Origin of the sequence: Curtobacterium sp. 314Chir4.1 (assembly GCF_900215175.1) — a bacterium.
GTDB lineage: Bacteria > Actinomycetota > Actinomycetes > Actinomycetales > Microbacteriaceae > Curtobacterium > Curtobacterium pusillum_A.
This window is the reverse complement of sequence record NZ_OCMI01000004.1, coordinates 569,734-619,033: the sequence shown is the minus strand read 5'-3', so window position 1 is coordinate 619,033 and position 49,300 is coordinate 569,734. Positions and strand designations below refer to the sequence as shown.

The window sequence follows — 49,300 nt, the reverse complement described above, 5'->3', positions numbered from 1 at the left end:
GTCAACGCGTCGGTGAAGCCCGAGTCCAGGGCGACGGCCGTGTTGCCACCGAGGACCTCCGGCACCGAAGCGACCGGAGCCGGGATCTTCGACGAGCTGGAGGAAACAGTGTGCACCGTCGGCGTGGACGCCTGGGCGGAGGAGATGCCGAACGCGGCACCACCGAGCACGAGCGCACCGGTGGTGGCGAGGGTGATCGAGGTCTTGAGGCTCTTGCGCATGGTGTTCATTCCTTTGCTGTGATCGCGCTCGGCGCGAATTCCCTGAAAGCGCGCCGAACACACCCCGTGCGAGGGTGGAGAACCAGCGATGTGCGGCTGGTGAGCGCTCCGGGTGTTCCCCGGTTGTTGCAGGTGATTCGGCACCCTCGCCCGAGCGGTTTGGTCGAGTTCGGGAACTCGTCCGATCAGAGTTCGACGGACGCCAACGACCGCGCTGCACCGTGCAGTCGCACCTCGACCGACGCGATCGACCCGAGGGGCACGTCCGTCGCCGCCGCGAGCCCCGTCGCACGCCTGCCCGTGGCGCTCCACGACGCGACGGTCTCGTCGGTTCCGTCCTTCCGCACCACCACGAGGTCGTACGTGACCGCGCTGCCCGCGCCCCAGTCACGGCCGCCGTACCCGCACCCCCAGTCGAACCGGGTGCCCCACGCCTTCCCCGTCACGTCGAGGTCCACCGTCAGCCCGGAGCCGGACGACATGGCGTAGCGCTCCCCCGCCTGCGGCACGGACGACGACAGCGGCGGTGCCGAGGGCGACCCCGGCGATCCGGCTCCCGACCCGACCGCGACCCCGCCGAGCACCGCAGCGACGACGGCCAGCCCCGCTGTGGACGCGGCCAGCACCCGGCGACGGCGCCGACGGGTGCGGACGCGGTGCGCGACCACGGCGAGCGAGTGCTGCGGGGCCGGGTCGGGCCTCCCGTCCGGTTCTGCGATCGCGACCGCGTCCTCAGCAGGCAGCCGCCCCAGGAGCCCCGGCATCCCGGCCAGCTCCGCGACGGCGGCGCGGCACGCGGCGCACGTCTCCAGGTGCCGCTCGTACTCGAGCCGCTCGTCGGTCGGCAGCGAGCCGAGCACGTACGCGGCGTCCCAGTCCCGGTAGCGGTCGTCGGTCATCGGGTCACCCCTCGTTCCTGCAGTGCGAGCCGGAGCGCGCGGAGGCCGTAGTGCAGCCGCGACTTCGCGGTGCCCTCCGGGATCCCGTGGCGCCGGGCGATCTCGGGCACGGTGTGGCCGAGCCAGTACGCGTCGACCACGACCCGTCGGTGTTCCGGCGAGAGGCCGGCGAGCGCGTCCGCGACGACGATCCCGTCGAGGACGGCGTCGGTCCGGTCCGGCTGGACCTCGTCGACGGGCAGGTCGGAGCCGACCTCGCGGCGGCGCCGGGCGGACCGCGCATCGTCGACGACGAGGTTCCGCGCGACCGTGAACAGCCACGCGCGGGCCGCGTCGGGCTCGCGTTCGAGGACCGCCGGGCGCTGCCAGGCGCGCACGAGGGTCTCCTGGACGACGTCCTCGGCGAGCGCCCGGTCCGTCGTGAGGTGCAGCACGTACCGCCGGAGCGCGTCCCCGTGCTCGGCGTGCAACCCCGTCAGGAGCTCGTCGGCCGGCCGGGCGTCCACGGTCACCGCGCCAGCTCGACGGAGAACTCGACCGCGCCGTGGTCGTCGACCCGCACGAAGCCGAGGTCCGGCGCCTGCACGCCGAAGTCCGCGAACGTGATCGGCACCGAGCCCGCGACCTGCACGTGACCGTCCCGGTCGACGCCGAGCTGCGCGTCCGCCGTCACGGCCTTCGTGACGCCGTGCAGGGTGAGTTCACCGCGCAGGGCGACGTCGGGGTCCGTCCCGGCGAGCGCCGCACGCACGTCGACGGGCGCGGTCACCCGGAACGTCGCCGTCGGGAAGCGGTCCGTCTGCATCGCGGTCCCGCGGAAGTAGTCGTCGCGGGCGGACTCGGGCGTGCTGATCGACGCGACCTGCACCGTCACCGTGGCCGCCGTGAGGGATCCGTCCGCCACGGTGGCTCGGGCTTCGACGTCCTTCGTGCGTCCGGTCACGGTCACATCCTGGCCCCGGAGGACCTCGTGCACCCGGTACCCCGCGAACCCGGTGGACGTCGCGGTCCACGTGCCGTCCGCCTCGGTCGCGCTCAGGGTGGCGTCTCCGGTCGGCGCGAGCGAGGGCGCTGCGTCCGCAGCACTGTTCACGAGGTTCGCGTAGACGATCGGGTCGCCGACGACGCCCGCGGCGCCGACGACGACCACACCGGCGGCGATGCCGAGCAGGACCTTCGTTCGTCTCTTCACACCCGGTCAACGACACAGGTCGCCGGATCGTTCGATCCGGGTCGGGATCGAACGATCCGGCCCGTCGTGCCGTGTCACCTGATGAGCGGATCCGTTCCAGTCGGGAGGCCCGGCCCGGGTCCGCAGGACAGGGGTCACCCCATGCGTTCCACACGTTCCACCCGTTCCGTCCTGCTGGTCGTCGGCGTCGCGTTCGGCGCGTTGGCACTCGCGGGGTGCTCGACGCAGTCGACGGCGTCGTCGGACTCGTCGTCCGCCGCCTCCGGCTCGTCTGCTTCGTCGTCGGCTTCGCCGTCGTCGTCTGCTTCGTCGTCGTCCGGGGGTCTCTACGGGTCCGACGACCACGGCGGCGACAGCGGTGGCCACGGCGCCGACGACGGCATCGCGACCGCATCGACCTCGCTCGGCACGGTCGTCGTCGACGGCAAGGGCATGACGGCGTACTTCTACGACCAGGACGTCAAGGGCTCCGGGAAGAGCACCTGCACCGGCGGGTGCGCCTCGGCCTGGCCGGCGATCGAGTCCGATGCCGCCACCCCCGCGGTGTCCGGTGTCACCGGCACGGTCGGCACGATCACCGGCGTCGACGGGAAGCTCCAGGTCACCGTCGACGGACGGCCGATCTACACGTACGCGGCGGACACGAAGGCCGGGGACGTCACCGGGCAGGGCGTGGGCGGGGTCTGGTACGCGGTGAACCCCGACGGGTCCGAGCACCGCTGACGCGCCGCTGGCCCATGATGGGGCGGTGGACATCGTCATCGCCGGCTGCGGCGACCTCGGGATCGAGACCGGCCTCCGCTTCGCCGCGCAGGGGCACCACGTGGTCGGACTCCGGCGCCGGGGCGACCTCGTCCCCGCCCCACTGGTCGGCCGGTCGGTGGACCTCCGGCACGAGGTCGCACCGATCGACCCCGGCACGGACGTCGTCGTCGTGGCCCTGGCGGCGGGGAGTCGCGACGTCGACGAGTACCGCGCGACCTACGTCGACGGGCTGCGGAACGTCCTGGACGGCATCGACGCGTCGGGGTCGGCTCCGCGGGTGATCGTGGTGTCCTCCACCGCCGTGTACGACGTGGACGACGGCAGCACCGTCACCGAGGCGACGCCGACCGTCGCCGCCACCCCGACCGCGGGTGTGCTGCTCGAGGCCGAGGCGCTGCTCCGTTCCCGCGTCCCGGACGCCGTGCTCGCTCGGCTGTCCGGCGTGTACGGGCCCGGGCGGGAGCGGCTCATCGAGCAGGTCAGGGGCGGCACGGCTCGGCTCGATCCGGTCGAGGGCTCGTCGCCGCACACGAACCGGATCCACCGCGACGACGCCGCCGCCGCGCTGGTGCACCTCGCGACGCTGGACGACCCCGCACCGACGTACCTCGTCACCGACGACGAGCCCGCGCGGCTCGACGACGTGTCCGCGTTCCTCGCCGCCGAGCTCGGCGTCCCGGAGCCTCCCCGCGCCGAGTCCGCCGGCCGGCAGGGAGCGGGTGACAAGCGCCTGTCGAACGCCCTGCTCCGCTCGACGGGCTGGGTCCCGCGCTCCCCGTCGTTCCGCGAGGGCTACCGCGCCGTGATCGCCGGCGAGGGCACCCGCCACCCCTGACCACCGGTGCGGCCCGCTCACGCACAACCAAAGTCCATCCGAACCACGCCGATCCGCGGTTCGGACCGACTTTGGTCGTGCCGCACGAAACCGCGGGCGGCGGCCCGCTAGTGGAACCGGTGGTCCTGGATCGTGATCCGCGGCCCGAACGCCGGCTTCCGGAAGCCCGAGCCCCCGATCAGTCGCACGACCCGCTCCCGGTGCCCACGCCAGGGTTCGAGCAGCTCGAGCATCCCGTCGTCGTCCACGGGCCCGCCGGTGAGTGCCCACCCGACGAGCGCCGGCACGTGGAAGTCCCCCACGCTCGGGGCGTCCGGGTCGCCGTGGGCACGCTGCGCGGTCTCGGCTGCCGTCCACTTCCCGATGCCCGGCACCGACTGCAGCCGCTCGGACACGACGGGCCCGCCGCGGCCCAGCGTCAGCGTCCGCTCGAGTGCGGGCGCGACCCGCATCGCCCGCATCACGGTGGCGGACCGCCCAGGCTCGATGCCGGCCCGGTGCCACTCCCAGCTCGGGATCCTGGACCAGGTGGCAGCGTCCGGCGGGACGAACATGTCCGACGGAGCCGGTCCTGGCGCGGGTGTGCCGAACCGGCGGAGCAGGTACCGCCAGGCGCGCCAGGCCTGGCGCGAGGTCACCTTCTGCTCCATGATCGCCGGCACGAGCATCGCGACGACGGTGTTCGTCCGGAGGAGTCGGAGCCCGGGCTGCCGGTGCCGGGCGTCGGCGAGGAACGGGTGCCCCGACACGTCCAGCGAGGACCAGTCGTCCCCGCGTCCCAGCAGATCCGGCGCGTGCTCCACCGCCCACGGGGCACCCGATCCCCAGGCGGACACCGCGATCGAGGACGACCCCGCACGGCGCACGAGCACCGAGGCCGGGCCGGAGGGTGTCCGGAGCGCGAGCCACGTGTCGGCGCCGACCACGCGGAAGGCGGGGTCACCGGAGCCGCGCTGCAGGGGCCGGAGCGTCGCGCGGACGTCCACCACGCCTCCAGGCCGGTAGAGCGTGTCCACGCGGGCCGAAGTGCCGGACGCGTCGACGGACGACGCGGCGGCAGCATGCAGGGACACACGGGGATGGTAATGCGGAACCACCGTCAGTCATGATGGGGGCAGTCCCCCACCACCCGACGACGGAGTTCCCATGCGCATCGGCATCCTCACCTCCGGAGGCGACTGCCCCGGCCTGAACGCGGTCATCCGCGCGATCGTGCTCAAGGGCATCGCGATCTACGGACACGACTTCGTGGGGTTCCGTGACGGTTGGCGCGGCGTCGTCGACGGCGACATCGTCCCGCTCGGCCGCAAGGACATCCAGGGCATCGCGAAGCAGGGCGGCACGATCCTCGGGACGAGCCGGACGAACCCGTTCGAGGGGCCGAACGGCGGCGTGGAGAACATCGAGAAGACGCTGGAGCGGCACGGCATCGACGCCATCGTCGCGATCGGGGGCGAGGGCACCCTGGCCGCAGCGAAGCGCCTGACCGACGCCGGCCTGAAGATCGTGGGCGTCCCGAAGACGGTCGACAACGACCTCGGCGCGACCGACTACACGTTCGGCTTCGACACCGCCGTCGCCATCGCGACCGAGGCCATGGACCGCCTCCGCACGACGGGCGAGTCGCACTCGCGCTGCATGGTGGCCGAGGTCATGGGCCGCCACGTGGGCTGGATCGCCCTGCACTCGGGGATGGCCTCGGGTGCACACGCGATCCTGATCCCGGAGCAGAAGACGAGCATGGAGCAGATCGCGAACTGGGTGCGTGCCGCGTACGACCGCGGCCGTGCACCCCTGGTCGTCGTCGCCGAGGGCTTCGTCCCCGACCACGAGGACAACGCGCACACCGAGCGCGGCCTCGACGCCTTCGGTCGTCCGCGCCTCGGCGGGATCGGCGAGCGTCTCGCACCGCTCATCGAGGAGATGACCGGCATCGAGACCCGCGCCACCACGCTGGGCCACATCCAGCGCGGTGGGACGCCGACGGCCTACGACCGCGTGCTGTCGACGCGCCTCGGGCTCGCCGCCATCGACGCGGTCGTCGAGGAACGGTGGGGCCGGATGGTCGCGTTGAAGGGCACGGACATCGTGCACGTCTCGTTCGACGAGGCGCTCGGCGAGCTGAAGACCGTGCCGCAGGCCCGGTACGACGAAGCCGCCATCATGTTCGGGTAAGCGCGGCCGGGAGGCGCGGGGTAGCGTCCGTCACGTGACCCGCGCAGTCCTCGTCTCCAGTTCCACCCCGCCCGCCGTCACCGAGGTCGACCTCGCCGACCCGGCCGAGGGCGAGGCCCTCGTCGACGTCACGTACTCGAGCGTCAACTACAAGGACGGCCTGGCGCTCGCCCGGAACCCCGGTGTGGCGCGGGTCGACCCGCTCGTCCCGGGGATCGACGTCGTCGGCCGGGTGTCGGCCCTCGGTCCCGGCGTCCACGACGTCGCGATCGGCGACCGTGTCGTGCTGAACGGCGCCGGGCTGGGCGAGACCCGGCACGGCGGATGGGCGGAGCACGCCGTGGTGCCGTCCGGTTCGCTCGTCGTCCTGCCGGAGGGACTCGACGACTCGTTCGCCGCCGCGATCGGCACGGCGGGGTTCACCGCGATGCTCAGCGTGCTCGCGCTCGAGCGGTTCGTCTCCCCCGGGGACGGTCCGGTGCTCGTCACGGGAGCGTCAGGTGGTGTCGGCACCGTCGCGATCGCCGTGCTCGCCGCCCGCGGGTACGAGGTCACCGCGTCGACGGGACGGCTCGCCAACGAGGACTCGCTCCGGGCCCTGGGGGCGACGGCCGTCGTCGACCGCGCCACCCTGTCGGAACCCGGCAAGCCCCTGCAGCGCGCGGCCTGGGCGGGCGCGGTCGACAGTGTCGGTGGCGCGACCCTGGCCAACGTCATCGCGGCCACCCGCTGGGGCGGTGCCGTCACGGCGTGCGGTCTCGCGCAGGACTCCGCGCTCCCCACGACGGTGATGCCGTTCATCCTGCGGGCGGTGTCGCTCCTGGGCATCAACTCGGTCGACGCACCGCTGCCGCTCCGTGAGCAGGCGTGGGAGCGGCTGGCGACCGACCTCGACCCGTCGGTGCTGGCAGGGGTGGTGCGGACCGTGTCACTCGAGGAGGCGGTGCAGGTCGGGCCGGAGGTCGTGGCGGGCCGAGTGCACGGCCGGACCATCGTCCGTACGCGCGACTGACATTCCATCATACTGAGATTTCACAAGCGTTTGCATATTGACACGTTAGGATTGGAGTACAGAACACCTGACCCTGTGAGGAGTCCGGCATGCCGGTGCCCAAGTCGACCGTCGAGAACTCGCCGCGGAAGCTCCTGCGGGACGTCGTGCTCGAGAAGATGCTGACGGCGATCCAGGACGGCACCCTCCAGGCCGGCGAACGACTCAACGACGACGAGCTCGTGCAGTGGCTCGGGGTCAGTCGCACCCCGATCCGCGAGGCGATCGCGAAGCTCGTCGACTACGGCATGGTCGAGATGGAGGCGAACCGGTACACGCGCGTCGCCACCCCGACGCGGAAGGAGTACGACGACGCGTACCAGGTGCTCTTCGGCATCGGCGAGCTCGCTGCCCGCTGGTCCATGCCCCGGTTCACCGACGACGACGTCACGGCCTTCGGTCGGATCCTCGACGACATGCGCGCACACGCCGCCGCGGAGGACCGTGCGATCAACGACGACGTCGAGCGGACCGTCATGTTCCTGGTGGAGCGCTCGGACAACGAGCTGCTCCTGAAGACCACGGAGCCGCTGATCAACCGCGCGCAGTTCCTCCGGATCGGCGAGCCGGAGTTCGTCTACTGGGACGTCGCGCAGGTCCTCGACGGCCTGCGGGCCGCGGCGAAGGGACGCGACGGCGAGGCCGGTGCGGCGATCATCCGCGGGCTCGGGCGGGGCATGGCCGAGCACCTCGCCACCGTCCGCGGATCGGATGCCCGGAGCTGATCGGCTCCTGCGGCAGGATGGACACGTGTCCGACGACGTCCTGATCCAGGCGACCGGGGTCCGCGTGACCCGGTCCGGCCGCGACCTCCTGCACGACATCGACCTGACCGTCCGGCGCGGCGAGCACTGGGCGCTCCTCGGGCCGAACGGCGCCGGGAAGTCGACCCTGCTCGCGGTCCTCGGTGCGAACAGCCACCCGACGGCGGGTTCCGTCGAGGTGCTCGGTCGTCGACTCGGTCGGGTGGACGTCCGGGAGCTCCGCGAGCACATCGGGCACGTCGACCCACGACACCGGATGCTCTCGCCGCTCACGGTGCTCGAGACGGTGCTGACCGGGCTCACTGGCACGACCGACCTCATGATGCGGTGGACCCCGACGGACGCCCAGGTGGCCACGGCCGAGCGGCACATCGCCGACGTCGGGCTGACCGCACGGCGCGACGCCCGCTGGCCCGTGCTGTCCCAGGGTGAGCGGGGGCGGGCGCTCATCGCCCGTGCGCTGATGTCCGAGCCGCAGCTGCTCCTGCTCGACGAACCCGCCACCGGTCTCGACGTCGCCGCCCGGGAGCACCTGCTCGAGACGGTCGACGCACTCCGGCACCGGCACCCGGAGCTCGGCAGCGTGATGGTCACCCACCACCTGGAGGACCTGCCGGCATCGACGTCGCACGCGATGCTCCTGCGGGACGGGGCGTCCGTCGCGCAGGGCACCTCCGACGAGGTCATCACGTCGTCCGCGGTCTCCCACGCGTTCGACTTCCCGCTCGCCATCCTGCGTGCCGAGGGTCGCTGGGCCGCACGACGCGCGTCGTAGCCGACCCGCGCCTCCAGGCCGCTGCCGGCGACTGCGCACCCTGACGACGACCGCGCGGTGTGGACCACGCGCACTCGTCGTCCCGGCGCGCAGATCGAGCGCACGCCGGACGCCGGACGCGCTGCGCGCGCCCGGCCACGGGGCGGTGGAGTCCCCTGTCCCACCCTCGGTGGTCCGGTCGGTACGCGGTTGTGCGTGGTGCTGCGTGCACCGTCGCCGGTGCGCGGTGCTGGGCTGCGTTGTGCCGGCTCGCGCCACGGCGCTGCCCACTGCGCCACATGAGGACCGGATTGCCCGCCGGTCCGTCGGGTCCGTACCCGCCCCGGTCCGCCTACCGACGCACCGCCCCGGTCGTTCAGTCGGTCGGCTCCAGGAGCGCCACCTCCCAGTTGCTGCGCTGGATTGTCGCGTCGAGCTCGCGCAGTTCCTTCGCCAGGAGGTCCGCACGACCGCGCAGTTCCGCGGTCGGCAGGGCCGCGAACGTCCGGAGCTCGCTGCGGAGCTGCCGGTAGCCGCCACCCCCGCCCGCGGTCGCGTCGGCGGCACCGGTCACGAGCGAGTGCCGGAGCCGCAGGGCGTCCCGGCGGGCGAGGAGCGCGGTGACGGTGTCCCCCGAGGCCAGCACGGTGGACGCGTTGGTCGCGTTGATGCGCGCGATCAGCACCTCGAGCGCGTCGACCGCCTGCTCCGCCTCGGCGAGCAGGGCGGCGGCGTCCTCGTCGGGCTCCTCGCCCTCCTGGTAGCGGGCGTTGGCGGCGATCCGCGATCGGAGCTGCTCGACGCGCTTCTGCAGGTCCGCACGTTCGATGAGCGCTTCAGCGAGTTGCATGTCGCCATCCAACCAGCGGACGGGAGGCACGGGCCGGGTCCGGAGCGCGCCTGCCGTCGCGGGGATGGTCGGGTCTACGGCGTCGCGCTCGCGGCCGCCTTGGCCGCGGCCGGCAGCGCGTCGAGCACCCGGCCGACGGCACGGTCGTCGTGGGCGGCGGTGACGAACCACGCCTCGAACACGCTCGGCGGCAGGGTGACGCCGGCGTCGAGCATCGCGTGGAAGAACGGCGCGTACCGGAACGCGTCCTGCGCCCGGACGTCGTCGTAGTTCCGCGGCGCGGTCTCGGTGAACGCGAATGAGAACAGGTTCCCGGCGTGCTGCACGGTGTGGGCGACGCCCTCGGCGCGCAGTGCCTCGCTGGTGGCGGTCGCGATGACCGAGGCCGTCCGGTCCAGGTGCTGGTACACGTCCGGCGTCGCCGCCCGGAGCGTGGCGATGCCCGCGGCGACGGCGAGCGGGTTGCCGGACAGCGTGCCCGCCTGGTACACGGGTCCGAGCGGGGCGAGGTAGTCCATGACCGCACGACGACCGCCGAGTGCGGCGAGGGGCATGCCACCGCCGATGACCTTGCCGAACGTGACGATGTCGGGCTTCCAGCCGGCACCGTCGGGGACGACCTTGGAGGCCTCGAGCCCCCACCAGCCGGCGGAGCCGACCCGGAAGCCCGTGAGCACCTCGTCGACGATGAGCAGCGCACCGTGCGACTGCACGATCTGCGCCAGGGCCCGGTTGAACCCGCGCTCCGGTGCGAGCACGCCCATGTTCGCGGCGGCTGCCTCGACGATCACACCGGCGATGCGCTCGGAGTGCTCGTCGAACGCGCGGCGCACGGCGTCGAGGTCGTTGTACGGCAGCACGAGGGTCTGCGCGGCGGTCTCGGCGGTGATGCCTGCACTGCCGGGGAGCGCCAGGGTCGCGACGCCCGAACCGGCCTCGGCGAGCAGGGAGTCCGAGTGCCCGTGGTAGTGCCCGGCGAACTTCACGAGGAGGTCGCGGCCGGTGTACCCGCGGGCGAGCCGGATCGCGGTCATGGTGGCCTCGGTGCCGGTGGACACCATGCGGAGCTTCTCGATCGGCCCGTCGCCGTCGACCGACACCCGCTGCTTCACGAGCTCGGCGAGCTCGGTCTCCCCGGGGGTCGACGCCCCGAAGCTCAGGCCCCGGGCCGCCGCCTGCTGCACGGCCTCGACCGTCGCGGGGTGCGCGTGCCCGAGGATCGCGGGGCCCCAGGACGCGACGAGGTCGACGTACTCACGACCCTCGGCGTCGGTGACGTAGGCGCCCTTCGCGGACGTCAGGAAGCGGGGCGTCCCGCCGACGGAGCCGTAGGCGCGAACCGGGGAGTTCACGCCGCCGGGGATGCTGTTCTTCGCGCGGCCGAACAGCTGGTCGTTGGTGGTCATCGTGCGGCCTCCTCGGTGAGCGTGCGGGCGATGTCGACCGCGAAGTAGGTGAGGATCGCGTCCGCACCGGCGCGCTTGATGCCGACGAGGGCCTCCATCGCGGCGGCGTCCCGGTCGATCCAGCCGTTCTGCGCGGCTGCGGTGATCATCGCGTACTCGCCGGAGATCTGGTACGCCCACACCGGCACCGGCGAGGTCGCAGCGGTCTCGGCGAGCACGTCGAGGTAGCTCATCGCGGGCTTCACCATCACGATGTCGGCGCCCTCCTCGATGTCCTGCTCGACCTCGCGCAGCCCCTGGCGGCCGTTCGCGGCGTCGATCTGGTAGGTCCGGCGGTCTCCGACGAGCGAGGAGTCGACGGCCTCGCGGAACGGGCCGTAGAACGCGGAGGCGTACTTCGCCGCGTAGGCGAGCAGGGCGGTCCCGGAGTGGCCGGAAGCGTCGAGAGCCGCACGTGCGGCGCCGATCTGGCCGTCCATCATCCCGCTCATGCAGACGAGCTCGGCGCCCGCCTCGGCCTGCGCGACGGCCATGTCGCGGTAGCGCAGCAGGGTCGCGTCGTTGTCGACCGATCCGTCGGCCGCGAGGACGCCGCAGTGCCCGTGGTCCGTGAACTCGTCGAGGCACAGGTCGGACTGCACGACGAGCGCGTCGCCGACCTCCTCCTTCGCGATCCGGATCGCCACGTTGAGGATGCCGTCCGGGTCGGTCGCACCGGAGCCGACGGCGTCCTTGCGTTCGGGCACGCCGAACAGGTTCACGCCGCCGATGCCGACCGACGCGGCCTCGACCAGCGCTCGGCGGAACGAGTCGAGCGAGTGCTGCTGGACGCCGGGCATGCTGGAGATGTCGATCGCGTCGCGTGCGCCCTCCCTGATGAACATCGGCAGCACGAGCTCGGCGGGGTGGAGCCGGGTCTCGGCGACGAGTCGTCGCATCGCGGGGGTGGCGCGGAGTCGACGGGGGCGGACCTGGGGGAAGCGGCCGGTCACTGAGGTGCCTTCCTGTTCGGGGGCGGAGTGGTGCAGGGTCTCGACGACTGCGTCGAGGAGGGCTTCGGCGGACCGGGTGCGTCCGATCACGTGGACGGGTAGGCCGGCCGCGCGGGCATCGGCGGCGGTCCCGGGTCCGATGCAGGCCACGAGCGTGCCGGGGTCGAGCGGGGTCATCCGGCGGGCGATCTCGCGGGCGACACTGCCGCTCGTCACGAGCACCGCGGCGGGCACCGTGTCGAGGGTGATCGGCTCGTCGCCGGTCCCCACGGTACGGTACGCCACCACGTCGACCACGTCGATCCCGCGGGCGCGCAGGCCGTCGACCAGCGTCGGTGCGGCCAGGTCGGACCGCGGGAACAGGACGGACCGAGCCGTGTCCGGCAGCGCCGCGACGAGCGCGGCCGCGGAGGCGTCCGGCGGCACCAGGTCGACGACCCAGCCGGCGGCACGCGCGGCTCGTGCGGTCGGCTCGCCGACCGCCGCCACCAGCAGGTCGGCCGGGAGGCGCGCCACCAGTCCCGCGATCACGCGCACCGCCGTCGCACTGGTCACCACGAGCCAGTCGGGGCCGGCCACGCGCGGACGGTCACCGACCGGAGACGGTGAGCCGTGCCTCCCGGCCGCCCCGGAGGCGACCAGACGGCGGACCGCAGCCGCCAGGGGTGCGGGGTCCTCCGGTGCCTCCGTCCCGATGAGCGGGACGATCCGCGGGTCGAGGCCGCGGTCGCGTGCCGCAGCGGCCACACGGTCGCCCCAGTCGCCACCCCGGGGGATGACGACGACGGGCGACCGCGTGTCCGTGACGGGCCTACTCGGCGGAGGAGGCGATGTCGGCCAGCTCGGCCGCACCGTTCTCGAGCAGTTCGGCGGCGACGCGCGCGCCCACCTCGAGCGCCTCGGCCAGGCGGTCCTGCGCGGATCCCTCGAGCACCGACGCGTGCGAGGCGGTGCGGTACTCGGAGCCGTCGGGACGGTAGACCGTCGCCGAGACGAGCAGGAGTTCGGCATCGACGATCGCCGTCGCACCGATGGGGGCTGAGCAGCCGGCCTCGAGCTTCGCGAGGACTGCACGTTCGGCCGACACCGTCAGACGGGTCGGGGCGTGCTCGATCCTGCCGAGCGCGGCGAGCAGGTTCCGGTCGGTCTCGTCCGCCCGGATCTCGACCGCGAGCGCACCCTGGCCGGGAGCGCTCGGCCAGAAGCCGAGGTCCAGGAGCTCGGTCGCCTCGTTCAGCCGGTCGATCCGACCGAGGCCGGCGGCGGCGAGCACCACGGCGTCGAGGTCGTCCTCGACACGGCCGAGACGGGTGTCGATGTTCCCGCGGATGTCGACGACGTCGAGGTCGGGACGCTTGGCCTTGAGCTGCGCCACGCGGCGCGGCGACCCGGTGCCGACCTTCGCGCCGTCGGGCAGGGTCTCGAGCGTCGCGGCGTTCCGGGCGACCAGGACGTCACGGGCGTCGGCGCGCTTCGGCACCGCACCGATCCGCAGGCCGGGGTACGGCGCGGTCGGCAGGTCCTTCAGCGAGTGCACGAGCACGTCGACCTCGTTCGCGACGAGGGCCTCACGCAGCGCACTGGCGAAGACGCCGGTGCCGCCGAGGCTCGCGAGCGAGGCACGGTTCGTGTCGCCCTCGCTCGTCACCGTGACGAGTTCGACCGGACGGCCGGACGCCTTCGCGAGACGGTCGGCGATGTCCTGGGACTGCGCGACCGCGAGCCGGCTGGCGCGGGTGCCGAGGCGGATCGGCGCCGGACCGCCGGCTGCTTCGTCCGTCACGCCTGCTCCGTTCGTCACGGGGCGAGCCCTGCGGCGGCGGGCTTGAACCCGGCGCGCACGTTCTCGCAGCAGCCCGGACGGCAGACGTCGTACCAGGGGCCGAGGTCCGTCTCGTGCGGGCGCTCGCTCGTCGGCGTCCCGTTGACGCGTTCGAGGACGAGGTCCACCAGGCCGGCGACGTAGGCCGGGTCGACGCCGGGGGTCTGCGTGCGGACCGACCAGAAGCCGAGCTCGCCTGCGGTCTCGGTGGCTTCTTCGTCGAGGTCCCACATGACCTCCATGTGGTCGCTCACGAAGCCGAGCGGGACGATGAGGACCGCACGGGTCGGGCCGCCCTTGAGCGTCTCGTTCATGTAGTCGTTGATGTCCGGCTCGAGCCACGGCTGCGACGGCGGGCCAGAACGCGACTGGTAGACGAGCTTCCACGGCGGCGTGCTCGTGCCGCGGAGGGACGCGTGCTCCGGGAGTTCGAGCAGTTCGGCCCACGCCTGGTCGAGGACGACCTGCGCCACGGCGAGGTGCTGGGCCTCGTAGGCGCCGTGCTCGTCGAAGCCGCGGTAGTCCGGGCCGGACTTCGCGGCGTCGGTCGACGGGATCGAGTGCGTCGAGAACAGCACGTGCAGCTCGGTCGCGACGTCGAGGCCGTCGTTCTCGGCGATGGCCTGCGCCATGCCGTCACGGACACCGTCGACGAACGGTCGCACGAAGCCGGGGTGGTCGAAGAACTGCCGGACCTTGTCCACCTGGATCGTGTCGATCAGACCGGTCTCGGTGAGCACCCGGGCGTAGTCCTCGCGGTACTGGCGGCAGCTCGAGAACGACGAGTAGGCGCTCGTCGCGATCGCGATGAGCTTGTTGTAGCCGTTGTCGGCCGCCTCGGTGAACGCCTGCTCCAGGTAGGGCTCCCAGTTGCGGTTGCCCCAGAGCACCGGCATGTCGATGCCGCGTGACGCCAGCTCGGCCTCGAGCGCTGCCTTGAGCGCACGGTTCTGCGCGTTGATGGGGCTCACGCCCCCGAAGTGGCGGTAGTGGTGCGCCACTTCCTCGAGCCGCTCGTCCGGGATGCCGCGACCACGCGTCACGTTGCGGAGGAACGGGATGACGTCGTCCTGGCCCTCGGGTCCACCGAAGCCGGCGAGCAGGATCGCGTCGTACGCGACCGGGACCTCGACGTGCTCGGGGCCGTCGGCCGCTGCGGGCGTCGCTGCGAGGACGGCCTGACCGTTCGTGATGTTGGTCGTGTCGGTCATGACAGCACCTCCGGCAGCTCGGCGGTCGTCACCCGACGACCGGTGAAGAAGGGGACCTCCTCGCGCACGTGCAGGCGCGCCTCGGTGTAGCGCAGGTCGCGCATCAGGTCGACGAGGTCCACCAGGTCGGGGCTCTCGAGCGGCAGGATCCACTCGTAGTCGCTCAGCGCGAACGTGGCGATCGTGTTCGTGAGGACGCGGCGGTACTTCGCACCGGCGATGCCGTGGTCGCGGAGCATCTTCGAACGCTCGTCCTCTGGCAGGAGGTACCACTCGTAGGAGCGGACGAACGGGTACACCGTGATCCAGGCTTCCGGGTCCTTGCCGCGGAGGAACGCGGGGGTGTGCCGCTTGTTGAACTCGGCCTCGCGGTGCATGGCCATCGCGTGCCACACCGGCTCGGCGTCCTGGAACAGGCCGGTCCGGCGGATCTCGCGCAGCACGGACTGGATCGCCTGTGCGTCGTCGCCGTGCAGCCAGATCATCACGTCGGCGTCGGCGCGGAAGCCGGACACGTCGTAGAAGCCGCGGATCGTCACGCCGCGCTCGGCGGCGGCGGTCACGACGGCGTCGAGCTCGGCCACGGCGTCGTCACCGACGGTGTGGATCGGGCCGAGGGGCCGGCGGAACACGGCCCAGAGGGCGTACGCGGTGAGCAGGTTGGGGTCGATGCCGTCGGGGGCGGTCTCGTGGGCGTCGTGCGCGGACGAGGGCGCGGTGGAACTCATGGAATCCATTGTCCTATCGGTTGCCAGGGTGTTGGCCGCCCCGCATCCTGTGGACCGCGCTCGGGCGGTCTACCGCCGTCGGAGCACCGCTACGACGATACCCCCGACCACCGCCACGCCCGCTGCGAGCCCGGCCAGGTACGGCACCGGCTTCTCGTCGATCCCGCGCTTGACCTTCGAGGCCGCGATCCCGATCTGCTTCGGCACGTTGAGCTTGTCCTCGATCGCGTCGAGGGTGTCGAAGAGCTGGGCGCGGGTCGCTGCGACGCGGTCGGCCAGGTCGTCGTGCTGATCGGTCACGTGGTTCCTCCGAGGGGGTGGTGCGGGTCCGAGCCGCTAGAAGCGGCCACCGACGTCCGGCTTGCGGGTGCCGTACTGGGTCGGCGGGGTCGGCTTCTTGCCCAGGCCCTTCACCGCGTTGACGTCGTTCTTGACGCTGTCGATCGTGCGCTTCGGCGTGATCGGCAACCCGGTCTTCAGGCGCCTCCAGCCGAGGAGCCCGAGGATCGCGGCCACGAGCAGCATCGCGACGGCGATCACCAGCGCCGCGAGCCACGCGGGCATCACGGTCGCCAGCCCCATCACGGCGGCGGTCAGCAGGACGCCGATCGCGTACAGGACGATGACGAGCGCGCCCACGAGCAGACCGGCGGCGAGACCGAAGATCTTCGCCTTGGTCAGCATCTCGGCCTTGAGCAGGTTCAGCTCGCCCTTGACCAGCTCCTTGACGAGCTTGGGGACGTCGCCGACCAGGCCGAACAGCGAACGCGGCTTGCGGTCGCGGGTGTCGGTCATGAGGTGGCGTTGTCCTTCTTCTGGCCGACCTTGCGGACGACCTTCTTCGTCTGCTCACCGACGAACTCGGCGACGTCCGGGGTCTTGTCGGCGATGAAGTCCTCGGCGACGTGGACGCCCTTCTGGACGCCGTTGCTGTTCCAGATCTTGCCGCTGACGGTCTTGATCTGCTCGTACCGCGCCCGTCCGGCTCGCGATCCCAGGACGTACCCGAGTGCGGCGCCGGCGACGAACAGGAGCTTGCCTCGCATCTGCGATTCCTCCGTTGGGTCAGTGTGCGGTGGTCATGCGCCGAACGGAATACGTCCGGCGTTCCTGCAACAGTAGCCCTCCACCAGGGTGGGGTCCGCTCAGGAATCCAGGATGTGCTCAGCGGCGGCGCGCGATGAGGCCACGATCCCGGCGAGCCCCCGGCCGGTCGAGGCCTCCCCGATCGCGACGACCCCCTCCGCCAGACCGGCTGCGGTCGTGTCCGGGCCGTACCAGCGGACCCGTGTGGCGCCCACGACCGCGCCCGGTGCGACCGGCACGCCGAGCAGGGCGGTCGCGTCGCGGGTCGCGCGGGTCCCGGTGGCGTCGGTGGGGTCGACCGGGAGGCTCGTGGCGACGTCCGCCCCGCCGGTCGCGTCGGTCGCGTAGCTGAGTCGCAGGACGTGTCGGCCCGCGGCCGCCTCGGCGAGCCACGGCCACTTCACGGTCGCGTGCGTGATCGCCTTGGCAGCGACCCCGGTGGCGTCGGGGTGCACGAGCATCCCGGTCCCCCGTGGCGCCGCGTCCAGCTCGGGCTGGTCGACCACGAGGGTCACCAGCTCGATGCCCGTGCGCGCGGCCGGGGTCGTGCGAGCAGGATCCGGTGTCGAGGCGAGCACGTGCTCGGCCGGCAGACGCTCGGTCAGCCCGTCAGCGGAGACGATCTCGACCGCGTGCTCCTCGATCGCGGTCGCCCGGGTGTGCAGCCGGACGTCGACGCCGTACGTCTCGAGGTCGGCGACGAGTTCGTCCACGAGCCGGACGATGCCGCCACGGAGACCCTGCACCGCCGACCCCGCGGTCGCCCGGGCCCGGAGTGCGAGGACGGCGCGGGCCAGGGAGCCGTCGCGGAGCAGTGCAGCCCGGAGCCCGGGCGCCACGCGGTCCGGGTCGAGGCGGTCCGGGTGCGTGGAGTGCACGCCCGCGACGATCGGCACGACCAGGTCGTCGAGGACGCGTTCGCCCATGCGCTTCCGGACCAGCTCGCCGAGTGTCGTCGCCTTCGCACCGACGAGCGACGGCAGCAGGGAGTCCATCTGCGCCCGGAACGCGGCCCGCTGTCCGACGACCGCGAGCACGTCCGCCGCCATCGGGCTGCCCGGGATCCCCAGCAGGCCCGTCGCGGGGATCGGGAAGGTGCGGCCGTCGCGGGTCATCAGCCAGGCACCGCGGGGATCGGGAGTGGTGACGTCGTTGCCGAGCCCGAGCTCGATCGCGAGCCGTCCCACCGCGTCGTTGCGGGTCGCGAAGGAGTCGGCGGCCATGTCGAGGTCGAGTCCGGCGACCGTGTGCCGTCGGACCATCCCGCCGAGCACACCGGAGGCCTCGACGAGCACCACGTGCGCGCCGCCCTTCGCGAGGTCCCGGGCGGCGACGAGACCGGCGACCCCGCCGCCGACCACGACGACGTCGGTCACGCTGCGGCTCCGTCCGTCCCGTCGCCGAGCTCGTGGACGAGCGCCACGATCCGGGTGAGCACGGCCGGGTCGGTCTCCGGGGGCACCCCGTGCCCGAGGTTCACGACGTGCGCACGGGCCGCACCACCGCGGCGGACGACGTCGCGCACGTGGGCCTCGAGCACCTCCCACGGCGCGGAGAGCATCGCCGGGTCGACGTTGCCCTGCACAGTGACGCCCGTGCCGACGCGGCGGACGGCCTCGTCGAGCGGCAGGCGCCAGTCGACCCCGACCGCGTCGACGCCCACCGAGTCGGTGCCGAGCGTGGTCATGTCGCGCAGGACCTCGCCGCTGCCGACGCCGAAGTGGATGCGGGGGACGCCGAGGTCGGCCACGTGCGCCAGCGCCGCCGCGGAGTGCGGTGCGACGGACTGCACGTAGTCGGCGCGGGACAGCGAGCCGACCCACGAGTCGAAGAGCTGCGCGGCCGAGGCACCCGCGAGCACCTGCGCCCGGAGGAACGCCCCGGACACGTCGGCCGCCCAGGCGAGCAGGCGCGACCAGGTCTCCGGGTCCGAGTGCATGAGCGTGCGGGCGCGGATGTGGTCCTTCGACGGGCCGCCCTCCACCAGGTAGGCGGCCAGGGTGAACGGGGCACCCGCGAACCCGATGAGCGGGGTGTCCCCGAGCTGTTCGACGGTGCGTGCGACGGCCTCGGAGATCGGGGCGAGCGCTGCCGGGTCGAGCTGCTCGAGCGCATCGACGTCCGCCGCCGAACGGATCGGGGAGCCGAGGACCGGGCCCCGGCCTGGGACGATCTCGACGTCGACGCCCGCGAGCTTGATCGGGACGACGATGTCGCTGAAGAAGATGCCGGCGTCCACCCCGTGCCGGCGCACCGGCTGCAGGGTGATCTCCGACGCCATCGCCGGGTCGAGGCAGGCGTCGAGCATGGCCGTGCCGACACGGAGTTCGCGGTACTCGGGCAGCGATCGACCCGCCTGGCGCATGAACCACACCGGCAGGGTCTCCGGACGGTCACCGCGGAGCGCACGGACGAGCGGCGAGCCCGACGTGCGCCCGGAGACGAGCGGGTGCGAGGCGGGGAGGGAGCTGGTCGGTGCGTCGGTCACCGCATGATTCTCCCATCGGCGAACGGAACGTATCCCGTGCACGCATGATGCAGACCGGAGCCGGGCGGAACGCGGGTTACCATGGAAGACGTGCTCATCTGTCTCACGGCGTCGCACCGCAACGCCAGCTTCGATCTCCTGGAGCGACTGAGCATCGGCGCACCGACCGCCGCGAGCCGTCTCGTGACGGACTCCGACGTGCTGGACGGGGCCGTCGTCCTCGCCACGTGCAACCGCTTCGAGGCCTACCTCGACATCGCGGGCGACGACCGCGACTCCGCCGTCTCGGCCACCGTCGACGCCGTCGCCACCGCCAGTGACCTCGACCCCACCGAGGTCCTGCAGTCCGTCAACGTGCTCGGCGGCAAGGACGTCGTGCAGCACCTCTTCGCCGTCTCGAGCGGCCTCGAGTCCGTCGTCGTCGGCGAGACCGAGATCTCCGGGCAGGTCCGTCGCTCGCTCGAAGACGCCCGCTCGAACGGCACCACCACCTCGGACCTCGAGCGCCTCTTCCAGGAGGCAGCGCACACGTCCCGCGGCGTGAAGACCCGCACCCGGATCGGCGCCGCCGGCCGCTCGCTCGTGCGCCTCGGCCTCGAGCTCGCGTCGTCCCGCATCACCGACTGGGCGCACACCCGGGTGCTCCTCATCGGCACGGGCAGCTACGCCGCGACCACCATCGCCGCACTGCGCGACCGCGGAGCCACGACCATCCAGGTCTTCTCGCCGTCCGGTCGCGCCCCCTGGTTCGCCGCGAAGCACGACCTCGTCGCGGCCCACGACCTCCGCCGGGCCATCGGCACGAGCGACGTCGTCATCACCTGCACCTCGAGCGAGGTCCCGGTCGTCCAGGCCTCCGACCTCGACGACGGCGTCCGCCGCATCGTCATCGACCTCGGGCTCCCCCGCAACGTCCACCCCGACGCGGCAGCCGTCGACGGTGTCGAGATGCTCGACCTCGAGACGATCAGCATCCACGCCCCGGTCGCCGAGCTGAACGCCGAGTCCGAGGCCCGCGCGATGGTCGACGACGCCGTTTCCCGCTTCCGTGCGCAGGCGCTCGAGCAGTCGACCACGCCCGCGCTCGTGGCCTTCCGCAAGCACGTGTTCGACATCCTCGACGACGAGATCGACCGCGCCACGCGCCGCGCCGACGGTGACGACGCGGCGGCCGAGCAGACCGAACGAGCCCTCCGGCACCTCGTCGGCGTCCTGCTCCACCGCCCCTCCGTCCGCGCACGCGAACTCGGCCGCGCCGGACGCGGCGAGGAGTTCGTCGGCGCACTCGACACCCTGTTCGGCGTCCGACCCGAGCCCGAGGCGGAACTGCCGTCGCCCGTCGTGCCCCTCGCGGAGCGCACCGCGCCCGAGCGATCCGACCGGGACCGAGCCGACGAGGCGGACGCGAGCTGAGCCTCCCGTCCGACCCGGTGACCCTGCGCGTCAGTGCGCTGCTGCTGGTGCGTGACCGGCGCGTGCTCATGGTGCGCGCGCGAGCGCGCGACGTGCTCTACCTGCCGGGCGGCAAGGCCGAGCCGCACGAGACCGACGTCGAGGCCGTCATCCGCGAGGCGTTCGAGGAGACCGGCCTGCGGCTCACCGCCGACGACGTCGATGCCTTCGGCACCGTCACGGAGCCCGCACACGGGCAGGCTCCGGGGACGATGGTCGCCATGGCGCTGTTCCTCGTCCGGCCTGGAGGCACGCTGGACTCCGCCACGCCCGTCGCCTCGGCAGAGGTGGACGAGGTCGAGTGGGTCACCTCCGCGGACGCGGACCGGTGCCCGCCGGCGGGCGTCGAGACGCTCCGACGGCTCGTCGCGGCGGGACTCGTCGACTAGTCGTCGGACCGGGGCGGCGCAGCCGGAACGCGACGATTCGGCGGGGCCAGGGCAGTGTCTCCGACCGGTGACGCCAACCGACGTTCCAGCAGGGTCAGCGCGCCGATCACCGCGTCCGCCTCGAACACCCGGTTCCTCCGGCCCGCAGATCGCTGCGCGAGGACACCGCGCTCCACGAGGACCGACAGTGCGGTGTTCGCCGCTTGTTCGCTCTTGCCCGTCGCGACCGCGAAGGTGTGCACGGTCATCACCGGCATGCGCGGGCCCAGCTCGAGCACCGACCATGCTGCGGAGTCCGAGCGCACGCCGACGAGCGCTCCGCGCCAGCCGTCCTTGATCTCGGCAATCCGCGCTTCGAACTGCCCCATCCGGTCGACCACCTCCGCCATCGCGTCGGCGAAGAGCCGCACGAACTGGCCCGCTGCCGACTGCGCCGAGTCGCTGTCGGGAGCCGAGGTGTGACGGAACCGCTGGAGCGCTGCCTCGTACTCGGCTGCCCTCGTCGCCAGCACCAACGACACCGGCGGTGCCGAGTGGACCGTCACACCTCGCGAGCGGAGCACGGCGTGGATGAGGCCCCGGCCGATGCGTCCGTTGCCGTCGGCGAACGGGTGGATGGTCTCGAACTGCGCATGGGCGATCGCCGCGATCGCCATGGGAGGGAGCACGCTGGTGTTGATGAACTGCACGAGGTCGTCGAGCAACCCCGGCACTCGTTCCGGGATGGGCGGGACGAACACCGCCGAGGCCGGCGTCGGGCCACCGATCCAGTTCTGGATGCTCCGGACCCGTCCGCCGAGTTCGGGAGTGGTGGTTGCTGCCATGAGGCGTCGGTGCGCTTCCAGCACGATGTCGATCGTCACCGCTCGCCCCGGAACGACCGCCTCGGTGAGGTACGCCATGGCATCGATGTTGCCGAGCACCTCGCGCGCCGTGGTCCACGGGCCTGTCGGGCCCTGATCGCGGACTTCCTCCTCGAGGAGCTTCCGGGGAGAGACCTCGAGGCCCTCGATCATCGACGAACCAACGGCTTCCGCACGGAGGAGCATCCGACCGAGCGCGTCCGCGGACCCCAGGACGGTCGTCCGTGTCTCGGACTCGGCGAGCGCAACCGTCGCCTCGAGGACCGCTCGACCGTCGATGTCCGTCAGTGCGTGAGGTCGCGCGGCAAGACGATCCGGGACGTAGGCGTCGAAGACCATCGGCGCCCTGAAGGCCCGCGACGGAGAGCCGGGGTCACCCGGCCGCCGGACGGTCTCGTAGGAAGCCATGTCCTGATGATCCCATGATCAAGCTTGTGGTCACAAACTTGATCATGGCCCGGCATCAGGAAGGATTGGAACCGGTCTCGGTGTCCGTGTAGTGGCCGACCTCGCCGTCCGGCGTGGGCTCGGCCTCGCCGGGGATGTCGGATTCGACGTACTCGCCCTCGCCGTCGCCGCCCTCGGGACGGGTCTCGCCGGGGATGTCGCTCGAGACGAACTCGCCGGCCGGCTCGTTCGACGCCACCGGGGTCTCGCCGGGGATCTCGCTGTCCGTGAAGGAACCCGCGCGCGGCTCGACGCCGTCCGAACGGCCCTCGTCGCCCCGTGCCTGTTCGTGCTTGCCTGCCATGTCGACCTCCGTTGCTCGTGCGCTGGTGTTGCTCGTGCGCTGGCGCGCGTGCTCCGGAGTGTGCTCGTGACGGCTGGGTGCCACCCGAGTCGTGTACCCCGGCACGGTGATTGCGTTGGGACATGCAACGTCGCGTTCGTCCGGTCCTCTTCGTCGCCGCCGGCTTGGCCGCGGTCGGGCTCCTCGCCGGGTGCTCGTCGGGTGGCACCGCGACACCGACGGCGACGGCCACGAAGACCGTCACTGCGGCACCGTCGTCGTCCTCGCCGTCCGCCACCACGTCGACCCCCGCGGCGGCGACGCCGACACCCGCGGGTGGTGCGGGCGCCGGGACGGCGGTGTGCCCCGCATCCTCGTTGACGGGGAGCATCGCTGCCGGCAGCGGCGGTGCGGCCGGGAGCACGTACGTGCACCTCGTCCTGCGGAACACCGGGTCCTCGACCTGCACGCTGCAGGGCTGGCCCGGGGTCTCGTTCGTCGGCGAGACGAACGGCACCCAGCTCGGGAACGCCGCCTCCGAGGACCGTGCCTCCGCGCACCCGACCGTCACCCTCGCAGCCGGGCAGAAGGCGGTGGCACCACTCAGGATCACCAACGCCGAGAACTACCCGTCCGGGCAGTGCGACCCGATCTCGCCCGACGGCCTCCGCGTCTACCCGCCCGGGTCGAAGCAGTCACTGTTCGTGGCCGCGACCGAGTACACCGCGTGCCGGTCCACCGCCGTCACCGTGCTGAACGTGCAGGCGCTCGTCCCGGAGGGCCAGGCCGCCGACTGACGTCTGCGACGATGACCGCATGGTGACGATCACGGCGGAACTCCCGGGACGGGACGAGCTCCTCGGCCTGTACGACGGCGTCGGGTGGACGACCTACACGCGGGACCCGGACGCGCTCCTCGCCGCGGTCGCCGGGTCGCACCTCGTGCTGACGGCCCGAGTCCACTCGGGTGCACTGGTCGGGCTCGTCCGGACGGTGTCCGACGGTGTGACGATCGTGTACGTGCAGGACGTGCTCGTGCTGCCGTCGCACCAGGGAGCGGGCATCGGTGGGCGCCTGCTCGATGCCGTCCTCGAGCGGTACGCCCACGTTCGGCAGACCGTGCTCCTCACCGATGCCGAGCCGGGCCAGCGGGCGTTCTACGAGTCGCGGGGGCTCGTCGAGGTGCACGACGTGGAACCGCACCCGCTGCGGTCGTTCGTGCTGCTCCGCTAGGACTCGGGATCGTCCAGGAACTCGCGGACCTCCTGCGCGCACCGACACGCGACCGCGAACTTCGCCGCCCACCGAAGGGCCTCGTCCCGGGTTGGGAGGTCGAGGATGCAGAAACCCCCGATGAAGGTCTCCTTGCCCGGTCGGACGGCTGGATCGTGGACGGTGCCGTCGACGTCGACGACCGCACCACCCGCAGCCTCGGGCAGTCCGCCGCCGAACACCCAGACACCGGCGGCCTTCGCCTCGCGCAGGACGGCGTGCGTGGCCTCGGACACGGCGTCCAGCTCGGCCATCGGGAACACCATCGTTCCCTCGTCGAAGGAGATCAGGTACTTGCTCACGGGCGCGACAGTACGCTCGTCGGCGTGGACCAGCTCACCTCACCGGCCCTCGTCGCCGCCGCGGCGGATCTGCTCGGCCGGTCGCTGACCCTCGACCGCGAACTCACCGGCGGTCAGCACGCCCGGACCCTCATGGTCGTCGACGGCGACACCCGGGTCGTGGTCCGGATGTTCCCGCGCGGCGACGACGCGGTCCGGCGGGAGCGTGAGGTGCTGCGACGGGTCGGCCCCCTCGGACCGCTCGCACCGCGGCTCCTCGCGCACGGTGCGGCGCAGGGACACCCGGTGATCGTCACCGACGCCGTACCCGGCGGTCCGCCGGCGCCGGACCTCGACCCGGTCGTGATCGGCGAGCGGATGGGCACCGCCCTCGCCGCGATCCACAGCCTCGATCCGGTCGGGCTGCCCGACGAGTCACGCCAGCCCACACGGCGCGCGGGACGACTCGCCACGAACGCGCACGAGGCCTGGCGCGAGGTCGACCTCGACCGGGTGCTCACCCACGGTGACTTCTGGAGCGGCAACACCCTCTGGGAGGGTGACCGGTTGACGGGGATCGTCGACTGGTCGGGTGCCATGTCCGCCCCGCGCGGCGTGGACGTCGCCTGGTGCCGGCAGGACCTCGTGCTCCTCGGGTCCACGGTCGCCGCGGACCGGTTCCTCGACGCCTACGAGCGCGCGACCGGCAGACGTGTGCGCGACGTGCGCGCCTGGGACGTCATCGCCGCGGCTCGGGCAGACGCGTACGTCGAGACCTGGGCACCGAACTACGCCGGCATCGGGCGGCCCGAGGTCGACGGTCGCGTGCTCCGGTCGCGCTTCGACGCATGGGTCGGTTCCCTCATCGGCACGCGGCTGCAGCGCTGACGTCAGCGCACGGCTGGCTCGTGCACGACCTCGAGCACCTCGGTACCCAGGGTCCGCATCGCCTCCACCACCGCGAGCCGGCGCTGCAGCGAGGCGTCGTCGAACGTGACGGTCACGGCGTAGCTCACGGACGATCCGGGTCCGCGGAGGATCCCCGCCTCGGCACGGACCCCCGTGCTCGACCCGGTGACGGCCACGACCTGGAGCCCGTGGTCGAGTGCACGGTGCGCGAGCGGGTCCAGCCCGAACGAGCCCGCCACGAGGCTGAGGTCGCTCGCGAGTGACAGCCACCCGAGCACGCGGTTCGACACGGCTTCGTCCACGACCTCGCCGAGGGCCAGCCCGCGCATCAACCAGGCGAGTTCACCCGTGGGCGCGACGGACGCGTCCGGGGCGTCGTCCGGCCCGCGGCGGTCACGGACCCGGTCGATGAGGGCGGTCCGCTCGATCCCGAGCGACTCCGCGCGCTCACGGACCGCGTCGATCCCGACGGTCGACAGCAGGGCGTTCATCGCCCACGCGTCAGCGTTCGCACCGACGAGGGTCGCGAGGTCGGGCACCTGCATCGTCGGCTCCTGCAAGAACTGCCAGAGCCCGGCACCCGTCGCGGTGTCGCGCGCCATCCGCTGCAGTCGGTCGCCGTGCAGTCCGCCGTCCTCCAGGCGCGCGGCGACCTCGACGAGCAGCAGCACCCGACCGAGACTCGCCACCGGCTGGACGAGCGTGTCGTCCACCGCCAGCAGCGACTTCCCGGTCGAGGTGTCGATGACGGACGCACTGACGGACGCACCGTCGCGCGCGATCGTGCCCAGTGCCTCCAGGGTGGACGCGAATCGTTCGTCGACGCCGCCGCGGTGCCGACCGCGCGCACGACCGTCGGCACCGCCGACGTGCTGTCGTCGACGCGACCGTCGAGCCGCTCCCGGTTCCGACGACGGAGCCGCGTCGGGCTCGGCCATCACCAGATCGAGACGCGCTGGGCCGGGTCGAGGTACATCGCGTCCCGCTCCGTCACGCCGAAGGTGTCGTACCAGACGTCGATGTTGCGGACGACCTGGTTGCAGCGGAACTCGTTCGGCGAGTGCGGGTCGATGCTCAGGAGCCGGGCTGCCTCCTCCGGGCGGATCGCCATCCGCCACGCCTGGGCCCAGCTGAGGAAGAACCGCTCGGCGCCGGTCAGACCGTCCACCACCGGCGGCTCCTGTCCGTCGAGGGACAGCAGGTACGCCTTCCACGCGATCGACAGGCCGCCGAGGTCACCGATGTTCTCGCCGATCGTCAGCGCACCGTTGACGTGACCGTCCGGGACCTCGGTCGGGACGAGCGCGTCGTACTGCGCGATCAGTGCCCTCGTGCGCTCCTCGAACGCGACCCGGTCGGCCTCGGTCCACCAGTCCTCGAGCCGCCCGTCGCCGTCGTACTGCGAGCCCTGGTCGTCGAATCCGTGGCCGATCTCGTGCCCGATGACGGCTCCGATCGCCCCGTAGTTGGCGGCGGCGTCACGCCCGGCGTCGAAGAACGGGAACTGCAGGATCGCGGCCGGGAAGACGATCTCGTTGAAGCCGGGGTTGTAGTACGCGTTGATCGTCTGCGGCGTCATGAACCACTCGTCGCGGTCGATCGGCTTGCCGATCTTCCCCAGCTCGCGGTCGACCTGGAACGACGCCACGGCGCGGACGTTGCCGATGAGGTCGTCGGCCGTCACCGGGAGTGCCGAGTAGTCGCGCCACTTCACCGGGTAGCCGATCTTCGGCGTGAACTTGTCGAGCTTGTCGAGCGCCCGCGCACGGGTCTCGTCGGTCATCCACTCGAGCGCCGTGATGCTCTGCCGGTATGCCTCGACGAGGTTCGCGACGAGGACGTCCATCGTCGCCTTCGAGGTCTCGTCGAAGTGCTCCTGCACGTAGATGCGCCCGACGGCCTCGCCCATCGCGCCCTCGACCAGGGAGACGCCACGCTTCCAGCGCTCGCGCTGCTTCGGCGCACCGGTGAGCGCGGTGCCGTAGAAGGAGAAGTTGGTCGCCGAGAACGCGCTCGTCAGGTACGCCGCGGAACCACGGATCACCTGCCAGCGGAGCCAGTCCTTCCAGCCGTCCAGCGGTTCGGTGCGGAGCAGCTCCGCCAGGCCCGTCACGAACGAGGGCTCCCGGACGACGACGGTCGAGAAGGCGCCGGAGGGGGCGTCGATGGCCTCCCACCACAGCTGCAGGTCGATCCCCTCGGCGAGCGCCGCGACCTCGGCCCACGGCAGCTTGTTGTAGGTCTTCTGGCTGTCACGCGTGGTGACGTTGTCCCAGTGCTTCGACGCCAGCGCGGTCTCGAGGGCGATGACGTGCTCGGTGCGGTCGCCGCCGTCCTCGAACCCGGCGAGGGGGAACATCGCGGCGACGAACTCGCGGTACTTCGTGCGGATGTCGGCGAAGCGGTCCTCGCGGTAGTACGACTCGTCGGGCAGCCCGAGGCCGGACTGCTCCAGGAACACGACGTAGGACTCGGGGTCACCCGGGTCGTTGTCGACGAAGAGCTGCAGGAAGCTCGGCAGACCGAGCCGCTCGAAGCGCCCGACGATCCGGATCACGTCGTCGGTCGAGTCGATCGCGGCGATCTCGGCGAGCAGCGGCTCGATCGGCGCGGTGCCGAGGGCCTCGAGCCGTTCCTCGTCGGTGAAGCACGTGAAGAGGTCGCCGACCTTGCGCTCCTCGGTGCCCGGTGCCGCCTGCTGCGAGCGCTCGATGATGTCCCGCACGGCGATCTCGGCGGCTTCGGCCAGCACCGTGAAGGAGCCGTACCGCGCCTTGTCGTCCGGGATCGGCGTCGCGTCGACCCACGAGCCGTTCACGTGGCGGTACAGGTCGTCCTGCGGGCGGACCGTGGCGTCCAGCTCGTCGGTGTGGATCCCGGAGGTGCTTGCGACGTCGGTCATGCGGTCCACGATAGCCACCGCCGCCACGATCGAGCAGGACGACCGCCGTCACCTGTGGAAACATGCCGGTACGGTCGTCGCATGGGACTTCCGTAGAAGCTGCACGGGGACGGCGCGACCGTCTCCTCGACGACGATCGTCGCGCCGGACGAGCGCCTCACCTGGGGCCGGACGATCGGCCTCGGCGTGCAGCACGTGGTCGCCATGTTCGGGGCGACGTTCCTCGTCCCGCTGCTGACCGGGTTCCCGCCGTCGACGACGCTGCTCTTCAGCGGCATCGGCACGATCCTGTTCCTGCTGATCACCGGGAACCGGCTGCCGAGCTACCTCGGCTCGTCCTTCGCCTTCATCGCGCCGATCGCCGCCGCGACGAAGATCGGCGGCATCCCGCTCGCGCTCTCCGGGATCATCGTGGTCGGCGCCCTGCTCGCGATCGTCGGTGCGGTCGTACACCTCGCGGGTGCCGGGTGGATCGACCGGCTCATGCCGCCCGTGGTGTCCGGCGCGATCGTGGCACTCATCGGGTTCAACCTCGCACCGTCGGCCCGCGACAACTTCACGAAGGCGCCGGTGGTGGCACTCATCACCCTCGGCGCGATCATCCTCGTGACGGTCCTGTTCAAGGGCCTGATCGGACGGCTGTCGATCGTGATCGGCGTCGTCGTCGGGTACGTCGCGGCGCTCATCGCCGGCGAGGTCTCGTTCGCCGCCGTCCACAAGGCAGCGTGGATCGGCCTGCCGGAGTTCACGGCGCCCGCGTTCGACCCGTCGCAGCTCGCGATCTACCTGGCGTTCGTGCCGGTCGTCCTGGCGCTCGTCGCCGAGAACGTCGGGCACGTGAAGGGCGTCGGGCAGCTGACCGGCCGCGACCTCACCCCGCTGACCGGTCGGGCGCTCTTCGCCGACGGCGTCTCCACCGTGCTCGCGGGCCTCGGCGGCGGCTCGGCGACCACCACCTACGGCGAGAACATCGGCGTGATGGCCGCGACCCGGGTGTTCTCGACGGCGGCGTACTGGGTGGCGGCGATCGTCGCCGTGCTGCTCGGGCTCTCCCCGAAGATCGGCGCCGTCATCTCGTCGGTCCCGCCGGGGGTCCTCGGCGGCGCGACCACCGCGCTCTACGGGCTCATCGGCGTCATCGGCATCCGGATCTGGGTCGAGAACCGCGTCGACTTCTCGAAGCCCAAGAACCAGCTCACCGCGGGCATCGCACTCATCATCGGGATCGCGGACTTCACGTTCTCGTTCGGCGAGGCGAGCTTCGGGGGCATCATCCTCGGCACGGTGGCCGCGATCGTCGTCTACCACCTGATGGACCTCGTCGGCCGGGCTCGCGGCACCGACGAGCCGACGCCGACGGCGTCCGACGCCGCGCACGCGGCGACCGGCGGCATCCCAGCGGATCCGCGACAGGACTGACCCGGCCGTCTCGTCCCGGCACCCGACGTGTCGAGGCGGGTCGCGCCTCCAGGCCGACGCTCAGCGCAGCCCGGTCAGCCCGATGACGAGCTGCACGACGCCGAGGACGACCAGGACCACCACGAGCGCGTGCGCACCCCACCGCGCGATCCACGAGCGCACGGCCTCGAGCGGCCGCTCGGCCCGCGGACCGAGCGCGACGGCGAGGACGACCGGCAGCAGCACGACGACGCCGGACGCGAGCACGAACACCGCGCCGACCCCGACCGTCGAGGCGGCCCGCGGGTCCGCGTCGCCGAGCGTCAGGCCGGCCGCGAACGCCAGGACGACCGACTTCGGGCTGACGAACAGGAGCGCCCCCAGGCCGAAGGCGCGCCCCGGACCGAGTGCCTCCATCGCGTCCGCCCACCGCGTGCTCGCCGGTGAGCCGTCCGGCAGACGGCGGCGCACCCACTGCCACGCGGCGAGCACGAAGAGCACCACCGACGCGATGAGCGCGACCAGCGCCTGCACCGGTGGGCCGTCATCCGTCGCCGCCGGGAGCTGCTCACCCACGGACACCGCGACGACGAGGGCGACCGCCACCGCTGCCATCCAGCCCGCCGCACACGCGACGGCCGAGCCGTAGCCACGCCGATGCCCGAGCAGGAACACGACCGACGCCACCGGCAGGGGGCTGAGCGCGATGCCGACCGCTCCCGGAACCAGTGCGGCGATGTCCACGCTCGGAGCGTATCCCGGCCTGGAGGCGCGGGTCGGCTCCGCCCCGTCCGCGCGGCCAGCGGGGTGGCCGGCCCCAGTGCCCGTGCCGCGCACGCTCCGCAGCACGGCCAGAATGGGTCGGTGCCCGGACCGATGCGACCCGCAGTGACCACCGAGCGACGTGCCGTCGACCGCGACATCGTCCGCCTCGCGGTGCCGGCGCTCGGCGCACTCGTCGTCGAGCCGCTGTTCCTGCTGACCGACACCGCGCTCGTCGGCCACCTCGGTGCGACGCCGCTCGCTGCGGTCGGACTCGCGGGCGCCGTGCTGCAGACCGTGACCGGGCTCCTCGTGTTCCTGGCGTACTCGACGACCCCGGCCGTCGCGCGGGCGCTCGGGGGCGGGGACCGACGCGGAGCCGTGCACGCCGGCATCGACGGGATGTGGCTGGCCTTCGGGTTGGGGGTCGTCCTCGCGCTCGTCGGCTGGCCGCTCGCCGGACCGCTCGTCGACCTGTTCGGTGCGTCGCCCGACGTCTCGGCGGCCGCGACCGCGTACCTGACGGTCTCGCTCGTCGGACTCCCCGGGATCCTGGTCGTGACCGCGTCCACCGGGCTGCTCCGCGGGCTGCAGGACACGAGGACCCCGCTCGTCGTCGCGACCGTCGGGTTCGTCACGAACGGGCTGCTCAACGCCCTCCTCATCTACGGCGCCGGCTGGGGCGTCGAGGGGTCGGCGGCCGGCACCGTCATCGTGCAGTGGGCGATGGCGATCGTGTACGTCCGCATCGCCGTCCGTGCGGCCCGTGCGTCGGGAGCACCGCTGCGCCCCGGCGCCTCCGGTGTCGCGCGGGCGCTGCGCTCCGGCGCGTGGCTGTTCCTCCGGACCGCGTCGCTGCGCGTGGCGATGCTCGCGACCGTCGGGGCCGCCGCCGGGCTCGGGACCGCCGGACTCGCGACCACACAGGTGGGTCTCACGGTGTTCTCGACCCTGGCGTTCGCGCTCGATGCGCTCGCGATCGCCGGACAGGCGCTCGTCGGACACGGCCTCGGCGCGCGCGACCCCTCGCGCGTGCGGTTGGTCACCCGGCGCCTCGTCCTGCTCGGGATCGCCGGTGGTGCGGTGCTCGGTGTGCTCACCCTCGCCGTCAGCGGGGTGCTCGGGCCGGTGTTCTCCGACTCGTCCGCCGTGCGTGGCGCGCTGCCCGCCGTGCTCGTGCTCATCGCCGTCGGGATGCCGATCGCCGGGTACGTGTTCGTGCTCGACGGCGTGCTGATCGGCGCCGGGGACGCCCGGTACCTCGCGATCGCGGGTGGCGTGAACCTCGTCGTGTACCTGCCGCTGCTCTGGTGGGCGGGTGGGACCCTCGCTGGGCTGTGGGCCGCGTTCGCGCTCGGGTACATCGGTGTCCGGGCGGTGACGCTCGGGGTGCGGGCGCACCGCCGCGGATGGATCGAGGACGCACTGGCGCGGTGACCACCGAGGTCGGAGGTGGTCCGCGTCAGCGTCGTGTCAGCGCGGCGTGAGGGGTTCGGACCAGGGTAGTGTCGTGAACGTCCTCCTCGTGGTCCACCTCGTCCTCGTCGGTGTGCTCGCCGGCGAGGAGTTCATCGTCCGCTGGGGCGTGCAACCCGCGATCGCCGCCCTGCCCGACGACGCCCACGTGCGCACGCGCATCGCGTTGGTGCGGTCCCTCAAGGTCGTGGTGCCGATCGTGATGGTGCCGGCGGTGCTGGCGTCCGTCGCCGTCCTCGTGACGGCCGGGGCTGGCGAAGGACTCGGGTGGCGCATCGCCGCGATGGCAGCGCTGGTCGTGTTCGTCCTCGCGTCGTTCCTCGGGACCGTGCCGATCAACATCGGCGTGAACGACTGGGACCCGGCTGACCCTCCCGCGGACTGGAAGGACGTCGTGCGGCGGTGGGAACGCATCGACGTCCTCCGGTCGAGCGCCGCGGCCGTCGCGTTCGTCCTGTTCACCATCGCGCTCGTCGTGACGACGAGCTGACCCCGCTACTCCGGCGGAGCCGGAACCGGCCCCGTGGTGTCGCCGATCCGCAGCTCGGACCGGAACGCCGCCGGCACCGGCTCGTCCCCCTCGAGCATCGCCAGGGCAGCCCGCGCGGCAGCGCGGCCCTTCTGCTCGAACGGCTGCACCAGCGTCGTGAGCTGCCGGATCGGCGTGCGGTGCAGCAGGCTGTCGTCGACCGTGATGCCGTCGAACCCGACGACGCTGACGTCCTCCGGCACCCGGAGTCCGGCGTCGAGTGCGGCCGAGATCACCCCGACGGCGAGCAGGTCGCTCTGCGCCACGACGGCCGTCGGCGCGGTCGATCCGGGAGCGAACAGGGCCTCGCCGGCGATGCGCCCCTCCTCCACCGAGCTGCCGGCGGTCTCCACGGCGACGGCGTCGGGGTAGACCCCGCGGACGCCGCGTAGCCGTTCGAGGGTCGTGTGGGCGACGCCCTCGGCCTCGCGAGCCTCGTCGACGGCGCCCCGACGCCGGGCGGCGTCGAGCGGGAGCGTCACGATCGTCACGTCGGCGTGGCCGAGGTCACGGAGGTAGGCGGCCGCTCGTCGGGAGGCCTCGCGGTTGTCGAGGTGGATCGGCACGGCACCCTCGATCTCGTCCGCCTCGATCGCGACGACGGGGATCTGGCGTCGGCGGAGGACCGCGACCGCGGGGTCGATGCGGACGTTGCAGCCGACCAGCACCACGGCGTCCATCGGTGCGTCCACGATGGGTCCGGCACCCTGTTCGTCGTCGAGCGGGCTCCGGACGAGCAGCAGGGACGCACCGGCGGCACCCGCGACCTCGGCGATGCCGTCGAGCGTCAGGACGTTGACCGGGTCACGGAAGGCGTCGCTCAGGCGTTCGTCCATGACGACCCCGATGACGCCGGAGCGGCCGCGGCGCAGCGAGCGCGCACGTGGGTCGGGGCCGCCGTACCCGAGGTCGGCCGCTGCCGCGAGGACACGGGCCTTCGCGTCCTCCGACACCGGGCCGAGCCCGCTGAACGCGAGCGATGCGGTCGACGGTGCGACCCCGGCGGCACGCGCGACCGCTGCCAGCGTGGGACGCGCCCGCCGGGCCGGGCGCGACTCGCCGAGTCCTGTTGCCGGTTCGTCCATCGCCCGTTAGCGTAACCGGAAACAGCGGTCGAATCGATTCGATCCGACCGCAACACGCGCCCCAGCAAGGATCTCCGATGACGTTGACCCCCTCCCGGACCACCCCGACCACCAGGGCCTGGATCACCGCGGTGTTCGTCGTGTTCACGCTGTCCGGCCTGGACATCGCAACCTGGCTCGGTCGGATCCCGAGCGTGCGCGACTCCCTCGGAGCGAGCACGTTCGAGATGGGCCTGCTCGTGCTCGGCATGGCGGTCGGTTCGATCGGCGGCCTGACCTTCGCCGGGCACATCGTCGCGAAGCTCGGCGCACGTCGAGGCGTCCAGGTGGCCGCAGCGTGCCTGGCCCTCGGCATGGTCTTCGCCGGACTGGCCGTGAGCCTCGGGTGGGGCTTCGCCGCCATCTGGATCGCGCTCATCGCGTTCGGCTTCGGCAACGGACTCTGCGACGTGTCGATGAACGTGTCCGGTGCCGCTGCCGAGAAGGCCGGCGGACGCACGATCATGCCGCTCTTCCACGCCGCGTTCAGCCTCGGCACGCTCGCAGGCGCCGGTCTCGGAGCCCTCGCCGAGGCGCTCGAGGTCCCGGTCGCGTGGCACTTCATCGTCCTCGTCGTCGTCACGAGCGCCGCGATGCTCGTCGCCGTCACGAGGTTCCAGGACGAGCACCGGTTCGAGGAGCACGTCGCCACGGACACCAGCCCGGTGCCGATGCCGGTCAGCCGCTGGCAGGTCTGGGCCCAGCCGTCGACCCTGCTCATCGGCGTGATCGTGCTCGGCATGGCGCTGGCCGAGGGCTCGGCGAACGATTGGCTGCCGCTCGCGATGATCGACGGACACGGTCTCGACAACGCGGCGGGCGCCGCCGTTCTCACGGTCTTCCTCGCCGCTATGACGGTCGGCCGGGTGGCCGGCAGTCCGCTCATCGACCGGTTCGGCCGCGTTCCGGTGCTGCGGATCAGCGCCGCCGTCGCGGTCGTCGGCCTCGGCATGCTCATCTTCATCGACAACGTGCCGCTCGCGATCGTCGGAGTCGTGCTCTGGGGTCTCGGGGCGAGCCTCGGGTTCCCGATGGGCATGTCCGCCGCCGCAGACGACCCCAGGACCGCCGCCGCACGGGTCAGCGCCGTGGCGACGATCGGGTACGTGGCGTTCCTCGCGGGCCCGCCGCTCATCGGGTTCCTCGGCGAGCACGTGGGACTGCTCGGTGCGCTCCTGGTGGTCTTCGTGTTCATCATCGCGGCGGGACTCGCGTCCGGCGCCGCCCGTGAGCGCGGCGCCGCCGCCCGGCCGACCCGCCGGGGTGGCGACGTGGACGGCGGCGGTGAGCCGCGCCTCCAGGCCCGGAACGCCGACGTGACGGACAGCACCGACCGGGCGGACAGCACCGCAGGCGGTCGCGACGCCGGTTAGGCTTCCCGGGTGCGTCTCGTCATCGCCCGCTGCTCCGTCGACTACGCGGGGCGGCTCTCAGCCCACCTGCCGCTCGCGACCCGTCTCCTCATGCTGAAGGCCGACGGCTCCCTGCTCGTGCACTCCGACGGCGGCAGCTACAAGCCGCTCAACTGGATGAGCCCGCCCTGCTCCATCGAGATCACCGAACCGGACGACGAGCAGTCGAGCGCCGGCATCACGCAGGTGTGGACGGTCACGCAGAAGAAGACGCAGGACAAGCTCATCGTGTCCCTGTACGAGATCGTCACCGACGAGACCCACGACCTCGGCGTCGACCCCGGTCTGGTGAAGGACGGGGTCGAGGCGCACCTGCAGCAGCTCCTCGCCGAGCAGATCGAGCTCCTCGGGGACGGCCACACGCTGGTCCGCCGCGAGTACATGACCGCCATCGGGCCGGTCGACATCCTGGCGCGGGACGACGCCGGCGCGAGCGTCGCGGTCGAGATGAAGCGCAACGCCAACATCGACGCGGTCGAGCAGCTGACGCGGTACCTCGAGCTGATGAACCGCGACCCGCTGCTCCGCCCGGTGCAGGGCGTGCTCGCGGCGCAGACCGTGGCACCGCAGGCGCGCACCCTCGCCGAGGACCGCGGCATCCGCGTCCTCGTGCTCGACTACGACGCGATGCGCGGCATCGAGGGCGGGCATACCCGCCTGTTCTGAGCCGCCAGCGGGCGGGACTGCACCCACCGCCCCGCCCGTTCTGAACCCGGCCTGGAGGCGCGGGTCGGCCCCGCCACGTCGGTCCCGGCCCGCGCCGGTAGGGTGGGCAGGACATGACCAGCCCGTTCAGCGCCATCCTCTTCGACCTCGACGGCACCATCAGCGACTCCGCGCCGGGCATCCTCGAGAGCCTCACGTACACGTTCCGGAAGGTCGGCGTCCCCGTGCCGGACCACGCGACGCTGATGTCGTTCGTCGGTCCCCCGATCATGGACACCTTCACGACCGCGATGGGCATGGACCAGGCGCAGGCCGAGCGCACCCTCGCCGTGTACCGCGAGCACTACTTCTCGCACGGCGCACTCGACTCCGCCATGTTCCCCGGCATCGACGTCGTGCTCCGCACCCTGCACGAGGCCGGACTGCCGATCTCCACGGCGACGAGCAAGCCCGAGACGCCGGCGACGTACATCCTCGAGCACTACGGCCTCACCGGTGACATCGACATCATCACGGGCGCGAGCGACGACGAGGTCCGGTCGAGCAAGGCCGACGTGGTCGAGGAAGCGCTCAAGCGCCTCGACGCCCGCGGGTTCGACACGAGCCGGCCGGTGCTCGTCGGCGACCGGCTGCACGACGTCGAGGGCGCGACGGTCCACGGCGTGCCGGTGGTCTTCGCCGAGTGGGGCTACGGCTCCCCCGCCGAGGCCGAGGGCACCATCGCGCAGGCGGCGACCCCGCTCGACCTGCTGCCGATCCTGCTGCCCGGCACGGTCGTCCCACGGTGAACGCCGCCGCTCGCACGGGCTTGCGCGGAGCCGCCTGGCTGCTGCCGGCCGCGATCGTCCTGATCGCGCTGAACTTCCGCGGCCCGATCGTCGCGACGGCTCCGGTGATCGGGGACATCCGGCTCGACCTCGGCCTCACCGCGACGATCGCCGGCCTCCTGACGACGATCCCGGTGCTGTGCTTCGCCCTCGCGACGCCGTTCGCCAGCTGGGTGATCGCCAAGGCCGACCCCGAGCGTGCGGTGTCCCTGTCGCTCGTCATCGTGCTGGCCGGCACCGTCGTCCGGTCGATGCCCTCCGCCGCCGCGCTGCTCATCGGCACCGCGATCATCGGCATCGGCATCACCATCGGCAACGTGGTCATCCCTGTGGTGATCCGGCGGGACACCTCCCCCGAGCGCGTCGGGCTCGTGACCGGCGTGTACACGTCGGCGCTCAACGTCGGGTCGATGCTCACGTCCCTCGCCACCGCACCGATCGCCGAGCTGTGGGGGTGGCCGATCGCCATCGCGGTCTGGGCGGTGCTCGCGGTCGTGGCCGGGTTCGCGTGGACGTACGCCGTCGGGGCGCGGGCCGCCTGGCTCCGACCGACGACGAACGAGGAACCGCTTCCGGTCACCGGCCCGATCGACCAGGTCCTCGACACGGGCGCGATCCGGACCGTCCGTGCGCAGCAGGCGGCTGCCGAGCCGGTGCGTCCCGCCCGACGTCTCATCACCTGGGGCCTGACCCTGGCGTTCGGCGGCCAGGCGTTTTCCTACTACGCCCTCACGGCCTGGATCCCGACGCTCCTGCACGACGAGATCGGGTTCTCGAAGGCATCGTCGGGTGCCAGTTCGTCCGTCTTCCAGATCCTCGCCGTCGTCGGCGCACTCGGCGTGCCGGTCCTCGCATCGAAGTGGCGGCCGCGGGCGATCATCTCGCTCGTCGCGTTCCTCTGGCTCGCGATGCCCCTCGGGCTGCTGTTCGCACCGCAGCTCTGGTTGCTCTGGTCGGTGCTCGGCGGCGCTGCCCAGGGTGGCGGCATCACGGTCATCTTCATCGTGATCGTCCGGATCGTGTCGAGCGACGCCGACGCCCGTCGGATGTCCGCGTTCGTGCAGGGCGGCGGGTACCTGATCGGCTCCGCGGGCCCGCTCGTCGCCGGGTCCCTGCACGGGGCCACCGGGGACTGGACGGCACCGCTGCTCGTCGTGCTCGTCGCGGTGCTCACCCTGGGTGTCGTGGGGACCGTCGCCGCCCGTCGCGTGTCCTGACCACCTGTCGGACACTCGCTGCGGGACGGGCGCACCCCGTGCCTCCAGGCCGGGCGTCAGCCCTCGAGCACCTCGCGCAACGAGAGCGGCCGGCGTCCCGTGACCCGCTCGACGTCGCCGGAGACCCGCGCGAGCGCCCCCTCGGCGATCGCAGTGTAGGTGCTCACCCAGGCGTCCGCCTGCCACGGTTCCGGGTTCCAGCGCGCCCGTGAGGCGTACGCCTCCTCCAGCGTCTCCGGGTGGTACGTGACCGTCCGGCCGCGGACCTCGGAGACCGTCGCCGCGGCCTGCTCGAGCGTGATCGCCGCCGGCCCGGTCAGCTCGTAGGTCCGGTCGAGGTGCGCCGCCGGGCTCCGGAGCACCTCGGTCGCGACACGCGCGACGTCCGCGCGGGCCACAGCCGCCATCGCCCCGTCGCCGGCCGGGCCGCGGATCACGCCGTCCTCGCCGACGAGGTCCTCGACGAAGTCCAGGTAGAACGAGTCCCGCAGGAACGTGTGCGCCATCGAGGTCGCCCGGATAGCCTGTTCGGTCGCCCAGTGGTCGCGCCCGAGCGTGAACGTCGCGTCCGCCGCGGCGCCCACGAACGACGTGTAGACGACGTGCTGCACCCCGGCGGTCGCGGCGGCGCCGACGAAGGCGCGGTGCTGGGCGAGGCGGTCCTCGGCCTCGGCAGCCGAGACCATGAGCAGCACGTCCACCCCGTCGAGGGCGGCGCGGCTCGCGTCGACGTCGGCGAACGACGCGACCGCGACCTCGGTCCCCGGCAGTTCCGGGGCGCGGGCAGCGTCGCGGACGATCATCCGGAACGGCACGCCGTCCGAGGCGAGCGCGCCAGCGACGGCGCCGCCGATCTTGCCGGTGGCGCCGGTGATGGCGATGGTCATGGCAGCTCCTGTTCGGTTCGTGTCGTGCTGGTGCGCAGCGCTTCGGCCCGCGTCGGTCTCGGGGTCACGTCCGCACCGTCCTGGAGGCACGGATCGCCGTGGGTGCGACCCTCGCCGCGTTCACGCCGTCGACCTCCACCGCCCAGCTGCGGGCCGCCTCGTGGTCGCGGCCGTGCCGCATGTGCCGGCCGACGAGGCGGTCGACGCGGACGTCGTCGTCGACGGCGCAGAACCAGGTCTCGGTGAACAGGTCGGCCAGCGCGGCCCAGGGTTCGGTGTCGTCGAGGAGGTAGTTGCCCTCCGACACGACCAGTCGGGTCGTGGCCGGGACGGCGATGCTGCCGGCGACGGGTTCGTCGACGCGCCGGTCGAAGTCCGGAGCCCACACGACCGGGCCGTCTCCGCGGTCCACCGGGTCCGCCGCCGCGAGCCGCCGGACGAGGGCCACGTAGCCCTCGCCGTCGAACGTGTCGATCGCTCCCTTGCGGTCGTGGCGTCCCAGGGCGTCGAGGGCGGCGTTCGACAGGTGGAACCCGTCCATCGGGACCTGCACGGCGGTCCCGGCGCCCAGTGCCGCGTCGACCGCCACGACCACACGCCGGGCGAGCGTCGACTTGCCCGCGCCCGGCGCTCCGGCGATCCCGAGGACCGTGCGCCCGCCACGCCCCGCGAGCTCGACGGCGCGCTGCACTGCCTGGTCGACGGACAGCTCGTGCGGGGTCACGCGTTCATCCTGGCAGAGCGCACCGACAGCGCCGGGCGGTGGTTCACTTGCCGCATGGTCGATGCGACGAAGGCGTTCAGTGGGTTCTCGGTCCGGGACGTGGCCGAGGCGAAGGCGTTCTACCTGGACGTCCTGGGGGTCGAGGTCACCGAGGACCACGGCATGCTGTTCCTGCAGCTCGGCGACGGCCACGGCGTGCTCGTCTACCCGAAGGGTCCCGCCCACGAACCAGCGACGTTCACGGTGCTGAACTTCCCGGTGGCCTCGGTCGACGACGCCGTCGACGAGCTCGCCGCGAAGGGCGTCGAGTTCCTGCACTACGACGGGATGACCGACGAGAAGGGTGTGAACCGGAAGGGCGGCCCGCTCATCGCGTGGTTCACCGACCCGTCGGGGAACGTCCTGAGCGTCATCGAGGAGTAGCCGTCAGCCGCGAAATTCTGTATGCAGAAAACTCGCACGGCGCTCCGGCCAGGCCCTAGATTCGGCCTCCCGACGGGCGGAGGGCCGGCCATGACACCACCGAAGATGCGCACCTTCACCCGCGACGAGCTGCACGCGCGACGAGCGGAGCTCTACCGCGAATGGAACCTCGACGAGCGCGAGTTCGCTCCCATCGAGGCCTGGCGCGAGCTCTTCCTCGAGGAGTACGTAGCGCAGGAGACCCTCAACGACATCTCGTTCCTCCTGGGAGAGCGGTGACGACCTCGGCGTTCTCCACGGCCGCGTCGAAGCTCGTCGAGCGTTCCCAGTCGCTGCTCGATCAGGCCCTTCCGGACCATCGAGCGGAGCTCACGACCAGCGACGGTCCCACGGGCGACTCGATCCTCTTGGTCGCGACACCGGCCGAGAGGCACGTCACGATCGAATTGTTCGCCGGCGGACACCACGTCGGGAACCTCTCCATGTCGATGCGACTCCGCTGGCGCTCGCACGAGCAGGCGCTCGTGGTCGACGAGAGCCGCTTCGGCCTCTTCCTCGCCGCCGATCGGCAGCCACTCGTCCGGTTCGAGTTCCAGGACGCGCTGACGGCGACCCCGCAGTCACACTGGCACTTCCACGCGGAGCGCGGGTCGTTCAGCGCGCTGCTCTCCCGCACGAGTGACGCCGGGACGGGCCGACGCGACCCGACCCGTCTCGCTTCGCTGCACTTCCCGCTCGGCGGCCCGCACTTCCGGCCGAGCGTCGCCGACGTGATCGAGTTCGTGATCGTGGAGTGCGGAGTCGACGCGCTGCCCGGGTGGCGACGCGCGGTGCACGACTACCGGACGCACTGGCGGCGGGACGAGGCCGCTGCGACCACACGACAGTTCCCGGCAGAGACCGCAGAGGCGCTCCGGCGGCTCGGATGGGTGGTCCGACCGCCAGCCCCACGAGCCGTCCCGCAGCCGTTCGTCACGGTGGGGGGCTCGATGAGCGGGCGGCTGGACCTCAGCGGGTGAGGGCGCCCGCCCAGCCGAGGGCGATCGGCACCACCAGGCCGTGACGGTGCCGGGGCAGGTCCGCGATCGGCAGCCAGTCGGCACGCTCGGTGGACCCGTCGGCCTCGTCCCGGAGCGCACCGCCCGTGATGGACACCCGGAAGACCACCTGCACTGCCTTCATCGGCCGACCGTTCGCGTGCATCCGACGCTCGGCGGGCACGACGTGGTGGCGCACACCGAGCAGTCCGCCGACGGCGACCTCGTACCCGGTCTCCTCCATGAACTCACGGACGACGGCCTGCTCCACGCTCTCGTCGAGTTCCACACCGCCGCCGGGCAGTGCCCACGTGCCCGCTTCGGGGTACCGCTGCATCGCGAGCAGGACCCGACCCTCGTGCGTGACCACGCCGTAGGCGGCGAGCCGGGTGTCGTAGTCCGTGTACTCCATCTCCCGACCATGCCAGGAAGCCGTGCGTGCGTGGGCGAGCCGCGCCGCGCCTCCAGGCCGGTCCGTCCGCAACGTGCGGACGGCGTCGTCAGACGGTCGCTGCGGCCGCAGCCCACCCCGCCCGCATCCGGGCCACCGCGCGGTCGAACCCGGCGAGGGGCTCGGCGTCGTCGCGGAGCATCGACTGCAGCTGGAGTCCCTCGTAGAGCGCGACGAGCTGCTCGGCGGCGTGCCGGGGTGAGGTGCCGCGGGGCTCACGCCCGGCGACGACGTCACGCACGAGGGCGAGGGTGACGTCCTCGAACGAGCGGGTGTACTGCCCGCGGAACCACCCGGCGGCAGGGTGTTCGGGGCTCGACGCCGCGCTGAGCAGGGCGGTCCGGAGGCGCACGAGGGCCGGTTCGTCGCGGCCGGCCTCGAGTCGTGCGCGCAGGTAGGCGACGGCGCCCGAGCGTTCGGCGACGACCCAGAGCGCCCGTCGGCTGCCGTTGTTCCACCGGTCCATCACGGCGACGACGAGGAGCTCCCAGAGCGGGAACACCCGCCGCACCGTGTCCTCGGGGACGCCGGCGTGCTCGGCGACCTCGGCCGGGCCGACGGTGTGGAAGTCGGCCACGCGGTACGCCTCGATCGCGCCCGTGACGATGCGGGCGCGCAGGTCGACGTCGGACTCGGGCATGCCGTCGATTCTCCGGGCCGGGTGGCGGGCCCGCGAGCCGCCAGTTCTGGGGTCGTGCCGGTGCCGCCACAGCGACAGCGTGCCGGGACGTCCGGCCGTCTGGTGCGCCAGGGCGACAGGTCCCCGCGGGACTCCGGCGGCAGACTGTCGCTTTCGCGGAACCTGCACGCGCCAGCCCGCGCCCAGCCCGCGTGCGTCCGGTCAGCCGCGGTCGAACGTCAGCGTCTCGTCGTCCGGCGCCGTGACCCGTCCGGTGCGCGCGAACTCGGCCCAGATCGCCCGGAACGCCCGGCCACGCCGTTCGACCTCCGGCCAGTCCCGCTCCGGCACGAACCGCGAGCCGGCCCACGCCGCACGACCGCCGAGCAGCAGCGGCAGGTCGCTCATGTGGACGGCCCCGGTCGGCTTCGTCGTGACGCCCCGGATCAGCCGGTACGAGGTGGCACGGCCCCCGGCTGCGCGGTGTCGTGCGGTGAAACGGCGGACGTCCCGCCCGTAGATGACGTCGGAGAGGGGCCGGACGAGCAGCCACCGCAGGAACGGCCGGACCAGCCGGGAGCGCGCGATCGTCCGGAGGACCGGGACGAGCGGCACGTACATGCCGGCCTCGTCGGTGCCCGAGCCGATCAGGACGTCGATGTCGGGTGCGACCGCGGACCACGCTGCGTCGAGGGACCGCTCGGCGGGCAGGGGCGCGTGACCGTACTGCGTGCCGTAGGGCATGCCGCCCGGCAGTCCGTACGGGGCGGCGGCGCGGGTCCCGACCGCCTGGCGTTCGAGCAGGTCGTCGAGCGGGGTGTCCGGGTGCAGGTTCCCGACGGCGCGGACCATGGCGGCGTTCATCCGTGCCCGCCCGCGGGACAGCCCGAGCGGTGCGCTCTGGATGATCGCCCGCCGGAAGAGTCCCGCCGTGCCCTCGCTGATCATGAGGTGCGCTGCCGCGTCCCCGCCGGCCGACTGGCCGAACACCGTCACCAGGTCCGGGTCGCCCCCGAACGCCGCGATGTTCGTCCGGACCCAGCGGAGCGACTCGACGAGGTCGAGCAGCCCCAGGTTCGCCGGCACGCGCTCGCCGTCACCGAGGAACCCGAGGATCCCGAGCCGGAACGTCACCGAGACGAAGACGACGCGCTGCTCGGAGACGAGGTCACGGGCGTCGTAGATCGGCACGTCCCCGCCGCCGATGACGTAGGAACCGCCGTGGATCCAGACCATGACGGGCAGTCGCTCGCCGGGCTGCACGTCGGCGGGTGCGGTGATCGACAGCCGTTGGCAGTGCTCGTCGACGACGAGGCCCTCGGCGGGCCGCAGCAGCTGGTCGACGAACGTCGCCTGGACCTGGGGTGCGACGGGTGCGGGCGTGGTCGCCGGGTACGGCTCGTCGAAGGGCGGCATCGGCTCGGGACGCCGGAAACGTGCGGCCCGCGCGTAGGGGATCCCGAGTGCGCGGACGACGTCCCCGTCGACGACGCCGGTGATGCGTCCGGCAGGCGGGTCCCAGGTGAGCGAGTCGGCGTCGAGCATGGACCCCACGCTATCCAGCGTGACCACCATGCGGACTGGAGGCACGGTGCGGGCCCGCCCCGTGCCTCCAGTCCGTGGTCAGTCGCGTCCGGCGACCGGACGCAGCGAACCGGACGCCGCGAACGCCGCGACGAACAGCACCGCGACGAGCCAGAGCGCGCTGAGCGCGCCCACGTGCTCCGCGATCGCCCCGATGACCGGCGGACCGGCGAAGTTCGCGAAGTACCCGATCGACGCGACCACGCTGACGCGGGCGGCCGGGTTCGGTCCGCTCTGCGCCGCGGCCGACATGCCCAGCGGGAAGCCCATCGAGACGCCGACCGCCCACAGCACGACGCCGATGAGGGTGAGCCACCAGCTGCCGCCCACGATGAAGAGCACGGCGCCCACGATGCCGAGCGCGGTCGTCCACCGGACGGTGCGGACACGGCCCATCCGGTCCACGACGGGTCCCGCGAAGACGCGGGTGGCTGCCTCGGAGACGGCGAACACGGTGAAGAACAGCGCGCCGACGGCTGCGGTCTGTCCGTGGCCGTCGGTGGTGGCGAGGGCGAGCCAGTTGTTCGCCGAGCCCTCGCCGAGCTCGACGCCGAGCATGACCACGCCGATGAGCAGCAGGCGCACGTCGGCCCACCCTCTGGCCCACTGGCGGAGCCGCTGCCGGGGCGTGAGCGACGTGTCGTGCTCCTCGGCACGGGTGCCGTCCGGGATGCCGCGCATGGCTCCGACGCCGACCACGAGGATGACGACGGCCTCTCCCAGCAACTGTACCGAGGGGGTGATGCCCAGCCACGCGCACAGGGCGGCGAGTCCCGCGCCGAGGGCCGCGCCTCCCGACCAGGCGGCGTGCATCAACGGGAGCAGCGTGCGGCCGGCGCGCGCCTCGATCGCCGTGCCCTCGACGTTCGCCATCACGTCGAGCGAGCCGATGCCCGCCCCGGCGACCACGAACCCGACGGCGGCGAGCGGCACGGAGTGCATCGCAGCGGCCGTGCCGATGACGGCGATCGCCGCCGGGACGAGCACGACGACCGCGGTCAGTGCCCGCCGACCGCCCAGCCGCCGGAGCATCGGGGCGGCGCTGAGCAGACCACCGATCGAGCCGATCGTCACCCCGCCGAGCATGAGTCCGATGGTGCCGACGTCCACGCCGAGTTCGACGCGGAGCTCGGGGAGGCGCGGTCCCCAGGCGGCGAGGCTCACCCCGCCGATGGCGAAGGCGATGATGATGGCGTTCCGCCACCCGGCGAGCTGTCTGCGGTCGTCATCGACCGACGCTGTGGTCATGCGACTAAAACTACACAGCGGGTGGTTTTTGGGGTAGCGTCGTACCCGATCTCGCCGCGGAGCATCGCTCCTCGACGGGCCGCGACACCCAGACAGGACCGAAGGAGCCTCTGCAATGCCCATCACCTCTGTGCAGCTGTACTCGCTGCGCGACGCCATCGCCGAAGACCTCGACAAGGCCATCGCCCGCGTCGCCGAGATCGGCTACGAGAACGTCGAGCCCTACGCGTTCGTCGAGCGCGCCGCAGACCTCGAGCGCGCCTTCGCCGCCACCGGCCTGAAGGCCCCGTCCGGTCACGTCGCCGTGATCGACGCCGAGGACACCGCCCCGATCTGGGACGCGGCCGAGCGCCTCGGCATCAAGACGGTCATCGACCCGTTCATCCCGACGGACCGCTGGCAGACCGCCGACGACGTCGCGAAGATCGCCGAGCGCGTCAACGTCCTGACCGCCGAGGCAGCTTCGCGCGGCCTCGAGTTCGGCTACCACAACCACCAGTGGGAGTTCACGAACAAGGTCGACGGCCGCACGGTCTACGACCTGTTCGTCTCGCAGATCAGCCCTGAGACCGTGCTCGAGGTCGACACCTTCTGGGCGACGGTCGGCGGCGCCGACGCCCCCGCGGTCCTGAAGTCCCTGGGTGACCGCGTCGTCGCCATCCACGTCAAGGACGGCAAGGTCGACGGTGACATCCGCACCGCCCTGCCCTCGTCCGAGAGTGCCCTCATCGTCCCCGAGGCACTCCAGCGCGCCTTCGAGAACCAGACCCCGGCCGGCCAGGGCGACGTCGACGTGGCGGGCATCCTCGCCGCCGCGCCGCAGGCGATCCGCGTCGTCGAGTTCGACGCGTACAAGGGCGACGTCTTCGAGGGCATCACCGAGTCGCTCGCGTGGCTGAAGGACAACGACAAGTGACCCGTGTCGGGATCGGCATCATCGGTGCCGGCAACATCTCCACGCAGTACCTGGAGAACCTGACCAAGTTCGCCGACGTCGAGGTCCGGTTCGTCGCCGACGTGCTGCTCGAGCGTGCCGCCGCCCAGGCGGCGGAGTACGGGGTCGGCGCGTCGGGTTCGGTCGAGGAGCTCCTCGCCCGCGACGACATCTCCATCGTGATCAACCTGACGATCCCGGCGGCCCACGCCGAGGTCGACCAGCAGATCATCGACGCCGGCAAGCACGTGTGGAGCGAGAAGCCGATCGCGACCGACCACGAGTCGGCCGCCGCGGTGCTCGCCTCCGCGAAGGCCAAGGGCCTGCGTGTCGCGACGGCACCGGACACCGTGCTCGGTGCGGGCATCCAGACGGCGCTGCGTGCCATCGCCCGCGGCGACATCGGCGAACCGCTCTCCGCCACCACGTTGTTCCACGTCCCCGGCCCGGAGGCCTGGCACCCGAACCCGGACTTCCTGTTCGCCGAGGGCGCCGGACCCCTGTTCGACATGGGCCCGTACTACGTGACGACCCTCGTGCACGCGTTCGGCACCGCCAGCCGCGTGCAGGCCGTGTCCTCGAAGTCGCTCGACCGTCGCACGATCGCGTCCGGCCCCCGCGCCGGCGAGACGTTCCCGGTCGAGGTCCCGACCCACCACGCCGCCCTGATCGAGTTCGCCGGTGGGCAGTCCGCCCAGTCGACGTTCTCCTTCCAGCACGCCCTGCCGCGCATGGGCTTCGTGGAGATCAACGGCACGCTCGGCACGATCTCGCTCCCCGACCCGAACACGTTCGAGGGCGCATCGCAGCTCTGGCGCTACGGGCAGGAGGAGCCGGAGACGCTCGAGGCGGTCGGCTCCACGTGGGGTCGCGGCACCGGTGTCGTCGAGCTCGCCCGGGCCATCGCCGAGGACCGCCCCGAGCGTGCCTCCGGTGCGGTTGCGCTGCACGTCCTCGACGTGCTGCTCGGCATCCGTGACGCCGCGGCCTCGGGTTCGGCCGTCGACATCACGTCGTCGGTGGACCCGATCCCGCCGCTGCCGGAGGACTTCGACCCGGCGGCTGCGGTGCTGACCGCGTAGACCGTCCGCGTCCACTGAGCAGAAAACGTCGGGTACCGATTCGGTACCCGACGTTTTCTGCTCACTCGATGGGCGCGCTGGCTACTGGAGCTCGTACGTCACGGAGCCCAGATCGTCACTGAAGAGGTTCTCCTTCGCAGTGAGCTTCACCGGGGTGGTCTCGTCGTCGAGCTCGTACGCGACGGCGTTCTCGACGGTGCCGCCCTGCTTGATCTTCTCGGTCTGCGAGTCGAGGTACTGATCCCCGGGAGTCGAGCCGATGTTCAGTTCGTTCACCGCGTTGGGGTCGTTGTCCTGGAACGCCTGGAACGATCCGATCCACGCTGTCGTCGGGTCGATCGCCTCGCTCGTCAGGTTGGTCGTGGTGTAGACGATGGCGATGACGGGCTTGTCGCCGTACTCGTTGCCCGGCTGGCCGACGGGGATCAGCCGGTGACTCGTGATCGTGACCTTCATCTTCGGGGTGGTGAGGACACCGTCCTTGAACGACGCCTCGGATGTGTCACCAGCGGCCGCCGACGAGCTCGAGGTAGCCGCCGGGGGAACCGTTTCGCTGCTGCTGATCGCCTTGGCCGCGCCTGCGAACACCGCCGTGTAGACGACGGCGAGGATGATCGACAGCACCAGGCCGAGGCCCGACAGGATCACACCGGCAACCGCGGCCTTGCGCGGTCGGAACTTCACCACGAGCCCCACGATGCCGAGGATGAGGCCGACGGCGCCGACCGCGACGGTCACGTAGTTGAAGAACGGGATCGCGAACCCGACCATCGCGACGATGCCGAGGATCAACGATGTGATGCCGAACGGGTTGCCTGCGGCCCGCTGCGGGGGTCGGGGCTCGGCTGGCTGGGTGGGCGCGGCAGGGTACGGGGCGTCGGACACGGGTTCTCCTGGAGTTTTGAAATGAGCACTGCTCGGGTGACAGCGCGATGGTGATCGTATCCGACTGTGCGTTCTCTCACTGACCCCAGGACGGGGCGTCACGCAGGAGTCCCGCGACGCCTTCGGCTGTCGGCACCATCTGCTCGTGCGCTGTCGTACCGGCGGCTGGAACGCCGAGTGCGAGACGATCGCAGCACGCCTGACCGGCGGGACCCACGTCACCCTGCCCGGTCACGGTCATCGCCCGCAGGAGCACCCGGACGCAGCGCAGGTCGTGCTCGACTTCGTGGCCGCCACCACTTGGTGAGCCCACCGCCACACGAGCCTGCGACTCAGTCGGCCGCCGGCACGATCTGCTCGAGCAACCGCAGCACCTTCTCGCCGTCCACGGCCTCCGGGTCGAGCAGCCACTGCACCTGCAGCCCGTCCGACGCCGCGATGCTCAGGCTCGCCAGGTCCACCGGGTCCAGGTCGGCGCGGATCCGCCCCGATGCCTGGTCCGCCTCGATCAACGCCGCCAGGTCGGCCCGCAGCCGTGTGAACCGCTCGCGCATGAACTCCCGCGTCGCCGGGTGCCCCTCTTGCACGGCATCGGCCGCGAGCGTCGTGTAGAGCTGCACGAGCCCGGGGACCGCACGGTTCCGCGAAGCGCTCTCACGCATGTCCCCGATCGCCGACTTCATCCGGTCGGGGGCACCCTGCTCGCGCACCTCGTGCTCGCGGTACACGGCGAGCAGCAGTTCGTCGCGGTTCGGGAAGTAGTGCCGGAGCGCCGCGTGGGTGATCCCGAGCGCATCCGCGACCGAGCGGAGTGACGATGCGTCGACGCCGTGGTCGGCGACCATCCGGATCATCTCGTCGAGGATCTGCGTGCGCCGCTCGGCGCCCTTGCGGTACCCGCCGCGTCGCGGCGGGGCCGCTTCGTCGTCGGCGGGGGGCGTCATCCTCCCAACTTACCGCTGGAAGGTTTTTTCCGGGAGGCGCGTGAGGACTCGTTCCTCCGGGTCCCGATCAGGCGTCGTGCGGCTCGGCCACGCCGTCCGGGTCGACGGTGTACTCGTCGACCGGCGCAGGTCGCCCGTCGGCGAGCGCTTCGGTGATCTGGGAGAGGCAGCGGGCGAGGACGCCGTTCTCCTCCGAGGACAGGTGGTCCATCACCTCGACCACGGCCTCGTGGAACCGGGCGTACGAGGCGTCGATCTTCTTCGCGGCCTGCACCGTCGGCTCGAGCACCTGCGCCCGGCGGTCGGTGGGGTGCGGAGCACGCACCAGATCGCCCTTGTCGACGAGGCCGTCGACGATCTTGGTCACCGAGGCGTTCGAGACGTTGAGCATGACGGCGAGGTCCTTGGGCCCCATCGCCCGTCCGTCCCGGTGCGCCTGGAGCATGTACCGGACAGCGAGGAACTCGTTCTTCGTGAGTCCGCTCTCGCCGCGGGCCTGCTCGAGCTGCTGCTCCTCGGCGTGCTGCAGCCGCAGGAGCGCGTCGACGGCGACCTTCGCGGCACGCGACCGGGGCTCCCGGGCGTAGAGGTGCATGTGCTCACGACGGACGACGGTCAACGGCATGTGGTCGGGTGTTCTCTCGTACTGGCGGTGCGGGGTGGGACGGACCCGAGACTACGCGGCGGGGACGCTGAAGAAGTCTGCGTAGGACGGTTCGGCGCGACCGGACAGGAGCGACGGGTCCTGGATGCGTCGCTCGACGTAGGCGTCGATGACGGCCGGGTCGGTGAGGCCGACGCGGGTGTGGGTGCCGACGAGCCGTGTGTGCCGCGGCATCCCGGTGTACGTGCTGTGCATTGCGATCCCGCCTTCCTGCTTCCTGGTGTCCCCTGCGGACGGTCAGAAGTCTTTCACGACGTGAACGATCAGTGCAACGAACTATTTCTGTTCTGTACGGTTCGCGCACCTAACTGTTAGCGCTGTTGAACTACATCGGTGTCATTCGGAATCAGTTGCTTCGGCATGCACCGCT

56 protein-coding genes and 2 pseudogenes are annotated in these 49,300 nt (G+C 72.1%); 24 read left to right on the top strand and 34 right to left on the bottom strand.

Going from position 1 to position 49,300, the window contains the following annotated elements:
* From CRP27_RS15820 to CRP27_RS15805, 4 genes and pseudogenes are all read right to left on the bottom strand, one after another.
* A pseudogene (locus tag CRP27_RS15820) lies at positions 1-221 on the bottom strand (hypothetical protein); the annotation flags it as partial.
* A gap of 185 nt (positions 222-406) precedes the next feature.
* Entirely contained in the window at positions 407-1,120 is a 714-nt protein-coding gene (locus CRP27_RS15815; RefSeq protein ID WP_097181532.1) for an anti-sigma factor, read from the bottom strand.
* Complete coding sequence (locus CRP27_RS15810) at positions 1,117-1,626, bottom strand: sigma-70 family RNA polymerase sigma factor (protein WP_255257626.1); 510 nt, start codon at positions 1,624-1,626, stop codon at positions 1,117-1,119. The genes CRP27_RS15815 and CRP27_RS15810 overlap by 4 nt, the downstream gene beginning before the upstream one ends.
* A gap of 2 nt (positions 1,627-1,628) precedes the next feature.
* Positions 1,629-2,312, bottom strand: coding sequence for a YceI family protein (locus CRP27_RS15805; protein WP_097181530.1), 684 nt, complete (start codon positions 2,310-2,312; stop codon positions 1,629-1,631).
* Between the two features lie 141 nt (positions 2,313-2,453).
* On the opposite strand from CRP27_RS15805, the gene CRP27_RS15800 reads away from it, so the two are divergent.
* Positions 2,454-3,035: a hypothetical protein gene (locus CRP27_RS15800; protein WP_097181529.1), complete on the top strand. Its 582-nt coding sequence runs from the start codon at positions 2,454-2,456 to the stop codon at positions 3,033-3,035.
* Positions 3,036-3,060: 25 nt separating this feature from the next.
* Positions 3,061-3,912 (top strand): NAD-dependent epimerase/dehydratase family protein, encoded by an 852-nt coding sequence (locus CRP27_RS15795; RefSeq protein ID WP_097181528.1) that lies wholly within the window; start codon positions 3,061-3,063, stop codon positions 3,910-3,912.
* A 107-nt stretch (positions 3,913-4,019) separates the two neighbouring features.
* Here CRP27_RS15795 and CRP27_RS15790 read toward each other — a convergent pair whose 3' ends face one another.
* Positions 4,020-4,985, bottom strand: coding sequence for a DNA-3-methyladenine glycosylase (locus CRP27_RS15790; RefSeq protein ID WP_097181527.1), 966 nt, complete (start codon positions 4,983-4,985; stop codon positions 4,020-4,022).
* Between the two features lie 73 nt (positions 4,986-5,058).
* Here CRP27_RS15790 and CRP27_RS15785 point away from each other — a divergent pair, with 73 nt between their 5' ends.
* The 4 genes from CRP27_RS15785 to CRP27_RS15770 all read left to right on the top strand — a co-directional run bounded on the left by CRP27_RS15785 (position 5,059) and on the right by CRP27_RS15770 (position 8,677).
* The gene (locus tag CRP27_RS15785) at positions 5,059-6,087 is read left to right on the top strand and encodes a 6-phosphofructokinase (protein ID WP_097181526.1); all 1,029 of its coding nucleotides are present in this window, start codon (positions 5,059-5,061) and stop codon (positions 6,085-6,087) included.
* A 34-nt stretch (positions 6,088-6,121) separates the two neighbouring features.
* Positions 6,122-7,099, top strand: coding sequence for an MDR family oxidoreductase (locus CRP27_RS15780; protein ID WP_097181525.1), 978 nt, complete (start codon positions 6,122-6,124; stop codon positions 7,097-7,099).
* Between the two features lie 89 nt (positions 7,100-7,188).
* Positions 7,189-7,863 carry a GntR family transcriptional regulator gene (locus tag CRP27_RS15775; RefSeq protein WP_097181524.1) on the top strand — a complete coding sequence of 225 codons (675 nt, stop codon included), beginning with the start codon at positions 7,189-7,191 and terminating at the stop codon, positions 7,861-7,863.
* A 25-nt stretch (positions 7,864-7,888) separates the two neighbouring features.
* A complete protein-coding gene (locus CRP27_RS15770; protein ID WP_255257618.1) occupies positions 7,889-8,677 on the top strand; it encodes an ABC transporter ATP-binding protein in 789 nt (262 codons plus the stop codon).
* 355 nt (positions 8,678-9,032) lie between these two features.
* Here CRP27_RS15770 and CRP27_RS15765 read toward each other — a convergent pair whose 3' ends face one another.
* The 12 genes and pseudogenes from CRP27_RS15765 to hemE all read right to left on the bottom strand — a co-directional run bounded on the left by CRP27_RS15765 (position 9,033) and on the right by hemE (position 19,239).
* Positions 9,033-9,506 carry a DIP1984 family protein gene (locus tag CRP27_RS15765; RefSeq protein WP_097181522.1) on the bottom strand — a complete coding sequence of 158 codons (474 nt, stop codon included), beginning with the start codon at positions 9,504-9,506 and terminating at the stop codon, positions 9,033-9,035.
* A gap of 74 nt (positions 9,507-9,580) precedes the next feature.
* Positions 9,581-10,912 (bottom strand): glutamate-1-semialdehyde 2,1-aminomutase, encoded by a 1,332-nt coding sequence (gene hemL / locus CRP27_RS15760; protein ID WP_097181521.1) that lies wholly within the window; start codon positions 10,910-10,912, stop codon positions 9,581-9,583.
* Entirely contained in the window at positions 10,909-11,904 is a 996-nt protein-coding gene (hemB, locus tag CRP27_RS18550; RefSeq protein ID WP_255257625.1) for a porphobilinogen synthase, read from the bottom strand. The genes hemL and hemB overlap by 4 nt, the downstream gene beginning before the upstream one ends.
* A 66-nt stretch (positions 11,905-11,970) precedes the next feature.
* Positions 11,971-12,483, bottom strand: a pseudogene (locus tag CRP27_RS18545) (uroporphyrinogen-III synthase); the annotation flags it as partial.
* Between the two features lie 232 nt (positions 12,484-12,715).
* Entirely contained in the window at positions 12,716-13,687 is a 972-nt protein-coding gene (gene hemC / locus CRP27_RS15750; RefSeq protein ID WP_176505637.1) for a hydroxymethylbilane synthase, read from the bottom strand.
* Between the two features lie 14 nt (positions 13,688-13,701).
* Entirely contained in the window at positions 13,702-14,937 is a 1,236-nt protein-coding gene (locus tag CRP27_RS15745; protein WP_079237688.1) for a ferrochelatase, read from the bottom strand.
* Positions 14,934-15,665 (bottom strand): hydrogen peroxide-dependent heme synthase, encoded by a 732-nt coding sequence (gene hemQ, locus CRP27_RS15740; protein ID WP_097181518.1) that lies wholly within the window; start codon positions 15,663-15,665, stop codon positions 14,934-14,936. The genes CRP27_RS15745 and hemQ overlap by 4 nt, the downstream gene beginning before the upstream one ends.
* Positions 15,666-15,734: 69 nt before the next feature.
* Entirely contained in the window at positions 15,735-15,965 is a 231-nt protein-coding gene (locus CRP27_RS15735) for a DUF3618 domain-containing protein (protein WP_022906123.1), read from the bottom strand.
* A gap of 36 nt (positions 15,966-16,001) precedes the next feature.
* Positions 16,002-16,460, bottom strand: coding sequence for a phage holin family protein (locus CRP27_RS15730; protein WP_079237687.1), 459 nt, complete (start codon positions 16,458-16,460; stop codon positions 16,002-16,004).
* The gene (locus tag CRP27_RS15725) at positions 16,457-16,711 is read right to left on the bottom strand and encodes a hypothetical protein (RefSeq protein ID WP_079237686.1); all 255 of its coding nucleotides are present in this window, start codon (positions 16,709-16,711) and stop codon (positions 16,457-16,459) included. The genes CRP27_RS15730 and CRP27_RS15725 overlap by 4 nt, the downstream gene beginning before the upstream one ends.
* A 99-nt stretch (positions 16,712-16,810) precedes the next feature.
* Complete coding sequence (locus CRP27_RS15720; RefSeq protein WP_255257617.1) at positions 16,811-18,127, bottom strand: NAD(P)/FAD-dependent oxidoreductase; 1,317 nt, start codon at positions 18,125-18,127, stop codon at positions 16,811-16,813.
* Complete coding sequence (gene hemE, locus CRP27_RS15715) at positions 18,124-19,239, bottom strand: uroporphyrinogen decarboxylase (RefSeq protein WP_097181517.1); 1,116 nt, start codon at positions 19,237-19,239, stop codon at positions 18,124-18,126. The genes CRP27_RS15720 and hemE overlap by 4 nt, the downstream gene beginning before the upstream one ends.
* A 90-nt stretch (positions 19,240-19,329) precedes the next feature.
* Here hemE and CRP27_RS15710 point away from each other — a divergent pair, with 90 nt between their 5' ends.
* Positions 19,330-20,652, top strand: a complete 1,323-nt coding sequence (locus tag CRP27_RS15710) for a glutamyl-tRNA reductase (RefSeq protein WP_097181586.1) — start codon at positions 19,330-19,332, stop codon at positions 20,650-20,652.
* Positions 20,653-20,669: 17 nt separating this feature from the next.
* On the top strand, positions 20,670-21,080 hold the full coding sequence (locus CRP27_RS15705) for an NUDIX domain-containing protein (RefSeq protein WP_255257616.1): 411 nt from the start codon (positions 20,670-20,672) through the stop codon (positions 21,078-21,080).
* Here CRP27_RS15705 and CRP27_RS15700 read toward each other — a convergent pair.
* Positions 21,077-22,351 carry a Fic family protein gene (locus tag CRP27_RS15700; RefSeq protein ID WP_217990750.1) on the bottom strand — a complete coding sequence of 425 codons (1,275 nt, stop codon included), beginning with the start codon at positions 22,349-22,351 and terminating at the stop codon, positions 21,077-21,079. The two genes, CRP27_RS15705 and CRP27_RS15700, sit on opposite strands and share 4 nt — an antisense overlap.
* A gap of 55 nt (positions 22,352-22,406) precedes the next feature.
* Positions 22,407-22,694: a hypothetical protein gene (locus CRP27_RS15695; protein WP_079237682.1), complete on the bottom strand. Its 288-nt coding sequence runs from the start codon at positions 22,692-22,694 to the stop codon at positions 22,407-22,409.
* A gap of 122 nt (positions 22,695-22,816) precedes the next feature.
* Here CRP27_RS15695 and CRP27_RS15690 point away from each other — a divergent pair, with 122 nt between their 5' ends.
* Positions 22,817-23,470, top strand: coding sequence for a DUF4232 domain-containing protein (locus CRP27_RS15690; RefSeq protein ID WP_097181515.1), 654 nt, complete (start codon positions 22,817-22,819; stop codon positions 23,468-23,470).
* Positions 23,471-23,489: 19 nt separating this feature from the next.
* A complete protein-coding gene (locus tag CRP27_RS15685) occupies positions 23,490-23,906 on the top strand; it encodes a GNAT family N-acetyltransferase (RefSeq protein ID WP_097181514.1) in 417 nt (138 codons plus the stop codon).
* Here the strand turns inward: CRP27_RS15685 and CRP27_RS15680 are convergent.
* A complete protein-coding gene (locus CRP27_RS15680) occupies positions 23,903-24,247 on the bottom strand; it encodes a YciI family protein (protein WP_097181513.1) in 345 nt (114 codons plus the stop codon). The genes CRP27_RS15685 and CRP27_RS15680 overlap by 4 nt on opposite strands.
* Before the next feature lie 24 nt (positions 24,248-24,271).
* Between CRP27_RS15680 and CRP27_RS15675 the strand changes: the two genes are divergently transcribed.
* Positions 24,272-25,114, top strand: coding sequence for a phosphotransferase family protein (locus CRP27_RS15675; RefSeq protein WP_255257615.1), 843 nt, complete (start codon positions 24,272-24,274; stop codon positions 25,112-25,114).
* Positions 25,115-25,116: 2 nt separating this feature from the next.
* Here CRP27_RS15675 and CRP27_RS15670 read toward each other — a convergent pair whose 3' ends face one another.
* Together CRP27_RS15670 and CRP27_RS15665 are read right to left on the bottom strand one after the other, a co-directional pair.
* Positions 25,117-26,073 (bottom strand): serine hydrolase, encoded by a 957-nt coding sequence (locus tag CRP27_RS15670; protein WP_097181512.1) that lies wholly within the window; start codon positions 26,071-26,073, stop codon positions 25,117-25,119.
* A complete protein-coding gene (locus tag CRP27_RS15665; RefSeq protein ID WP_097181511.1) occupies positions 26,073-28,037 on the bottom strand; it encodes a M13 family metallopeptidase in 1,965 nt (654 codons plus the stop codon). The genes CRP27_RS15670 and CRP27_RS15665 overlap by 1 nt, the downstream gene beginning before the upstream one ends.
* A gap of 99 nt (positions 28,038-28,136) precedes the next feature.
* Between CRP27_RS15665 and CRP27_RS15660 the strand changes: the two genes are divergently transcribed.
* Positions 28,137-29,456 (top strand): uracil-xanthine permease family protein, encoded by a 1,320-nt coding sequence (locus CRP27_RS15660; RefSeq protein WP_303622058.1) that lies wholly within the window; start codon positions 28,137-28,139, stop codon positions 29,454-29,456.
* Positions 29,457-29,516: 60 nt separating this feature from the next.
* On the opposite strand, the gene CRP27_RS15655 is transcribed toward CRP27_RS15660, so the two are convergent.
* Entirely contained in the window at positions 29,517-30,179 is a 663-nt protein-coding gene (locus CRP27_RS15655; protein WP_176505636.1) for a GAP family protein, read from the bottom strand.
* Between the two features lie 132 nt (positions 30,180-30,311).
* Between CRP27_RS15655 and CRP27_RS15650 the strand changes: the two genes are divergently transcribed.
* A complete protein-coding gene (locus CRP27_RS15650) occupies positions 30,312-31,634 on the top strand; it encodes an MATE family efflux transporter (RefSeq protein ID WP_176505646.1) in 1,323 nt (440 codons plus the stop codon).
* A 73-nt stretch (positions 31,635-31,707) separates the two neighbouring features.
* Positions 31,708-32,163: a DUF1772 domain-containing protein gene (locus CRP27_RS15645; RefSeq protein ID WP_097181508.1), complete on the top strand. Its 456-nt coding sequence runs from the start codon at positions 31,708-31,710 to the stop codon at positions 32,161-32,163.
* 5 nt (positions 32,164-32,168) lie between these two features.
* On the opposite strand, the gene CRP27_RS15640 is transcribed toward CRP27_RS15645, so the two are convergent.
* Positions 32,169-33,287 (bottom strand): substrate-binding domain-containing protein, encoded by a 1,119-nt coding sequence (locus tag CRP27_RS15640; protein ID WP_097181507.1) that lies wholly within the window; start codon positions 33,285-33,287, stop codon positions 32,169-32,171.
* A 77-nt stretch (positions 33,288-33,364) separates the two neighbouring features.
* Here CRP27_RS15640 and CRP27_RS15635 point away from each other — a divergent pair, with 77 nt between their 5' ends.
* From CRP27_RS15635 to CRP27_RS15620, 4 genes are all read left to right on the top strand, one after another.
* On the top strand, positions 33,365-34,699 hold the full coding sequence (locus CRP27_RS15635; protein WP_255257613.1) for an MFS transporter: 1,335 nt from the start codon (positions 33,365-33,367) through the stop codon (positions 34,697-34,699).
* A 9-nt stretch (positions 34,700-34,708) separates the two neighbouring features.
* Positions 34,709-35,404, top strand: coding sequence for an endonuclease NucS (gene nucS / locus CRP27_RS15630; protein ID WP_097181506.1), 696 nt, complete (start codon positions 34,709-34,711; stop codon positions 35,402-35,404).
* A 113-nt stretch (positions 35,405-35,517) separates the two neighbouring features.
* Positions 35,518-36,192 carry an HAD hydrolase-like protein gene (locus CRP27_RS15625; protein ID WP_097181505.1) on the top strand — a complete coding sequence of 225 codons (675 nt, stop codon included), beginning with the start codon at positions 35,518-35,520 and terminating at the stop codon, positions 36,190-36,192.
* A complete protein-coding gene (locus CRP27_RS15620) occupies positions 36,189-37,448 on the top strand; it encodes a CynX/NimT family MFS transporter (protein WP_097181504.1) in 1,260 nt (419 codons plus the stop codon). The genes CRP27_RS15625 and CRP27_RS15620 overlap by 4 nt, the downstream gene beginning before the upstream one ends.
* A 56-nt stretch (positions 37,449-37,504) precedes the next feature.
* On the opposite strand, the gene CRP27_RS15615 is transcribed toward CRP27_RS15620, so the two are convergent.
* A complete protein-coding gene (locus tag CRP27_RS15615) occupies positions 37,505-38,335 on the bottom strand; it encodes an SDR family oxidoreductase (protein ID WP_097181503.1) in 831 nt (276 codons plus the stop codon).
* A 64-nt stretch (positions 38,336-38,399) separates the two neighbouring features.
* On the bottom strand, positions 38,400-39,059 hold the full coding sequence (locus CRP27_RS15610; protein ID WP_217990749.1) for a nucleoside/nucleotide kinase family protein: 660 nt from the start codon (positions 39,057-39,059) through the stop codon (positions 38,400-38,402).
* Between the two features lie 54 nt (positions 39,060-39,113).
* Here CRP27_RS15610 and CRP27_RS15605 point away from each other — a divergent pair, with 54 nt between their 5' ends.
* The 3 genes from CRP27_RS15605 (at position 39,114) to CRP27_RS15600 (ending at position 40,501) form a co-directional block, all read left to right on the top strand.
* Entirely contained in the window at positions 39,114-39,482 is a 369-nt protein-coding gene (locus CRP27_RS15605) for a VOC family protein (protein WP_097181583.1), read from the top strand.
* Between the two features lie 90 nt (positions 39,483-39,572).
* Positions 39,573-39,761, top strand: coding sequence for a hypothetical protein (locus CRP27_RS18025; RefSeq protein WP_141399787.1), 189 nt, complete (start codon positions 39,573-39,575; stop codon positions 39,759-39,761).
* Positions 39,758-40,501 carry a hypothetical protein gene (locus tag CRP27_RS15600; RefSeq protein ID WP_097181502.1) on the top strand — a complete coding sequence of 248 codons (744 nt, stop codon included), beginning with the start codon at positions 39,758-39,760 and terminating at the stop codon, positions 40,499-40,501. The genes CRP27_RS18025 and CRP27_RS15600 overlap by 4 nt, the downstream gene beginning before the upstream one ends.
* Here CRP27_RS15600 and CRP27_RS15595 read toward each other — a convergent pair.
* The 4 genes from CRP27_RS15595 to CRP27_RS15580 all read right to left on the bottom strand — a co-directional run bounded on the left by CRP27_RS15595 (position 40,491) and on the right by CRP27_RS15580 (position 44,421).
* Positions 40,491-40,931: an NUDIX hydrolase gene (locus tag CRP27_RS15595; protein ID WP_097181501.1), complete on the bottom strand. Its 441-nt coding sequence runs from the start codon at positions 40,929-40,931 to the stop codon at positions 40,491-40,493. The two genes, CRP27_RS15600 and CRP27_RS15595, sit on opposite strands and share 11 nt — an antisense overlap.
* A gap of 88 nt (positions 40,932-41,019) precedes the next feature.
* A complete protein-coding gene (locus CRP27_RS15590; RefSeq protein ID WP_097181500.1) occupies positions 41,020-41,610 on the bottom strand; it encodes a TetR/AcrR family transcriptional regulator in 591 nt (196 codons plus the stop codon).
* 201 nt (positions 41,611-41,811) lie between these two features.
* Positions 41,812-43,134, bottom strand: a complete 1,323-nt coding sequence (locus tag CRP27_RS15585) for a carboxylesterase family protein (protein ID WP_097181499.1) — start codon at positions 43,132-43,134, stop codon at positions 41,812-41,814.
* 78 nt (positions 43,135-43,212) lie between these two features.
* On the bottom strand, positions 43,213-44,421 hold the full coding sequence (locus CRP27_RS15580) for an MFS transporter (RefSeq protein ID WP_097181498.1): 1,209 nt from the start codon (positions 44,419-44,421) through the stop codon (positions 43,213-43,215).
* Positions 44,422-44,536: 115 nt separating this feature from the next.
* Between CRP27_RS15580 and CRP27_RS15575 the strand changes: the two genes are divergently transcribed.
* Positions 44,537-45,337 carry a sugar phosphate isomerase/epimerase gene (locus tag CRP27_RS15575; RefSeq protein WP_176505635.1) on the top strand — a complete coding sequence of 267 codons (801 nt, stop codon included), beginning with the start codon at positions 44,537-44,539 and terminating at the stop codon, positions 45,335-45,337.
* Entirely contained in the window at positions 45,334-46,437 is a 1,104-nt protein-coding gene (locus CRP27_RS15570) for a Gfo/Idh/MocA family protein (RefSeq protein WP_097181497.1), read from the top strand. The genes CRP27_RS15575 and CRP27_RS15570 overlap by 4 nt, the downstream gene beginning before the upstream one ends.
* Before the next feature lie 81 nt (positions 46,438-46,518).
* Here CRP27_RS15570 and CRP27_RS15565 read toward each other — a convergent pair whose 3' ends face one another.
* A complete protein-coding gene (locus CRP27_RS15565) occupies positions 46,519-47,322 on the bottom strand; it encodes a DUF5067 domain-containing protein (protein ID WP_217990748.1) in 804 nt (267 codons plus the stop codon).
* 145 nt (positions 47,323-47,467) lie between these two features.
* On the opposite strand from CRP27_RS15565, the gene CRP27_RS18300 reads away from it, so the two are divergent.
* On the top strand, positions 47,468-47,629 hold the full coding sequence (locus CRP27_RS18300) for a hypothetical protein (RefSeq protein ID WP_176505634.1): 162 nt from the start codon (positions 47,468-47,470) through the stop codon (positions 47,627-47,629).
* Between the two features lie 25 nt (positions 47,630-47,654).
* Here the strand turns inward: CRP27_RS18300 and CRP27_RS15560 are convergent, their stop codons facing one another.
* The 3 genes from CRP27_RS15560 to CRP27_RS15550 form a co-directional block, all read right to left on the bottom strand.
* The gene (locus CRP27_RS15560) at positions 47,655-48,266 is read right to left on the bottom strand and encodes a TetR/AcrR family transcriptional regulator (protein WP_097181496.1); all 612 of its coding nucleotides are present in this window, start codon (positions 48,264-48,266) and stop codon (positions 47,655-47,657) included.
* 67 nt (positions 48,267-48,333) lie between these two features.
* The gene (locus tag CRP27_RS15555) at positions 48,334-48,891 is read right to left on the bottom strand and encodes a MarR family winged helix-turn-helix transcriptional regulator (RefSeq protein ID WP_097181495.1); all 558 of its coding nucleotides are present in this window, start codon (positions 48,889-48,891) and stop codon (positions 48,334-48,336) included.
* A gap of 51 nt (positions 48,892-48,942) precedes the next feature.
* Positions 48,943-49,125, bottom strand: a complete 183-nt coding sequence (locus CRP27_RS15550) for a hypothetical protein (protein ID WP_097181494.1) — start codon at positions 49,123-49,125, stop codon at positions 48,943-48,945.
* Positions 49,126-49,300: the final 175 nt, after the last annotated feature.

What these genes read in the sequence shown, in the direction of transcription:
- CRP27_RS15815 (WP_097181532.1), bottom strand. Translation starts at nt 1,120, where the DNA reads ATGACCGACGACCGCTACCGGGACTGGGACGCCGCGTACGTGCTCGGC.
- CRP27_RS15800 (WP_097181529.1), top strand. Translation starts at nt 2,454, where the DNA reads ATGCGTTCCACACGTTCCACCCGTTCCGTCCTGCTGGTCGTCGGCGTC.
- CRP27_RS15785 (WP_097181526.1), top strand. Translation starts at nt 5,059, where the DNA reads ATGCGCATCGGCATCCTCACCTCCGGAGGCGACTGCCCCGGCCTGAAC.
- CRP27_RS15775 (WP_097181524.1), top strand. Translation starts at nt 7,189, where the DNA reads ATGCCGGTGCCCAAGTCGACCGTCGAGAACTCGCCGCGGAAGCTCCTG.
- CRP27_RS15765 (WP_097181522.1), bottom strand. Translation starts at nt 9,506, where the DNA reads ATGCAACTCGCTGAAGCGCTCATCGAACGTGCGGACCTGCAGAAGCGC.
- hemL (WP_097181521.1), bottom strand. Translation starts at nt 10,912, where the DNA reads ATGACCACCAACGACCAGCTGTTCGGCCGCGCGAAGAACAGCATCCCC.
- CRP27_RS15745 (WP_079237688.1), bottom strand. Translation starts at nt 14,937, where the DNA reads ATGACCGACACGACCAACATCACGAACGGTCAGGCCGTCCTCGCAGCG.
- hemQ (WP_097181518.1), bottom strand. Translation starts at nt 15,665, where the DNA reads ATGAGTTCCACCGCGCCCTCGTCCGCGCACGACGCCCACGAGACCGCC.
- CRP27_RS15730 (WP_079237687.1), bottom strand. Translation starts at nt 16,460, where the DNA reads ATGACCGACACCCGCGACCGCAAGCCGCGTTCGCTGTTCGGCCTGGTC.
- CRP27_RS15725 (WP_079237686.1), bottom strand. Translation starts at nt 16,711, where the DNA reads ATGCGAGGCAAGCTCCTGTTCGTCGCCGGCGCCGCACTCGGGTACGTC.
- CRP27_RS15700 (WP_217990750.1), bottom strand. Translation starts at nt 22,351, where the DNA reads ATGGCTTCCTACGAGACCGTCCGGCGGCCGGGTGACCCCGGCTCTCCG.
- CRP27_RS15695 (WP_079237682.1), bottom strand. Translation starts at nt 22,694, where the DNA reads ATGGCAGGCAAGCACGAACAGGCACGGGGCGACGAGGGCCGTTCGGAC.
- CRP27_RS15690 (WP_097181515.1), top strand. Translation starts at nt 22,817, where the DNA reads ATGCAACGTCGCGTTCGTCCGGTCCTCTTCGTCGCCGCCGGCTTGGCC.
- CRP27_RS15685 (WP_097181514.1), top strand. Translation starts at nt 23,490, where the DNA reads ATGGTGACGATCACGGCGGAACTCCCGGGACGGGACGAGCTCCTCGGC.
- CRP27_RS15670 (WP_097181512.1), bottom strand. Translation starts at nt 26,073, where the DNA reads ATGGCCGAGCCCGACGCGGCTCCGTCGTCGGAACCGGGAGCGGCTCGA.
- CRP27_RS15665 (WP_097181511.1), bottom strand. Translation starts at nt 28,037, where the DNA reads ATGACCGACGTCGCAAGCACCTCCGGGATCCACACCGACGAGCTGGAC.
- CRP27_RS15650 (WP_176505646.1), top strand. Translation starts at nt 30,312, where the DNA reads ATGCGACCCGCAGTGACCACCGAGCGACGTGCCGTCGACCGCGACATC.
- CRP27_RS15640 (WP_097181507.1), bottom strand. Translation starts at nt 33,287, where the DNA reads ATGGACGAACCGGCAACAGGACTCGGCGAGTCGCGCCCGGCCCGGCGG.
- CRP27_RS15635 (WP_255257613.1), top strand. Translation starts at nt 33,365, where the DNA reads ATGACGTTGACCCCCTCCCGGACCACCCCGACCACCAGGGCCTGGATC.
- CRP27_RS15625 (WP_097181505.1), top strand. Translation starts at nt 35,518, where the DNA reads ATGACCAGCCCGTTCAGCGCCATCCTCTTCGACCTCGACGGCACCATC.
- CRP27_RS15615 (WP_097181503.1), bottom strand. Translation starts at nt 38,335, where the DNA reads ATGACCATCGCCATCACCGGCGCCACCGGCAAGATCGGCGGCGCCGTC.
- CRP27_RS15605 (WP_097181583.1), top strand. Translation starts at nt 39,114, where the DNA reads ATGGTCGATGCGACGAAGGCGTTCAGTGGGTTCTCGGTCCGGGACGTG.
- CRP27_RS18025 (WP_141399787.1), top strand. Translation starts at nt 39,573, where the DNA reads ATGACACCACCGAAGATGCGCACCTTCACCCGCGACGAGCTGCACGCG.
- CRP27_RS15595 (WP_097181501.1), bottom strand. Translation starts at nt 40,931, where the DNA reads ATGGAGTACACGGACTACGACACCCGGCTCGCCGCCTACGGCGTGGTC.
- CRP27_RS15590 (WP_097181500.1), bottom strand. Translation starts at nt 41,610, where the DNA reads ATGCCCGAGTCCGACGTCGACCTGCGCGCCCGCATCGTCACGGGCGCG.
- CRP27_RS15585 (WP_097181499.1), bottom strand. Translation starts at nt 43,134, where the DNA reads ATGCTCGACGCCGACTCGCTCACCTGGGACCCGCCTGCCGGACGCATC.
- CRP27_RS15580 (WP_097181498.1), bottom strand. Translation starts at nt 44,421, where the DNA reads ATGACCACAGCGTCGGTCGATGACGACCGCAGACAGCTCGCCGGGTGG.
- CRP27_RS15575 (WP_176505635.1), top strand. Translation starts at nt 44,537, where the DNA reads ATGCCCATCACCTCTGTGCAGCTGTACTCGCTGCGCGACGCCATCGCC.
- CRP27_RS15560 (WP_097181496.1), bottom strand. Translation starts at nt 48,266, where the DNA reads ATGACGCCCCCCGCCGACGACGAAGCGGCCCCGCCGCGACGCGGCGGG.
- CRP27_RS15555 (WP_097181495.1), bottom strand. Translation starts at nt 48,891, where the DNA reads ATGCCGTTGACCGTCGTCCGTCGTGAGCACATGCACCTCTACGCCCGG.
- CRP27_RS15550 (WP_097181494.1), bottom strand. Translation starts at nt 49,125, where the DNA reads ATGCACAGCACGTACACCGGGATGCCGCGGCACACACGGCTCGTCGGC.